This is a genomic window from Pseudomonas sp. 57B-090624, assembly GCF_003234055.1.
Taxonomy (GTDB): Bacteria; Pseudomonadota; Gammaproteobacteria; order Pseudomonadales; family Pseudomonadaceae; genus Metapseudomonas; species Metapseudomonas tohonis.
The window spans coordinates 1-55,318 of sequence record NZ_QKRU01000024.1; the positions used below are offsets into that span (position 1 = coordinate 1).

A 55,318-nucleotide genomic window follows, 5' to 3' on the forward strand; every position below is an offset into this window, starting at 1 on the left:
CCTTCCGCCCCGCGACCCCGGCCGACGCCCCGGCCATCGCCCCGCTGGTGTATCGCTCCGGCCCCGCCGCCTTCGACCATGCCTTCGCCCGCAACGGCCGCAGCGCGGTGGACTTCCTGCGCTGGACCCTGGCCCGGGAAGCCGGCGAGTTCGGCTATCGCCTGCACTGGGTGGGCGAGCAGGACGGCCGCATCGTCGCCACCGGCACCGCCTTCAGCGGCGAGGCCAACCTGCGCCACAGCCTCGCGGCGCTGGGGCAGATCATCGCCTTCTACGGCCTCGGCGCCGCGTCGGTGATCCGCCGAGGCCTGCAACTGGAGCGCATCATCCAGCCGCCACCGCCCGCCACCTGCTACCTCGCCCACCTGGGCGTGGCGGACGGCCTCACCGGCCAGGGCATCGGCCGGCAACTGATCGACCACCTCCTGCAACAGGGCCGCCACGCCGGCCTGCAGCGCGCCGCCCTCGACGTCTCCGCCGCCAATCCCCGCGCCCAGGCGCTCTACGAACGCCTGGGCTTCGTGGTCGAGCACGAGCGCCCCTCCACTATCCCCGGCATCGCCGCCCATCGGTTCATGGCACGGAGCCTCTGAGCACCCTATAACCCCACCACACGGGCGTGACCGCTGGGTAGGGTGGAGGTCGCTCTTTACCTCCACCAGGCGGGGGTCGGGATCGGCACCTCGTCATCCTGAAACTCCGAGCAGCTCGACAGAACGCGGTGGGCTGAAGCCCACCCTACGCCCACCCTTGGGGGCCCTGTCGCGTCCGCGACAAGCCGGGCTACCGGAGCGGGTATTCCTGGGTTTAGGATGCGGCTGCAGGCGCCCGCAGAGGCGCCGACCCGACCGCGACGGCCTGTTCACCGACCACAGGGATAGCCCATGAGCACGCTGGAAACCGTTGAACTGAAGGCCTTCGTCCCCGCGAAGGACTACGAGCAGAGCAAATCCTTCTACCTGGACCTGGGCTTCAGGCCCGGCGGCGTCTCGGATGAGATCGCCTATTTCAGCCATGGCGACTGCGCCTTCCTGCTGCAGAACTTCTACGAGCCGGCCCTGGCCGGGAACCTGATGATGCACCTGCTGGTGAAGGACGTTGAGGCCTGGTGGCAGCACGTGCAGGCCAGCGGTGTGATCGAGCGCTACGGCGTGCGTGCCATTGCCCCCCAGGACCAGCCCTGGCGCATGCGCGACTTCGTGCTGTTCGACCCCAGTGGCGTGCTCTGGCGCATCGGCCAGAACATCTGAGCGCAACCCCGCCGGCACCGGGTGTCGGCGGCCACCGGGCCAGCGTCTATGCTTGCTCTGACCCTGAAGTGACGGCGGTGCCGCTAAGTGATCCCCCTCCTCGTCTGCGATGACTCGATGATGGCGCGCAAGCAATTGATCCGCGCCCTGCCCCAGGACTGGCCGGTGTCCATCACCCAGGCCACCCAGGGCGAAGAAGCCATGGTCGCCATCCGCCAGGGCCTGGGCCAGGTGGTGCTGCTGGACCTGACCATGCCGGTGATGGATGGCTACCAGGTGCTGGCCCAGCTGCGCGCCGAAGGCCTGGTGGCCCAGGTGGTGGTGGTCTCCGGCGACATCCAGGAGGAAGCCCAGCGCCGGGTGATGGAGCTGGGCGCCCTGGCCTTCATCAAGAAGCCCGCCGACCCGGCCGAGCTGCGCGCCGTGCTGGTGCGCCTGGGCCTGCTCAAGGTGCCGGCGCCGGGCGTGCCCGCCGAGCCGGTGCCCTCCCGCGAGGACCTGGTCCTCAAGGTCAACTTCCGCGACGCCCTGCGCGAGGTGAGCAACGTCGCCATGGGCCGCGCCGCCGCGCTGCTGGCCAAGGTGCTGGACGTCTTCGTGCAGTTGCCGGTGCCCCAGGTGAACATCTTCGAAGTCAGCGAATTGCACATGACCCTGGCCGACGCCCAGCGCGGCGAGCGGCTCAGCGCGCTTTGCCAGGGCTTCATCGGCGACGCCATCGCCGGCGAGGCGTTGCTGCTGTTCCACGACTCGGAGATCGCCGACATGGCCAACCTGCTGCGCTGGCAGCCGGCCGACGACAAGGAAACCTCGGAGATGCTGCTGGACCTGGCCAGCATCATCATCGGCGCCTGCCTGGCCGGCATCGCCGAGCAGATCGACGTGCGCTTCTCCCAGGGCCACCCGCAGCTGCTCGGGCAGCATGCGTCCATCGAGCGGCTGATCCACCTCAACCGTACCCGCTGGAAGAAGACCCTGGCGGTGGAGATCAGCTACAGCGTCGAGGCCCACGACGTGCACTTCGACCTGCTGCTGCTGTTCACCGAGGACTCGATCCCGCGCCTGACCCACAAGATCCGCTACCTGATGGACTGACCCATGCCGGCACAGATCGATATCAAAGAGGTTCACTGGCTGCTCGACATCGTGCAGTGCATCGACGTCGGCGTGGTGGTGCTCGACCGCCAGTACCGCGTGGAGGTGTGGAACAGCTTCATGGAGAACCACTCCGGCCTGGGCCCGGACGAAGTCCACGGCAAGGTGCTGTTCGAGCTGTTCGAGGAGATCGACGAGACCTGGCTGCGGCGCAAGGTGGACAGCGTGGTGCAGCTCGGCACCCGGGCCTTCAGCCTGTGGGAGCAGCGGCCTTACCTGGTGCGCTTCAAGAACTACCAGCCGATCACCGGGGAGGAGGAGTTCATGTACCAGAACGTCACCCTGCTGCCGCTGATGGGCGCCAGCGGCAGCGTGGAGCACCTGTGCGTGGTGATCTACGACGTCACCGAGGTGGCGCGCTACAAGAAGCAGGTCGCCGCCCTCCGCGCCGGCGACGGCGGCCCGGCGTAACGCCCACCGATCCGTTCGTGGTGCACACGGCGAACCCTGCGTGGAGGCCTCGCAGGATGGGTAGAGCTCCGCGAACCCCATCGGTGTGGAGCCTCAGGCATGACGCTGTACCAGGGCTCGACTCCGCCCGGTGGAGGTAAAAAGCGACCTCCACCCTACGCATGGGTCGAGTCCATCCGCCGCCCAGTGGGAGCGAATTCATTCGCGATGGGGCGATCCGGCCATGCACGCACAGCATGGGTTTCGCTTCGCTCAACCCATCCTACGGGGCGTCCTCGCATCACTTGAGGTACCAGCCCCAGGGTTCCTGGCTGCGGTACTCGGTGACCTGCTTGACCTCCAGGTAGTTGTCCAGCCCCCAGCGGCCCAGCTCGCGGCCGATGCCGCTCTGTTTCATCCCGCCCCAGGGCGCCTGGGTGAAGGTGGGTTGCGAGCAGTTGACCCAGACGATGCCGGCGCGCAGGCCGTTGGCCACCCGCGCGGCGCGGTCGAGGTCGGCGCTCATCACCGCGGCGGCGAGGCCGAAGCGGCTGTCGTTGGCCATGCGCAGGGCGTCGGCCTCGGTCTTGAAGCGCTTGACGCAGAGCACCGGGCCGAAGATCTCCTCGCGCCAGATGCTGGCGTTGTCGGCCGGCTCGTCGAAGATCGTCGGCTCCAGGAAGTAGCCGTGGGACAGGTGCGCGGGGCGCTTGCCGCCGCTGATCAGGGTCGCCTCGCGGGTGCCCTGCTCGATCATCCCCAGCACCTTCTGGTACTGCCCGGCGCTGACCAGCGGCCCCAGCAGCACGCCGCGCTCCAGCCCCGGGCCGATGGTGATGCGCCGCGCCTCGGCGACCAGGCGTTCGAGCAGGCGCGGGGCGATGCCTTCCTGCACCAGCAGCCGCGAGGTGGCGCTGCACACCTGGCCCTGGTTCCAGAAGATGCCGAACAGGATCCACTCCACCGCCGCTTCGATGTCCGCGTCGTCGAAGACGATGAAGGCCGACTTGCCGCCCAGCTCCAGGCTGATGTTCTTGATGTCGGCCGCCGCCGCCGACATGATTTTCGCCCCCGTCGGCACGCTGCCGGTGAAGGCCAGCTTGTCCACGCCCGGGTGCTGGCTGAGCGGCCCGCCGGCGTCGCCGCCGAGGCCTGTGACCACGTTGAGCACGCCGGAGGGCAGGCCGATGCGGTCCGCCGCGCCGGCCAGTTCCAGGGCGGTGAGCGGGGTCAGCTCCGAGGGCTTGAGCACGCAGGTGGCGCCGGCGGCCAGGGCCGGGGCGACCTTCCAGGCGGCCATCAAGAGCGGGTAGTTCCAGGGGATGATCTGCCCCGCCACGCCCACCGGCTCGTGGCGGATGCGGCAGCGAAAGCGCGCGTCCGGCAGTTCCAGCGCCTCGTCCTGTCGGCCGTCCAGCTCCCGCGCCAGTTCGGCGTAGTAGCGGAAGCAGCCGATGGCGTCGGCGATGTCCCATTGCGCCTCGGGCAGCGGCTTGCCGTTGTCGCGCACCTCCAGCACCGCGAGGGCGTCCTGGCGGCCTTCCAGCTCGCTGGCCAGGGCCTCCAGCCAGCCGGCACGCTCGGCGCCGGTGGTCTGCCCCCAGCCGCGATTGAAAGCCTGGCGCGCGGCGCGCACGGCGTGGTCGATGTCTTCCTCGGTGGCCGCCGGCACGCGCTGGATGAGGTCGCCACTGCTCGGGTCGAGCACGTCGAAATGGCCGCCCAGGTCCGGGCGCACCCATTGGCCGTTGATATACAGCTGGTCACGCATGGTGGCTCTCCAGGGTCGTCAGGCGCCGGTGCGGCGGTTCTGCAGGTAGCGGGAGGTGAACAGCAGCGCCAGGGAGGCGCAGATGATCACGGTCGAGATGGCGTTGATCTCCGGGGTGATGCCCCGGCGGATGGACGAGAAGATGTAGATCGGCAGCGTGGTTTCCGAGCCGGCGACGAAGAAGGCGATGATGAAGTCGTCGAAGCTGAAGGTGAACGCCAGGAGGAAGCCGGCCATGATCGCCGGCGCGATCTGCGGCAGCACCACGCGGCGGAAGGTCTCCAGCGGCGGTGCATAGAGGTCGGCGGAGGCTTCCAGCAGGGCCTTGTCCAGGGCCTCGACGCGGGTGCGGACGATGACCATCACCAGCGCCATGGTGAACAGCGAATGGGCCGCGACCACGGTGACGAAGCCCATGCGCAGGCGCGGCAGACCGGCGCCAAGGAGCATGTCCAGCAGCGGGTTGAGCACCTCGAACAGGCTGATGAAGGCGATCAGCGTGGCGATGCCGATGACGATGCCGGGGATGATGATCGCGCAGTAGGTCAGGGCGTCGAAGAACATCCGCACGCGCCGCCCCACCCGCTGCAGGCCGAACACCGCGAGGGTGCCGAACAGGGTGGCGATCAGCGCCGAGCACAGGGCGATCAGCGCGCTGTTGCCCAGGGCCTCCATGATGAAGGGGTTGCCGAAGGCGCGGCCGAACCACTGCACCGAGCAGCATTCGAAGGACAGCCCGCTGCGCCCGGCGTTGAAGCTGAAGAGGATGATCAGCGCGATGGGCGCGTAGAGGAACAGGTACAGCGAGGTGGAATAGCTGCGCAGCCACATGTCAGAGCATCCCGTCGGTGGAGCGCTTGCCGTAGCGCGCCACGAGCTTGAGGTAGAGGAAGATGATCACCAGCATCATCGCCACCAGGGTCATGGCCACCGCGCTGCCGAAGGGCCAGTTGCGCGATTGCAGGAACAGGTCGACCAGGGCGTTGCCGACGAAGAACACCTTGCCGCCGCCGAGGATGGCGGGGATGAGGAACTCGCCCATGAGCAGGATGAACACCAGCATGGCGCCGGTGATCACCCCCGGCGCGGACAGCGGCAGGGTCACCCGGCGGAAGGTCTCGAAGGCACTGGCGCCGAGGTCGGACGAGGCCTCCAGCAGGCGCTTGTCGAGCTTCTCCAGGCTGACGTAGATGGGGAACACCATCAGCGGCAGGTAGCCGTAGACGATGCCGATCAGCACCGCCGTGGGGGTGTTGATCAGGCGCACGTCCTCCAGGCCGACGCTGGCCAGCAGCGCGGGGATGCCCTTGCCGCCGAGGATGAAGATCCAGGCGTAGGTGCGGATCAGGAAGCTGGTCCAGAACGGCACGATCACCAGGGTCAGCAGCAGCGAGCGGTTGCGCTGCACCTTCACCGCGAGGAAGTAGGCCAGCGGGTAGGCCGCCAGCAGGCACACCAGGGTGCCCACCGGGGCGAGGAACAGGGTGTTGGCGAAGGCCTTGGCCCGCGAGCCGAGGTTGAGGTAGTTGTCCAGGGTCAGCGCGGCGGCGTAGCCCCCCACCGGGCTGCGCTCGCCGAGGCTGAAGACCAGGATGATAACCAGCGGCATCAGCAGCATCAGCAGGAACCACAAGGTGGACGGCAGCAGCAGGAGCAGCGTGACGCGGCGGCCGAGGCTGCGGCTTTCGACCGGCGCGGCCTGGTCCGCATCGACCGCTGCGGGAGCGCTGAGAGCGACGTTCATGGAAGAGTCCCTAGGATTCATGGGGGCGACCAGGTTAGGAGCGAGCCCGGCTCGCGAATGCGGCGTCGCGATTCACGGGTGGAGCTCGCCCCTGCGACGGCAGCGAAGGTCAGGCAGCCTTGAAACGCGCCATCAGTTCGGCACGTTCCGGGCTGGTGAGGGTGGCGGCGGCGCCGAATTCCAGGGCGCTGAGCAGCTCGGCGGCCGGGTACATGATCGGGTCGTCGAGCATCGCCTTGGGCAGCAGTGCGTCCACGCGCTTGTCGCCGCTGGGGTAGCCGTGGGCCTCCACTTCCAGCTTGTTCACCTGCGGGTCGAGGAGGAAGTTGATCAGCGCGTAGGCGGCATCGGGGCGCTCGGCCCCCTTGGGGATGGCGAAGAAGTCGCTCCACAGCTCGCCGCCTTCCTTGCCCAGGGTGAACTGCATGTTCGGCAGGTCGCGGTGCAGCTGCGAGCCGTCGCCGGTCCAGCACATGGACATCCAGGCGTCGCCGTTGCGCATCGAGGGCTGGTAGTCGGAGTTGATGGCGAACAGGTGCGGCTTGACCTCCAGCAGCAGCTTCTCGGCGTCGGCCAGCTCCTTCGGGTCCAGCGAGTTGAAGCTGTAGCCGAAGGATTTGAGCGCATTGCCGATGGCGGTGAGCTGGTAGTCGTGGACCATCACCCGGCCGGAGGCCTCGCCCTTGGCCAGCTCCCAGAACTCCTTCCAGCTGCCGGGCTTGGACTTGATCCTGTCGCTGTCGTAGACGAAGCCGGTGGTGCCCCAGTTCTTCGGCACGGCGTAGAGCTTGCCGTCGACGATGCCCTGCTCCATGAAGCGCTTCTCGTAGCTGGCGGCATCGAAGTTGGGCAGGCGCGCGAGATCCAGCGGCTCGATCAGGCCCAGCTCGACGTAGGTGCTGATGGTGTAGTTGGTGGGCACGAAGAGGTCCCAGCCGCTGCCGCCGGCCTGGAGCTTGGCGAGCATCTCCTCGTTGGAGCCGAAGACGTTCATCTGCACGTGGGCGCCGGTCTTCTCGGCGAAGGCGGCGAAGTTCTCGGCGTTGTGGTAGTTCGGCCAGGTGGCCAGCACCACGCGATCACCGATGGCCTTGTCGGCGCCATAGGCCTTGCTGGTGAGCAGGCCGGGCATGTGGGTGGCGACCACCGCAGCGGCCAGGCCCAGGCCGGTGCGGCCGAGGAATTCGCGTCGGGTGATGGAGCCGTTCTGCCAGCTGCGCATCTGTTTGATGAAGTCTTTACGGTCCATTGCCTGCTACCCCGCCTGTTGAGTGTTGGTTTTCTTGTCTGCCCTGCACTGCAAAAGCCCCTGCGATGCCTTGCCGGGGGGATGAACTAGAGCGCCATGGCCAGGCCGGCGGCCTGGTCCCAGCCGATGCGCACCGGCGCGCCGTGCTCGAAGGCCGCCCTGTCGCGCCCGGCGTGGCCCGGCACGCGCACGCAGACGATGCCGAAGGGCTCGGTGCGCACGCGGTATTCGGTGAGGTTGCCCAGGTAGATGCGGTCCACCACCTCCCCGGCCAGGCTGATCTCCCGGGCCAGGGCGTCGGCGGCGTTGCCGATGGCGATCTGCTCCGGGCGCACGGCGATGCAGCCGGGCTCGCTGGCGGCCAGGCGCGGGCCGGTAGGGGTGGCCGGGCTGGCCAGTTGCAGGCCCTGGGGCATGTCCAGCAGCACGCGGTCGCCGTCCACCTGGCGCACGGTGCCGGTGAACAGGTTGGATTCGCCGATGAAGTCCGCCACGTAGCGGCTGGCCGGGGTTTCGTAGAGCTGCTCGGGGGTGGCGGTCTGGATGATGCCGCCGTCCTGCATGACGCTGATGCTGTCGCTCATCGACAGCGCCTCTTCCTGGTCGTGGGTGACCAGCACGAAGGTGATGCCGACCTCGCGCTGCAGGCGCAGCAGTTCGGACTGCATCTCCTTGCGCAGCTTGCGGTCCAGCGCCGCCAGGGGCTCGTCGAGCAGCAGCACGGTGGGCTTGTTGACCAGGGCGCGGGCCAGGGCCACGCGCTGCTGCTGGCCCCCGGAAAGCTCGTGGGGCTTGCGCTGGCCGAAGCCGGTGAGGCGCACCATCTCCAGGGCCTCGTCGGCGCGGCGGCGCTGCTCCTGGCGGTCGGGCCGGGGGGTCAGGTAGCGCAGGCCGTAGGCGATGTTTTCCGCCACCGTGAGGTGGGGGAACAGGGCGTAGCTCTGGAACACCATGTTCACCGGCCGCTGGTGCGCCGGAATGCCCGCCACGGGCCGGCCGCCGAGCCAGACTTCGCCGGCGCTGGGCTGCTCGAAGCCGGCGATCATGCGCAGGGTGGTGGTCTTGCCGCAGCCGGAGCTGCCGAGGAAGGAGTGGAAGGCGCCACGCCGGACCTTGAAGTTCAGCCCGCTGACCGCGCGCACCGAGCCGTAGCTCTTTTCCACGTTGCGGAATTCGATATCGAAGACAGCCTCTGCATCGCTCACGACCAGCCCCTTTTCCAGGTGTTCCTGCTTGTGGGGCCACGCTAACAACCGCTGTTTCGGACTGTATATATCCCTCCGGGGATAGGGCTGGCCGGCCGCAACCACCGCCCTGACGGTTGCCGCAGCTATTCACAGAAGCTGTGGATAACTTTGTGGACAGCGAGTGGATGGGCGCGTGCGCACCGCTCCTGACAGGGGCCGCCGGAAACTGTTCATTTTTTGATCAATCACAAGGTGGCGAAGATCGCCCGGGGCTACCAGATCAGCCCCCCAGGGGCAAGCGTCCGTGTGCCCACAGAATCGGTGGATGAAGCTGTGGATAACTCGTCTATAACCGCCCGCAGGCCAACAACGACGGGAGCCTGGCGTAGATGTACAAAAAATGAACAGCAGTGCAAAAGTGCGATTTCACGTCGCACCGGCGACGAAATGCGCCTGCCACTGCCGCCCCGTCAAGGCAAGCATTATTTCTGCGTAAAAAGGCTTGCCGCAGAAGCCGAAATGTCGCAGGGGACGGGATTTATTGCCCACATTATCTGTGGAGCGGACTGTGGATAACTCGTGGACAGGCGGCTCTGGACCTTGATCCACGGGGGTTGCAGACCAGAGGTTGGTTATTGATCAGCGCCGCTAAATTCCCGTTGGCGATAAGAGCCGCCGCTCAGATCGCAGTCCGCAATACCGGATCGATGGACGCCTCGCGCTGCCCGGCGAGGTCGCGCACCAGCAGGCCGAGCAACTCCGACTGGCTGCCGATACCGAGCTTGGCGTAGATGTTCTTGCGGTGGATCTTCACCGTGCCCGGGCTGATGGCCAGGTGCTCGGCCACCGAGGCGCTGGAGTGCCCGCGCAGGAGCATCTGCACCACCTCCTGCTCCCGGGCGGTGAGCAGGTGCGCGCCGAATTGCTCGAAGGCCTCGCGGATCTTGTAGTCCAGGTCCTGGGCCGGGCGCGGCTGGTGGGCGCGGCGCTGTTCCCAGGCCTCCCCCACCACCTGCTCGACCACCGCCTGGGCGCAGTCGAGCAGTTGCATCTCGTCGCGGCTGTAGGCCGGGCTGCAGGCACTGCGCATCAGCGAGAGCACGGCCTTGGCGCCGTCGGCCAGGTCGACGAAGAAGGCGATTTCCTCGGTGAGGCCGGTCTGCTGGTAGTAGGTGACGTAGTACTCGCCCAGGTAGAAGTGGTCCGGCGCGAACTGGCGCAGGCGCCACAGCCCGGACGCCTGGTTGCGGGTGCAGGCGAGGTAGAAGGGGTCGAGCAGGTAGGGGCCGACCTGGTAGTCCTCGACATAGACGTGGCGCTTGTCCGCCGGGAAGGTGTCGAACAGCGCCAGCGGCCGGTGGTTGCCCTCGTAGACGAAGAGCACGAAGTGATCGACGTGACAGACCTGCTGGAGCCACTGGGCGAGGCCGAGCAGGCGCGCGCGGCCGGCGGGCAGCGACAGCAGGTGGGCGACACCGGTGGTCCAGTGCTTGAGTTCCTTGGGGCGCATCATGGAATCGCCTGAGGTTGGACTGCGCTTCGAACGCACTAGGCGTTCATCATTTCGCACAGAAATGCACGATCTGCGCCATTATTCCGAACTCTCGCCAATCCCGCGCCAGGCTGCGTGCCGCCGGCTCTGGCGACACGCGCGCCGCACCTCGATGGTTCGCCGCGCCCCGCGTTGCGTCACCCGATGCCACACCGGGCGGTAGCAGTCAGCCCTTCTTCGCCTTGCCGAACCCCGGGCCCTTGCGCACGGCCTTGGCCTTCGGCGCCTCGCTGTCGATCCAGTTGCCCAGGCGCGACGGCTTGCCGCCCTTGGCACCGGCCTGGGGCTCCTTGGGTTTCTTCGGCTTCTTGGGTTTTTTCAGGATGGCGCCGGTGGCGTCGGTCTGCGGCACCCGGTGATCGGGGACGAAGCCGGGCTCGTCGCGGCGCTGCAGGGTCTGCTTGATCAGCACCTCGATGGCCGAGAGCAGCTGCACCTCGTCGGCGCAGACCAGGGAGATGGCCTCGCCGGTGGCGCCGGCACGCCCGGTGCGGCCGATGCGGTGCACGTAGTCCTCGGCGACGATGGGCAGGTCGAAGTTGACCACCAGGGGCAGGTCGTCGATGTCCAGGCCACGGGCCGCGACATCGGTGGCGACGAGGATCTGCACCTCGCCGGCCTTGAAGCGCTCCAGGGCGCGCAGGCGCGAGGGCTGCGGCTTGTCGCCGTGGATGGCGTCGGCGGAGACGCCCACGCGTTGTAGCTCGCCCACCAGTTCGTCGACGCCCTTGCGCGTCTTGACGAACACCAGCACCTGGCCCCAGCGGCGCTCCTGCAGCAGGTGCAGGAACAGCTCGGACTTGCGCTTCTTGTCCACGGTGATCAGCCACTGCCTGACGCTGCGGGCGGCGGCGTTGCGCGGGCTGACCTCGATGGACAGCGGGTCGCGCAGCAGCTCGCGGGCCATCTGGCGGATGGCGTCGGAGAAGGTGGCGGAGAACAGCAGGGTCTGGCGGCGGCGCGGCAGCGCGGAGAAGACGTCGTCCAGCTCGCGGGAGAAGCCGAGGTCGAGCATGCGGTCGGCCTCGTCCAGCACCAGCGCCTGCAACTGGTTGAACTTGACCGCGTTCTGCCGGTACAGGTCGAGCAGGCGCCCGGGGGTGGCTACCAGCACGTCGATGCCCTTGCGCAGCTTCATCATCTGCGGGTTGATGCTGACCCCGCCGTACACCGCGTAGGTGCGCAGCGGCAGGTTCTGCCCGTAGACGCGGAAGCTCTCGTGGACCTGCTCGGCCAGCTCGCGGGTGGGCACCAGCACCAGGGCGCGCACCGAGTTGGCGGCCACCTGCGGGCCTTCCAGGGTCAGGCGCTGCAGCAGCGGCAGGGCGAAGCCGGCGGTCTTGCCGGTGCCGGTCTGCGCGGCGGCCATCAGGTCGCGGCCCTTGAGCACGGCGGGAATCGCCTCGGCCTGCACCGGCGATGGGGTCTTGTAGCCGAGCGTGTCGAGCGCGCGCAGCAGGGGGTCGATCAGGCCAAGGGAAGCGAAGGTCATGGGGGCGGAACCGGAGGTGGAAAAGGCGCAATTCTATCAGGCCGCCGCAAAACTACCTGCGTCGCCGTCGCCCGGGTTCCGGCCTCCCGTCAGCTCGTCTGCTGCAGGACCGGCGCCTTGGGTTTGCGCCACTGCGGCAGGCCGATCAGCACCACGGCGCTGATGATCACCAGCATCGCCAGGCCTTCCTCGCCACCGATGTGCTCGCCGGCGAAGAGCACGCCGAGCAGCACCGCCACCACCGGGTTGACGTAGGCGTAGCTGGTGGCTGCCGCCGGGCGCACGTTCTTCAACAGGTAGAGGTAGGAGCTGAAGGCGATGATCGAGCCGAACACCACCAGGTAGGCCAGGGCCGCCCAGCCGGCGGGGGTGGGCAGGCTCTCCATGCGCTCGCCGCTCAGGGCGCTGCCCAGCAGCAGCGCGACGCCACCGGCGAGCATTTCCACTGCGCTGGCCATGGGGCCGGCGGGCAGCGGCAGGTGCTTGCTCCACATGGAGCCGAAGGACCAGCTGGCGGCAGCGAAGATGATCAGGGCGGCCCCCAGCGGGCTGGCCTGGAGGTTGGAGCCGAGGTTGAGCAGGCCGATGCCGATCAGCCCGAGGACGATGCCGGCCCATTCCAGGCGCGTGGTGCGCTGGCCCCAGATGAGGCCGAACAGCAGGGCGAACAGCGGCACCGTGGCCACCGCCAGGGCGGCGACGCCGGAGGCCACGCCCAGGTGCTCGGCCAGGGTCACGCCGCCATTGCCGCAGCTGAGCAGCAGCACGCCGACCATCGCGCCGGCCTTCCACTCGCGCAGTGTGGGCATGGGCGCGCCACGCCAGCGCAGCCAGGCGAACATCAGGCTGCCGGCGATGACGAAGCGCACGCCGGCCATGAGCAGCGGCGGCCAGGATTCGACGCCGATGCGGATCGCCAGGTAAGTGGACCCCCAGATGACGTAGAGGGCGAAGAAGGCGCCGATCAGCAGGAGGGGAAAACGTTGCGCAGGCATGGGGGGCTCGACGATCCGGTTGGCAGGGTGTTTATTCTATGCAAGGCATGACAGGGAAAATAAGCGATTAACCCTGCTTAAACGGCCTACCAACTTTCGAAACAACGCCAATCATCGTTGTTTGCCTTTTTTTCCAAAACACCTCGCCTGGAGACCACCGATGGACAAGTACGACCGCCTGCTGCTCTCGGCACTGATGGAGAACGGCCGCGCCTCGTTCGCCGAACTGGCGCGCCGGGTCAACCTCTCGCCCCCGGCCGTGGCCGACCGCGTGGCCAAGCTGGAGGCCAGCGGGGTGATCACCGGTTACCACGCTGCCGTCGACCCGGCGAAGATCGGCCTGCCGATCGAGTGCGTGATCGAACTGCGCCTCGCCGACCACGATTCCAAGCGCGCCCTGGAGGCCCTGGAGAAGATCCCGCAGATCTCCCTCTGCCACCGCATCACCGGCGACGCCTGCGTGCTGATGAAAGCCGCCGTGGCCACCATGCCGGAGCTGCAGGACCTGATCGACCGCCTCAGCCAGTACGGCGCCAGCAAGACCTCGCTGATCCTCTCCACCCCCTTCGAACGGCGCATCCCGGCGGAGTTGCAGGTGCACGGTGGGAAGGTCGAGGCGTTGCGCAAGGTGTGAAGATGTTCCGCCCGCCGCAAACGTCGGGCTGCACCCGACCTACAGGCTGCGCGATCCCTGTAGGGGCGAATTCGTTGGCTCTGTCTGCGTTAGCTGTTGTGGACTCAACGAAAAGGCTCAAGAACAGCGCTTTCAGGACGACTCTGGATTCCTGGCACACCCACCGCATGGGTTTCGCTTCGCTCTACCCATCCTACGAAAGCCGCCAGCCACGGCGTTCACCCGGTGGTGATGCGCACATCAATGTGAAGCTGGATTGGGGTCTGCTGCGTTGGGCTTCGTACCTCGGCCCAACCTACATCGCACCTGCAACCGCTTCAGCCCATCGCGAATGAATTCGCTCCACCAGGCGGGGGTAACGGCGTGGGGCTCGACATCGCCTGGTGGATGAAAAGAGCGTCATCCACCCTACGCAAAGCACCTCGCCGTGCGCGGCGCCGAGCGCATCTACAAGCGCTTCAGCGCATCGAGGATCTTGGCGGCGGGGACTTTCTGCAGGCGGCAGAACAGCTCGTGGCTCACCTGGCGCACGCCGTGGCGCTCGCGCAGGCGCTCGGCGATGTGCAGGGTGAGGTTGGCCGCCATCTCGGCATCGGCCATGGCGCGGTGGGCCTGGCCGGTGTCGGGTAGGCGCGCCCAGCGGTTGAGAGTGCCGAGCTTGTGGTTGGGCGCCTCCGGCAGCAGGCGGCGCGACAGCAGCAGGGAGCAGGCGAAGGCCTGCCGGCGACGGCGGCCGAGGCGCGCCAGCTCGGCGTCCCAGAACTTCTGGTCGAAGGAGGCGTTGTGCGCCAGCAAGGGGATGTCGCCGACGAAGTCCGCCACCTCCCCCATCACCTGGGCCGCCGGCGGTGCGGCGCGGACCATGGCGTTGCTGATGCCGGTGAGGCTCTCGATGAACGGCGGCACCCAGACGCAGGCGTTCATCAGGCTCTGGTAGCGCCCGACGATGCGGCCCTGGTCGAGGATGACGACGCCTATCTCGGTGGCGCGGCAGTTGTCCCCCGGCGTGACGCCGGTGGTTTCGAAGTCGATGACGGCGATGGGGTCCACGGGGTTTCCACTGTTTGGCAGGGGCGGCGGGCTGTCACTTGAGCAGCAGGCCGCCCTCGATGGGCACATAGCGGCTGGCGGCACGCACCAGCGATTGAGCGGTGAGGCCCGGCACGCCATAGGCGACGGCTTCGACGCCACGGTCGCGGACGCGGTCGAGCAGCAGGTCGAAGTCGCCATCGCCGGAGGCCAGGACGATCTCGTCCACCCGCGCGGCGGCGTCGAGGATGTCGATGGTGATGCCCACGTCCCAGTCGCCCTTGGCCGAGCCGTCGGCACGCTGGATGAAGGGCTTGAGCTTCACGGTGAAGCCGAGGTTGCGCAGGATCTGCTGGAACTGCTGCTGGCGGGCGTCGCCCCGGTCGATGGCGTAGGCATAGGCTTCGACGATCTCGCCACGGGCGGCGATGTCCTTCCACAGCGCGGTGTAGTTGAAGTGACAACCATAGGCCTGGCGCACCGTGTAGTAGAGGTTCTGGACATCGGCGAACACTGCGATCTTCTTCACCGGTTTTCCTCGGGTGGCGGGCGTGGGTTTCAGGCTGCGAAAAAACGTAGGCGAGGCCGCCAGCGCAAGGCAGGAACAGGCGAAAAAAGCGGAGTCTACACGCTGTAGATGAGCATTTTTGAGCCGGTTCCCAACGCAGCGATGGCAACGCAGGTAGTTTTTCGAAGGTCTGCTAGAGTCGGCGCACAGTATGCCAGCCTCGAGGAAAGGACACCCGAAATGCCGCTGAACGACCCTCTCCATTCGCCTCCCGCCCTGATCATCATCGATATGCAGCAGGGCATCGCCCGCGTCACCACGCCGCGTAACAACCCCCAGGCCGAAGGGCGCATCGCCGCCCTGCTCGCCCACTGGCGCCAGCGCGGCTGGCCGCTGGTGCATGTGCGCCACATGTCCCGCGAGCCGGGCTCGGTGTTCGCCCCGGGGCAGGACGGCGCGCTGTTCCAGCCGGCGCTGGCACCCGGGCCGGGCGAGCAGGTGCTGGAGAAGAACGTCACCGACGCCTTCACCCACAGTGCCCTGGAGCGCTGGCTGCACGTGCGCGGCATCCGCCGCGTGGTGATCACAGGGGTCGCCAGCGAGAACTCGGTGGAAGCCACCGCGCGCAGCGCCAGCAACCTGGGCTTCGTCACCACCGTGGTGGCCGACGCCTGCTACACCTTCGCCAAGGCCGACTGGTCGGGCCGCCCGCGCAGCGCCGAGGAGGTGCACGACATGGCCATGGCCAACCTCGCCGGCGAATACGCCGAGGTGCTGGAGAGCGAGGCCCTGCTGGCCGGGCTGGCGTCGTGATTGTCGCCCGGCGGCGCCTTGGAGAGGGCACGCGGCATCGACTAGAGTTGCTTCACAGCCCTGCATTCCTATGGCGCCGTCAATGAATCCCCTGCTCCTGCTGCGCGACTCCTGGTATTTCTTCAGCCGCCACTTCGGCCCGATCGCCTCGCTCTGCCTGCCGGTGATCCTGCTCGAGGCACTGGCCCTGCAGGTGGCCTCGGCCTGGCTGGGCGAGGCCTCGTCGTCGGCTTCCGACCTGCTCATCCGCCTGGTGTTCTACCCCCTCTATACCGGCGCGCTGATCGTCTTCCTCGACAGCCGCAGCAGCCGCGTCAACCTGAAGAAGAAGCAGATCTGGAGCCTGGCGTTGCTGCGCTGGCCGTCCTTCGCGGTGCTCGCGGCCTTCAGCACGCTGCTGATCATGCTCGGGGCTTCGCTGCTGATCCTGCCGGGGCTGTGGATCATGAGCCGGCTGGTGTTCGCCGAGTACCTGCTGGTACTGGACGGCCTGTCGCCGATGGACGCGATGAAGGAGAGCTTCCGCATGAGCGATGGCCATTTCCTCACCATCCTCTGCTGCATCCTGCTGGCGATGGGGCCGGTGTGGGCCTTCGAGTGGTGGGCCTATGGCGAACTGGGCGAGCGCCCGGACAGCGTCGCCAGCGTCTTCGTCGACTGCCTGGACGGCTTCCTGCAACTGTTCACCTGCGTGCTGATCTTCCGCCTGTTCAGCCTGCTCGGGGAGCCTGCAGCGGAGCGCTGAAAGCCGGCTAGTCTTGTCGGGGCCATCGCACAGGGAGATCCATTCCATGGCCGAAAACCCCAGCATCCTGTCCCACATCTCGCTCGGCACCAACCACTTCGAACGGGCCGTGGCCTTCTATGACAAGGTCCTGGCAACCCTGGGTTGCCGGCGCATCATGGAGCACCCCGGCGCCGTGGCCTATGGCCGCCTGTACCCGGAGTTCTGGGTGCAGGAACCCATCGACGGCAGGCCCGCCAGCACCGGCAACGGCACCCACGTCGGTTTCTTCGCGGCGGACAAGGACGCGGTGCAGGCCTTCTACCAGGCGGCCCTGGCCAGTGGCGGCAGTTCCGATGGCGAACCGGGGCCCCGCGCGGATTATGGCGCGCCCTACTTCGGCTGCTTCGTGCGGGACCCGGACGGGCACAAGATCGAGGCGGCGTTCTGGGACACCAGCCTGGACTACGAACTGGTGGTCGAACCCCACGCTCACTGAGTGGCAGGCTGGTAGCGCTTGGCGGCCTCGGCCACCCAGCCCTCGTCGAGCATCTGCTGCAGGGCGGTGGCGATCCTGTCCTTCTCCTCGGCCAGCGCGTGCCGGTGGGTGAAGCCGATGTACAGCTCGGTGCGGGTATCGGGCTGGTAGCCGGTCCTGACGATGCGTCCGGCCAGGCGCGGATCGCGCAGCTCGTAATCCACCTGGCAATCGGTGCCGATCACCAGTTGCAGGCGCCCGCGCAGGAGCATTTCCAGCAGTTGCTGCTCGTTGCTGACCCCGGACTTGTGCAGGCCGGCATCGGAATCGAAGGGCTGGAAGTAGGCCGACTCCAGCACGTAGCCGATGGTGGGCCCGCGCAACTGCTCGTAGCGGGTGATGCGCCTGGCCAGTTCCGGGGTGCCGTACAGCCGTGGCGCGCAGGCGTAGTAGGGAGTGGCCAGGTAGTCGATGTAGCGCTCGCGTTCGGGGGTGCGCGCAAGGCCGGTCATCAGGTCCGCCGAGCCGCTCTGCAGTGCGGCCAGCCCGCGCGCCCAGGGCGCCCGTTGCACGTCGAAACGCAGGCCCGTGCGCCGTGCGATCTCGTTCAGCAGGTCGATGTCCAGCCCGTGCAGCGCCCCCCCCTCGCCTTCCATGCGGAACGGCGGCCAGTAGTCGGTCATCACCCGCAGCGGCGGCCGCTCCTCGGCGCTGGCGCAGGTGATGCCGAGCAGCAGCCACAGAAGCCCGCACAGCAACGCGCCGGCACGGCCACGGCCCGGCGATGCGGCGGGACTCGCTAACGACTGGCGATGCATGCCTGCTCCTGGAAGTCGGGACTGAGGGGTTGATCCTGCAAGACCCTTGCCGATCTGGGTGCCGGGCATGTTAGGGCAACCCGAAGGATGCGCAAACCAGGGTGCCCGCCCCGCATTGCGATCCGTCGCGACAGAACAAGAATAGCGTCGCCGGCGGCATCCAGCCGCCTCGCTTGCGCACGCGTTTGGGCCGGGCCGCGCGCTCAGGTATGCTCGCCCATTCCCTGACCCAGCCACGCACCGTTCCAGCCGATGCCCCTTCTACTGCGCCGCCTCCTGCTCTGCCTGCTGATCGTCGCCGTCGCCCTGGTCGCGCTGGTCTACAGCCTGACCTGGCACCCCGCCCCGCGCGAGGAGGCGCCCGTGGCCTGCGTCGCCGAGGCGCCCCTGCTGCAACCCGGCCAGGCGCTGAAGGTGATGACCTGGAACGTGCAGTACCTGGCCGGCAAGCGCTACGTCTTCTACTACGACCTGCCCGACCGCGAAGGCCCGGACGAACGCCCGACGCCGGCGGACATCGCCTACAGCCTCGACGAGGTGGTGCGTGTGCTGCGCGACGAGCAGCCGGACCTGGTGTTCCTCCAGGAGCTGGACGAAGGCGCTCGCGCCACCGACTACCAGGACCAGCTGGCGCTGCTGCGCGAGCGTCTCGCCGATGTGTACCCGTGCAGCACCCAGGCCTTCTACTGGAAGGCCGCCTTCGTGCCGCAAACGCACATCCTCGGCAGCGTCGGCATGAAGCTGGGCACCCTCAGCCGCGTGCGCATCGACAGTGCCGAGCGCCTGCAACTGCCCCTGGCGGCGGGTGACCTGCTGCACCGCCCCTTCGAACGCAAGCCGGCGCTGCTGGTGAGCTACCTGCCGGTGCGCGACGGCGGCCGCCTGGCGGCGATCAACACCCACCTCGATCCCTGGACGCCCGGCCAGGACACCGCGCAGCGCCAGCTGGCGATGACCCGCAGCCTGCTCGACGAGCTGGAACGCGACCGCACGCCCTGGGTGCTGGGCGGCGACTTCAACCAGTTGCCGCCCGGCCAGTACCTGCGCCTGGACGCCGTGCAGCGCAGCCGCTTCGCCCGCGACAGCGCGCTGGATGCGCTGGCGACCTACCCGAGGGTGCCCGCCGCCGAGGAAACCGACGGCGCCGAGCGCGCGCGCTGGTTCACCCAGTTTCCCAACGACCCACGGGTGTCGGGGCCGGATCGCACCGTCGACTATGTTTTCCACAGCCCCCGCCTGACCCGCATCGACGCACGCGTGCGCCAGCTCGATACCCTGCGCATCTCCGACCACCTGCCCCTGATCGCACGCTTCCTGCTGCCGCCGGTGCATTGAAACCGGGCGGCACGCTGCAAGCCCTGTAAGGGCGACTTCAGTCGCCAAGCGGCGCGCAGCGCCGCCCCTCTGCCGTGGAATTCATTGGCTCTGTCTGCGTTAGCTGTTGTGGTTTCAATGCAGGCGCTCAAGCACGGCTCTTTCCGGGCGCCAAAGGGTTCGTGCCACCTCCGCCGCATGGGTTTCGCTTCGCTCTACACCATCCTACGAAAGCCGCCCGCCGCTGCGTTCACCCGGTGGTGATGCGTACATCTCTGACGATTCTGGCGCAGAAGTTGAAGCAGCCGCTAAATGCCCCTTTCAGGAGCGAGGGAAGTCTGGCGAAGCCAGACCCGTATGCAGGGGCGAGCGCTTTTGGTTCCTTTCAAGTGGTTCGGCATTCCGACGATTGTTAAAAGGGACTCGCCCGGGGGGCGAAACCAGAAATATCAGCAAAACCTGGCAACCAGCTGGGCTCGGTTCTTCTAGCAACACTTAACGCAGACAGAGCCAATTCATTGGCCACCCCGCCTCCCCCACAGCTGACCCAGGTCAGGGCACGCTTGGCGGTACGCGGCATGATCGGCGACGGGCCTCGTGCCCCTCGCCATCCGCCGCCCTGGAGCCCGCCATGCATTTCCTGCTGCTCAAGTTCATCCACCTGACCGCCGCCGCCTTCTTCATCGGCGGGGTGTTCTTCGAGGTGATGATCCTCAGCCGCGCCACCCCGGTGCTGGAGGCCGAGCCACGCGAGCGGCTTTCCAGGGCACTGGGCCAACGGGCGCGCCGGGTGATGCACTGGGTGGTACTGGCGCTGTTCGGCGCCGGGCTGGGGCTGGCCTGGCACTACCGCGCGGCGCTGCACGCGCCGCTGGCCAGCAGCTTCGGCACCTTGCTGATGCTGAAGATCATCCTGGCGCTGAGCATCCTCGGGCACTTCCTGCTGGTGGTGGTGCTGATGCGCAGCGGGCGGATGACGCCGCAGCGCTCGCGGCGCATCCACATCAGCGTGCTGCTGCACATGCTCGGCGTGATCTTCCTCGCCAAGGCGATGTTCCTGATCAGTTGGTGAGCCCGGCGCTCAGCGACGCGGCTTGGCCCGGGCGGTGGGCTCGGCGATCAGCGGGTCGTCCGGCCAGTAGTGCTTCGGGTAACGGCCCTTGAGGTCCTTCTTCACCTCGACATAGGTATTGGCCCAGAAGCTGGCCAGGTCCTGGGTCACCTGCACCGGGCGGCGCGCGGGGGACAGCAGGTGCAGCTTGACCACCTGGCGGCCCTCGGCGATGCGCGGCGTGTCGGCCAGGCCGAAGAGTTCCTGCAGGCGTACCGCCAGCACGGGCGTGTCTTCGCCGTAGTCGAGGCGGATGGCCGACCCCGACGGCACGGTGATCGCGCGCGGCGCCAGTTCGTCGAGGCGCTGGGGCAGCGGCCAGGGCAGCAGGCCGGCGAGGATGCCCGGCAGGTCCAGGGCGGAGAAATGGCTGAGGCGGCTGACCTTGCCCAGCCAGGGCGCGAGCCAGTCTTCCAGGGAGTCGAGCAGCGCGGCGTCGGACAGGTCCGGCCAGTTGCTGCTGCCCTGTCGCGCCAGGTCGAGGCGCCGCAGCAGCGCCACGCGGGCCTGCCACTGGCGCAGCTCAGGCGTCCAGTTCAGCAATTGCAGGCCCTTGCGCCGCACCAGGGCGACCAGTGCGCGGGGGCGGGCGTCTTCGTCCAGGCTGGCCAGGGGCTCGCGGTCCAGCACCAGCTCGCCGATGCGCCGCTGGCGCTCGGCCCGCAGCACGCCTTCGCGTTCGTCCCAGTCCAGCAGCTCCAGCACGCTGAGCTGTTCGGCGAGGGGGCCGTCGAACAGCGTCGGGTCGAGGTCGGCGGCCAGGTAGATGCGCTCCTCGCGCTGGCCCTGGCGGCTGCCCAGGTCGGCGATCACCAGCCAGGGCTCCTTCATCAATGCATCGGGCTCGGCGAACAGCGCCGCGCGGCCGTTGGCCAGGCGGTATTCGGCGCCACCGGGGCGGCGCTGCTGGGCGATGCGGTCGGGGTAGGCAAAGGCCAGCAGGCAGCCGAGCCAGCGCGGGTGATCCGGGTCGGCCACCGCTTCGGTGGCGCCGCCGCGCAGGTAGGAACGGAACTGCCGGGCCAGCTGGCGGGCCCGTTGCACTCCGCCCCTGGCGCCACGGGCGGCGCCGGCCTCGCCGCTAAGCAGGGCGATGCGGCCGTGCAGGTCGGCGCCGCCGCCACGGAGGATGTCGCGCTCGCCGAGCAACGCGGCAAGGTCGCAAGCCAGGACTCCGAGCCCGAGCGCCTGCCCGCGCAGCAGCAGGTGGGCGATGCGCGGGTGCGCCGGCAGCTCGGCCATGGCCTGACCATGGGCGGTGAGCGCCAGGCCGCCGTCGCCACGGGGGGCGAGGGCCCCCAGGCGACGCAGCAGGTCGCGCGCCTGGGCATGGGCGGCGGCGGGCGGCGGGTCGAGCCAGGCCAGCTCGCCAGGCTCCACGCCCCAGCGCGCCAGCTGCAGGGCCAGGCCGGCGAGGTCGGCCTGGAGGATCTCGGCGCTGCCGTGGGCGGCGAGCTGCTGGTGCTGCGCCTCGGACCACAGGCGATAGCAGACGCCGGCCTCCAGGCGCCCGGCGCGGCCGGCGCGCTGGGTGGCGGAGGCCCGGGAGATGCGCTGGGTGTCGAGGCGGGTCATGCCGCTGGCGGGGTCGAAACGGGGTACGCGCTCGAGCCCCGCATCCACCACCACGCGCACGCCGTCGATGGTCAGGCTGGTCTCGGCGATGTTGGTGGCCAGCACCACCTTGCGCTTGCCGACCGGCGCGGGCTCGATGGCGGCGCGCTGGGCGGCGAGGTCGAGCTCACCATGCAGCGGGCAGAGCAGGACGTCGTCGCGCCCCTGCAACTGCTCGCCAAGCTGTTCGGCGACGCGACGGATCTCGGCCTGCCCGGGGAGGAACACGAGCAGGCTGCCGGGCTGTTCGGCAAGGGCCTGGAGCACCGCCTGCAGCACCCGTGGCTCGATGTACTCGCCGCTCTGGTGAGGCCGCCCCCAGTGGATATCCACAGGGAACATGCGCCCTTCGCTGCGCACCACCGGTGCCTCGTCGAGCAGGCTGGAAAGGCGCTCGCCCTCCAGCGTGGCGGACATCAGCAACACCTTCAGCGGCGGCTCGTCACGCATAAGCGCGCGACCGTTGAGGGTCAGTGCCAGGGCCAGGTCGGCATCCAGGCTGCGCTCGTGGAATTCGTCGAAGATCACCAGGCCGACGCCGTCCAGCGCCGGGTCGTCCTGCAGGCGGCGGGCGAGGATGCCCTCGGTCACCACCTCGATGCGCGTGCGCGGGCCGACCTTCGACTCCAGGCGGATGCGATAGCCCACGGTGTCGCCGACCTTCTCGCCCAGCTCTGCGGCCAGCCGTTCGGCTGCGGCGCGGGCGGCCAGGCGGCGGGGTTCGAGCATGAGGATGGTCTGCCCGGCGAGCCAGGGCTCGCCCAGCAGCGCCAGGGGTACGCGGGTGGTCTTGCCGGCGCCGGGGGGCGCTTCGAGCACCGCTTCATGGCGCCGCGCGAGGGCTTCGCGCAGCGCGGGCAGGACGGCATCGATGGGTAGCGGATTCATGGTGGCTCCAACGCGGGGTGGCGATTATAGCGGCGAACTGCCGGCCCTTTCGTGTGGTCTCAACACTGCCGTGCGTTTTGCAATGAACGCCTTGGTATAGTGACGCCATTTTCCCGCCTGGAGCCGCATATGCGCATGTCTTCCCGTTTGATCGGTGGCGCCGTCGCCGCCGCCCTGCTCACCCAGCTGACCGCTTGCGGCACGCTGTTCTTCCCCGACCGTCGCGGCCAGATCGAAGGCAAGATCGACCCCGTGGTGGCCGCGCTCAACGCCGTCGGCATCCTCTTCTACGTGATCCCCGGCCTGATCGCCTTCGGCATCGACTTCGCCACCGGGGCCATCTACCTGCCGGACAACGAGACCGCCCAGGTCGACCCGGCACTGCTCAAGGACGCGATCGACGCCGACGGCAAGGTCGACAACGCCCGCCTGAAGGCGATCATCGAGCGTGAAACCGGCCGCAACCTGCCGCTGGACGACCCGCGCCTGATCCAGCACAGCGGCAGCGCCGAACAACTGGCCGCCTACGGCCTGAAGCCCGCCGCCTGATGAGCGCGCTCGCCAGCCATTTCGACAGGCTCCTGGCCTACCACGGCTGGGCCTACCGGCAATTGCTGGCGAGCCTCGCCTCGCTCGACGAGACCCGCTACCGGGGCGATCGCGGCCTCTACTTCGGTTCCATCCACGGCACCCTGAACCACCTGGCGGTGGTGGATCGCATCTGGTTCTCGCGGGTCCTGCACCTGCCCCGCCCCTTCGAGAAGCTGGACGCCGAGGCGGCCCCCGACCGTGCCGCCCTGGCCGCCGTGCTGGCCGAGGGCATCGGCCTGTGGCGCGCCTGGCTGGCCGGGCAGGACGACAACGCCCTGGCCGCCCCGCTGGAGTACCAGAACATGCGCGGCGACGCCTTCCGCCGCCCCCATGGCGAGATCCTCACCCACCTGGTGAACCATGGCACCCACCACCGGGGCCAGGTGACCGCGGCGATGACCGCGATGGGCCTGGAAAGCCCGGCACTGGACTTCATCTACTACCAGCCGAGTCGCCCGTGAGCACTTCGGAACGCCATGCGCGCCTGCTGCGGCTGGCCACCAACGCATCACTGTCCGTCGCCCTCACGCTGGTGCTGGCCAAGGCCGTGGCCTGGTGGCTGAGCGGCTCGGTCAGCCTGCTGGCGGGGCTCACCGACTCGCTGCTGGACAGCGCCGCGTCCCTGCTCAACCTGCTGGCGGTGCGCTTCGCGCTGAAGCCGGCGGACGATGACCATCGCTTCGGCCACGGCAAGGCGGAGTCCCTCGCCGGGCTGGCGCAAGCCATGTTCATCGGCGCCAGCGCCGTGCTGGTGGGGGTGCAGGCCGTCGAGCACCTGCGCCAGCCACACCCACTGGGTGCCCAGGGGCTGGGGATCGCGGTGATGGTCCTGTCGCTGGCGCTGACCCTGGCCCTGCTGGCGCTGCAGAACCATGTGGTGAAGGTCACCCACTCCACGGCGGTGCGCGCCGATTCGCTGCACTACCGCTCCGACCTGCTGCTCAACGGCAGCATCCTCGTGGCCCTGGCGCTGGCCAGCCAGGGTTGGGAACGCGTGGACGGCTTCTTCGGCCTGGGCATCGCCCTCTACATCCTGTGGAGCGCCGTCAGCATCGCCCGCGAGTCGGTGGCGGTGCTGATGGACCAGGAAGTGTCGCCGCAGGTGGGCGAGCACATGCACCAGCTCGCCTGTGCCGTGCCCGGGGTGCTGGGTGCCCACGACCTGCGCACCCGCATCTCCGGCAGCCACTGGTACGTGCAGTTGCACCTGGAGTTGCCCGGCGCGTTGCCGCTGTCCCAGGCCCACGCCCTCTGCGTGCGTGTGGAACAGGCGATCATCGAGGCCTACCCACGGGCCGAGGTGCTGGTCCACGCCGACCCCGTCGAGGTCGTCCAGGCAGCGCGCCACTGAGGTTCCTCCCCTCCTTGTCGGTTGGCTTCGCGAAATAGAGCAATTGCTCTAGAATCGCCGCACGCCATCCCACAACAACAATTCGAGGAGCCTGTCCATGTCGCAATCCCCCACTGCCATCGCCCTGCTCGGGCTCGTCGCCTGGAGCCTGCTGCTGGTCTTCCTGCTGGTGAACCAGCGCGGCCTGCTGGTGATGGCCGGGCGCATGAAGGTCAACGCCTTCGCGCCCGACGGCAGCAACATGCCCGGGGCTCTCGGCCAGCGCCTGGTCCGTGCCCATGCCAATTGCCTGGAGAACCTGCCGATGCAGGCGGCGGTACTGCTGTTCGCCCTGGCCACCGCGCAAACCGCCATCACCGACCCGCTGGCCCTGGTGCTGCTGGGCGCGCGCATCGTCCAGAGCCTGGTGCACCTGATCAGTACCAGCGCACTGTTCGTCTGGCTGCGCTTCGCCGGCTTCTTCGTGCAGCTGGCCGTGCTGGCCTGGTGGCTGCTGCGCCTGGCCGGCCTCGTCTGAGGCCTCTCACAAGCATCCATGGTGTTCCGCGCGCGGTCTTGATGGGTTTCGCCGAGCTCTACCCATCCTACGGGCATCACAATTTCTTACGGGCAATAAAAAAGGGGGGCCCCTATTTCGGGCCCCCCTTCGGGGAATCTGTCCGGTGCTGGCAATCGTGTCGCCGCTTTCATCGCCTGCCTGATTGGGCAGCGCGGACCCGGGTGCCTGCTCGAACCGGTGGGTTCGGCGGCGCCGACGCGCCTGATTGGGCGGGTCGGTTGGACATGCTGTCCGGGCCGTGAAACTGGAAACAATCTTAAGTCGACAGGCACGACAGATGATTGCAAAGATTGCTCTTCAGATTGCCGCTTGCGCAATTTTTAACTAATCAAGCATCATTCCTGGCAATCCAAACGGAATCCAGGTGAAAAGATGGAAAGACTCGACCGCTACGACCTGAAGATCCTCGCCGAGCTGCAGCGCGATGCGCGCATCTCCAACCAGGAACTGGCCGAGCGCATCGGCCTGTCGCCTTCGCCCTGTTCGCGGCGGGTGAAGCAGTTGGAAGACGACGGCTACATCGTGCGCCAGGTGGCGCTGCTCGATCGCAAGAAGCTGGGCCTGAGCCTGACCGCCTACGTGCTGATCGGCATGGATCGCCATACCCCCGAGCGCTTCGAACATTTCCAGTCGGTGATCGGCCAGTGCCCGGAGGTGCTGGAGTGCTGCCTGGTCACCGGCATGGAGGCGGACTACCAGCTCAAGGTGGTGGTGCCGGACATGGACCACTACCAGCAGTTCCTGCTGGGTCAGCTGACCCGCATCGAAGGCGTCACCAGCGTGCGTTCGAGCTTCGTGCTCAACCAGGTGCTGAGCACCACGGAACTGCCGCTGACCCATCTGCGCGGCTAATACGGAGGTGGTAGTGGCGAGGCCCGGGGCGCGGCGTATAATCGCCGCGCCTTTGCTGTGCCCCGCGTGGTTTCGCCAATAAAGAGCCTCAGGCTCGCAGAACAACAACCGCAGCCCCCGCCCTCACGGCATCACTGCCCGGCGCCCTCTCGCGCCAGGCCTGATTCGTTTCGCTGCTAGAGGTTGAGAATGAGCCCCGAGAAATTCGAAGAGTGGATGATGACCGCAATGATCGCCGGCCTCGTGCTGTTCATGGCGTTCATCGTCTGGGACCTCGCCAAGAAGTCCAAGGCCGGCCGCTTCGGCACCTTCATCCTGTTTCTCGCCCTGGGTCTCGGTGTACTCGGCTTCGTCATCAAGTCCCTGGTGATCGGCGGCCTCGAAGGCATGTAAAAACCTCACCCGCGCCTCCCGTGCCGGCAAGGTCGCCTGCGCGGGCGGCTTCGTTTTTCCTGCCTGGAGACAACATGAACGCCACCGATCGCGTCATGCAGAGCTATGGACGCTGCTGTGCCAACCCCGACTTCTTCGATGCCTTCTACCGGCGCTTCCTCGACAGCTCGCCGCAGATCCGCGCCAAGTTCACCGAGACCGACATGCCGGCACAGAAGGCGCTGCTGCGCCAGGGCATCCTCAACCTGGTGATGTTCGCGCGCGGCATGCCCGACACCAAGCTGCGCGCCCTCGGCGCCACGCACTCCCGCGAGGGCTTCGACATCCGCCCCGAGATGTACGACCTGTGGGTGGAGTCGTTGCTGCTGACCATCGCCGAGCACGACAAGGAACACAGCAACGAGGTACGCAGCGCCTGGCGCGAGGTGCTGAACAAGGGCATCGAAGTGATCAAGTCCTTCTACTGATCAGCCCCTGATCCAGCCGCCGGCGCTCAGTCCAGACGCGCCGGCACTTCCTTCCATTGCCCGAGCCCCAGCCCATCCAGGGCGAAGGGGCCGATGCGCACGCGCACCAGGCGCAGGGTCGGCAAGCCGACGGCCGCCGTCATGCGCCGCACCTGGCGGTTGCGCCCCTCGCGGATCACCAGCTCCAGCCAGGCGGTGGGCACGCTCTTGCGAAAGCGCACCGGCGGGTCGCGTTCCCACAAGTGCGGCGGCTCCAGCAGGCGCGCCTCGGCCGGCAGGGTCGGGCCGTCGTTGAGCTCGACGCCGTCGCGCAGGCGCCGCAGCTGCTCTTCGCTCGGTTCCCCTTCCACCTGCACCCAGTAGGTCTTGGCCAGCTTGTGCCTGGGGTCGGCGATGCGCGCCTGCAGGCGGCCGTCGTTGGTCAGCAGCAGCAGGCCCTCGCTGTCGCGGTCCAGGCGCCCGGCGGGGTAGATGCCAGGGATGTCGATGAAGTCCTTGAGGGTGGCGCGCCCTTCCCCATCGCTGAACTGGGTGAGCACATCGAACGGCTTGTTGAACAGCACCAGGCGCGGCTCGGCCGGCGGCGCCTTGGCCACGCGACGGGGAGCAGCGGGCTGGGGGCGACGGGAGGAAGGGCGAGGAGAGCGCGGCGGGCGGGACGACATGGCTGGTTACGAGCGGCAGTGGACAGGGTATCGGAAGCGCATGCTAGGTTGAGCGCCCCCCTACCGCAAGAGCGAGGACCGCCATGCCCCGTGCGTTACGCCCCACCTGGCTGATCAGCCTGATGACCCTGGCCGGCTGCGCGGGCGCACCCTACCAGGGGCCGGCCACGGACCACTTCGATGGCCAGCGCTTCCACAACATCGAGCCCAAGCCGCACAAGGACCTGTGGGCGGTGCTGAAGTGGCAGTTCAACCGCGAGAAACAGGCGCCCTGGGTGGAAGAACCCATCGCCGAGACGCCCGAGGTGGTCGAGCGGGTGCAGGGCGACGAACTGCGGGTCACCTACATCAACCACGCCACCGTGCTGATCCAGCACCGCGGGCTCAACATCGTCACCGACCCGGTGTGGTCGCAACGCGTCAGCCCCTTCAGCTTCATCGGCCCGCGCCGCCACCAGCAGCCGGGGCTGAGCCTCGACCAGCTGCCGCCCATCGACCTGATCCTGGTCAGCCACAACCACTACGATCACCTGGACCTGGAAAGCCTGCGCGGCCTGGCCGAGCGCTTCCCCCTGGCCACCGTCGCCACCGGGCTGGGCAACGGCCCGCTGATCCGCGAGACCGGCTTCGCCCGCGTGGTGGAACTGGACTGGTGGCAGGAACTGCCGCTGAACGACGCGCTCACCCTGCATTCGGTACCGGTGCAGCACTGGTCGGCACGCACCCGCAGCGACACCAACCGGACCCTGTGGATGGGCTTCGTGGTGACTTCTCCGGACGGCCCGCTGCTGTTCCCCGGCGATACCGGGCTGGGGCCGGAGTTCCGCCTGATCCGCGAGCGCTTCGGGCCCATGCGCTTCGCCGCCCTGCCCATCGGCGCCTATGCGCCACGCTGGTTCATGCGCGACAACCACATGAACCCGGACGATGCCGTGCAGGCCCACAAGCAGCTGGATTCGCGCAACAGCCTGGCCATCCACTTCGGCACCTTCAACCTCACCGATGAAGGCCAGTACACCCCGCCCAAGGACCTGGCCAAGGCGCTGGCGGACTGGAACGTCGAGGCCGACAACTTCCGCGTGCCGAAGCCGGGCTACCAATGGCTGGTGCCGGTGATGACGCCGGCAGGTGCGGAGTGAAGCCCATCGCGAATCAATTCGCTCCCACGGGGGCGGCGGTGCTGCGCGCCGCTTGGCGACTGAAGTCCGCCCCTGCAAAAGCGGGCCCACTCACGGAGGTGACCGCTGCGTAGGGTGGAGGTCGCTTCTTATCTCCACCAAGCGGAATCGAGTCCGGCCACCAAGGCATCCCGCGACCTGTACCGAACGGCTGGGACCGGTCGCCCTGCGCCCATGAAAGAAAAGGGCCGCATCATGCGGCCCTTGTCGTTATCCACACCCCATCAACGGAACGGCGGCTCGTCGAAGCTGCGCAGCTTGCGCGAGTGCAGCGAGTTGAGCTGGTTGCGCAGCAGGTCCAGCGCGGCGATGCCGATGCGCAGGTGCTGGCTGACGGCACGCTGGTAGAAGGCGCTGGCCGAGCCCGGCAGCTTGATCTCGCTGTGCAGGGGCTTGTCGGAGACGCACAGCAGCGTCCCGTAGGGCACCCGCAGGCGATAGCCCTGGGCGGCGATGGTGCCGCTTTCCATGTCCACCGCCACCGCGCGCGAGAGGTTGATCAGCGGGCGCTCCTGGGCCCAGCGCAGTTCCCAGTTGCGGTCGTCGTAGGTGAGCACGGTGCCGGTGCGCAGGCGCCGCTTGAGGTCTTCGCCGCGCTCGCCGGTGACCAGCGCCGCAGCGTCCTGCAGCGCCTGCTGCACCTCGGCCAGGGCCGGCAGAGGGATGTGCGGCGGCAGCACCCGGTCGAGGATGCCGTCGCGGCGCATGTAGGCATGGGCCAGCACGTAGTCGCCGATGGTCTGCGACTGCCGCAACCCGCCGCAGTGGCCGATCATCAGCCAGCAGTGCGGACGCAGCACCGCCAGGTGGTCGGTGATGTTCTTGGCGTTGGAGGGGCCGACGCCGATGTTCACCAGGGTCACGCCGTGGCCGTCGGCGGCGATCAGGTGGTAGGCCGGCATCTGGTAGCGGTGCCAGACCACGCTGTCGATCACCGCCTGCATGGTCTCCTCGTTCATGTCCCGCTCCACCAGCACGTTGCCGGGCAGCACCATGCGCACGAAGCGCGGGTCCTCGCGCAGCTGGGTCACCCCGTGCTGGATGAACTGGTCGACGTAGCGGTGGTAGTTGGTCAGGAGGATCCAGGGCTGCACATGGCGCCAGTCGCTGCCGGTGTAGTGCACCAGGCGGCGCAGGGAGAAATCCACCCGCGCGGCGTCGAACAGCGCCAGGGGCAGCGGGTCGGCCTGCTCCCAATCGTAGAGCCCGTCGGCGACGCCGTCGGTGGCGGCGGACAGGTCGGTGCTGGGGAACACCCGCGCCAGGGCAGCGGCGGTCACGTCGGTGCCGGCCAGCTCATCGCCCTGCTCCACCACATAGGGGTAGGGGATGTTCTGCTGGCTCACGCCCACTTCCACCTGCACGGTGAAGTCGCTCATCAGCGGGCGCAGCTGCTCCAGCAGGTATTTGCGGAAGGCCGCGGGGTGGGTGACGGTGACGCTGTAGGTGCCCGGCACCTGCATCTTGGCGTAGGCACGGACGGTGGAGGGCACCTCGCCCTGGCAGCGGTAGGTGATGCGCAGCTCCGGGTAGCGGAACTGCGCGCGCTGGCTGGCGTCCGGCTCGACCCGCTCCTTGAGGTAGAGCTTGAGGGCCTGGCTCAGCGCGGAGGTGGCGCGGCCATGCAGTTCGGCCAGACGGTCGACGGCCTCTTCGGCGGTACTGGCGATGAGAAACTCGGCGGAATCCTGGGTCACGATCGGCATCCTGTCTGTGCGAACAGGTTCTATCTTGCCGGTGTCCGGGCCCGCGGCATAGAGCCTTCTACGCATTGCACGACGATTGCCCTCCCGTGGCACCGACGCGGCCCTGCAACTAGGCTTGAGCCACCCACCCGACGAGTCACCGCCATGCGCCCTTCTATCGCCCTGCTGCTGCCCGCCCTGTATTGCACCGCCCTGGCGGCCGGCGAACTGGATGGCCGCTACCAGGCCAACCTCGACGGCCAGCCCACCGAACTGGTGCTGCGCCAGGACGGCCAGGCGGTGCAAGGGCTGTACGTGGAGAACGGCAGCCTGCAACTGGACCTTGCAGGCAGCTTCGACGGCCAGGTGCTGCGGGCGGAAATCAGCGTGCCGCAATCCGGCCAGGTGGTCGCCACCCTCGCCGCCCGCTACGCCGACGCCCAGCTCGCCACCCGCATCGCCGCCCGCGACCCACGCAGCGGCCAGGTGCTGGAGCGGGAGGCGCTGTTCCGCCGCGCCAGCCAGGCGAATAACCAGGCACAAGCGAGCGCCGGCGACCTCGACCCGGCCCTGGTGGGCAACTGGGTGCACGAGAAGATCATCAACAGCGGCGGCGGTAGCGGCTTCGCGTCCTTCAACACCGTGATGACCCTGCGCCTGGGCGCCGACGGCAGCGTGGCGCAATGGGCCCGCTCCACCGGCGGTGGCGGCGACTGGAGCTACGACAGCCCCGGCGAACTCCAGTACAGCGGCCAATGGCGCAGCGACAACGGCGTGCTGCTGGTGCGCCAGCAAGGCGCCGCCGACTTCCAGCCCGCCGCCCGCTACCGCTTCAGCGCCCCCTACCTGATCACCGAGGGCACGGGCGGGAAGATGATCTGGCAGCGGCGTTGAACCGCTGATCAGAAAGATCGCCGGGCTTCACCCGACCTGCGACGCCACACGCCGAGCGTTACACCAGGTGCGGCGTGCTGCGCGCCACCAGCGCCTCGACATCCACGCCGCGCGGCAGGGTGCCGTAGACGCGGCCGCCGTGGCCGAGGCGGCTGGCGATGAAGGCGTCGGAGACGGTGGCGTTGCCGGCTTCCAGCAGCAGCTTGGCCTGCAGGCCCACGGCGACGTCTTCGGTGAGCTGGCGGGCGCAGTACTGGATGTCGGCAGTGTCATGGAAGGCAGCCTTGAGGTTGCCGATGTGGGCGGCCAGGCGGGCGTCGCCGTGGCCGTCGCCCAGTTCGGTGAACAGGGCGTCGAGCACGCCGGGCTCCTTGGACAGGGCGCGCAGCACGTCCAGGCACTGGACGTTGCCGGAGCCTTCCCAGATGGAGTTCACCGGCGCCTCGCGGTAGAGGCGCGGGAGGATGGTTTCCTCGACATAGCCCGCGCCGCCCATGCATTCCTGGGCTTCGTTGATCATTGCGGGGGCACGCTTGCAGATCCAGTACTTGCCCACGGCGGTGACCAGGCGGGCGAACTTGTCTTCCTGCTCGTCGTGGGCGTGGTCCAGGGCGCGGCCCATGCGCATGGTCAGGGCCAGCGCGGCTTCGCTTTCCAGGGCCAGGTCGGCGAGTACGTTCTGCATCAGTGGCTGCTCGGCCAGCACGCGGCCGCCGACCTTGCGGTGGGCGCAGTGGTGCGCGGCCTGGGTGAGGGCCTGACGCATCAGCGAGCTGGAGCCGATCATGCAGTCGAAGCGGGTCAGGGAGACCATCTCGATGATGGTGGGCACGCCGCGCCCTTCCTCGCCGATCATCCAGGCCAGCGCTCCGCGGTATTCCACCTCGCTGGAGGCATTGGCCCAGTTGCCTAGCTTGTTCTTCAGGCGCTGGATGTAGAACTGGTTGCGGGTGCCGTCCGGGCGGTGGCGCGGCAGCAGGAAGCAGGACAGCCCCTTGTCGGTGTAGGCCAGGGTGAGGAAGGCGTCGCACATGGGCGCCGAGCAGAACCACTTGTGGCCGACCAGCTCGTAGGCCTGGCCCGGGCCGGGAATGCCGACGGGGTGGGCGCGGGTGGTGTTGGCGCGCACGTCGGTGCCGCCCTGCTTCTCGGTCATGGCCATGCCGATGGTGACGCCGCTCTTCTGCTCCATGGGCAGGTTGCGCGGGTCGTACTGGGTGGAAAGGATCTTCGGCAGCCATTTCTCGGCGATGTCGGGCTGCAGCTTCAGGGCCGGAACGCTGGCGTAGGTCATGGTCAGCGGGCAGGCGTTGCCGGCCTCGGGCTGGTTGTGCAGGTAGTTGAGGGCGGCGCGCGCCACCTGGGCGCCAGGGCGCTGGCCGGTCCAGGGCAACGAGGGGATGCCGGCGGCGATGGCCGAGGCCATCAGCTCGTGGTAGGCGGGGTGGAACTCCACCAGGTCGATGCGGTTGCCGTAGCGGTCGTGGCTCTTGAACACCGGCTTGTTCTCGTTGGCGAGGAAACCCGCCGCCATCAGCGCGCCGCCGGCGGCAGCGCCATAGCGATCGAGTTGCGCCTCGGCCCAGCCGCCATCGTAGCGGCGGGTCCACTCCTGCAGGGGCAGGTCGAGGCGGTAGAGGTTGGCGCCGTCGAGGGACGGCACCTGGTTGAACACCTCATGGGTTTCGGCGAACGGGTGCAGGTTCATGGCGATTCTCCTAGGCAGGGGTGGCGGCGCCCACGGCGCGCAGGCAGAAGAAGACGAGGTTGCGGCTGACCAGGTCGAGGTCGGCCTGGGACTGTCCGGGCTCGCGGGCGGCCCGGGCGGGCGGTGACAGCGGGCCGACCAGGGCCTCGGCGATGGCGCCCACCAGGCAGGCGGCGGTTAGGGGAGTGGACAGGAGGTCGAACTCGCCGCTGGCACGGCCCTCCTCCAGCAGCTCGATGAAGAGTTCGGCGTAGGACTCGCGGTAGAGCAGGCGCTGCTCGTCCACTTCCTGGTCGACCGGCTCGGCGATCAGGGCGAAGGCCAGGCGCCGGCTGTTCCAGGCGCGGGCGGCGAACTGGCGAAGGCCCTCGGCAAGGCGCCAGGTGGCGGTGCCGGGGCCCCGCAGCAGCTGGGCCAGGGTGTCCACTTCGATCTGGCTGGCAAGGGAGAAGACTTCGGCGGCCAGCTCGCCCTTGTTGCGGAAATGCCGGTACAGGCTGCCGGTGGCGACCCCCGCGTCCTCGGCAAGGGCCTGCATGGTCAGGGCGGCGAAGCCGCCTTCGACGACGCGCGCCAGGGCGCAATCGAGAATGCGCCGGCGCAGTTCCTGATCACGGTCGATACGGGAGGCGGTGACTCGGTACATGGTCTGAATCCTGATTCATCTCTTTCCAGTGAATCAGGATTCAGTTTTTGCCGGAAGCGGGATTAACGCCGAGAAAAAGGGGAAAAACGCCGCAGTCGAGTGGGCATCAGGCGTTGGTTTCCACCGGACGGCAGAGCAGCCAGTCGTGCAGCAGGGTGCGCAGCTCTTCGAACTTCACCGGCTTGGCCAGGTAGTCGCTCATCCCTGCCGCGAGGCAGCGCTCGCGGTCGCCGGTGTGGCTGTGGGCGGTGATCGCCAGCACCGGCAGGTCGGCGCAGGTGGGCATGCCGCGCAGGGCCCGGCAGGTGGCGAAGCCGTCCATCACGGGCATCTGGCAGTCCATCAGCACACCGTCCACGGATTCGCGCCGCAGCAGCTCCAGCGCCTCGGCGCCGTTGTCCGCCGTGCGCACGCGGTAGCCGAGCTTGAGCAGCATGCCGCGGGTCACCAACTGGTTGATGGCGTTGTCCTCCACCACCAGCACGGTGCATTGCTCGGGCCGGCGCTGGGCCTGGCCGGCAGCGCGACGTGGCGGGGCCACCTGCAATGGCGGCTGGGCCGGGCGGGTCAGTTGCACGTCCAGGCGGAAGCGGCTGCCCTGGCCAGGCTCGGATTCATGGGAAAGCTCGCCCCCCAGCAGCTCGACCAGTTGCCGGGCAAGGGCCAGGCCGATGCCCAGGCCGCCATATTCGCGGGTCATCGAGCCATCGATCTGGCGGAAGCGACGGTAGAGGGAGCCGTCGGCGGGGGTCTGGAAGCCGATGCCGGTGTCTTCCACCTCGATGCGCAACGCCAGGTCGTCGCCGCTGGCGTTCTCGCGGGCCACACGCAATGTCACGCCGCCGTGATGGGTGAACTTGATGGCGTTGTCCAGCAGGTAGCCGAGTGCCTGGGCGAGCTTGCCGGCATCGCCTTCGAGCATGTCGGGGAGGCTCTCGTCCAGTTCCAGGGTGAAGCTCAGGCCCTTCTCCTCGGCGCGCGGGGCGAACTGGGCGCGCAGGCTGTCGAACAGGCCACGCAGGCTGAAGGTCTCGCGGCGGGGGTAGAGCTTGCCGGCCTGGAGCTCGGTCATGGCGAGGATGTCGTTGACCAGGCGCATCATGTCCCGCGCCGAGCTGGCCGCGGTCTTCTGGTACTGCTCCAGCTCGACATCGAGCCTGACCGTCTGCATCAGCTCCAGGGAACCGATCACGCCGTTCATGGGGGTGCGCAGCTCGTGGGTCACGGTGGCGAGGAATTCGTCCTTGAGGCGGTTGCTGTTGGCCAGTTCCTGGTTGAGCGCCTCCAGCTTGCGCCCGGCTTCCTGGAGGATGCGTGTGCGCTCCTCCTTCATGGCGTTGATGCGGTCGGCCAGGGCCAGGGACAGCAGCCCGACCTCCAGCGCGGAGCCGATCTGGCTGGCGTACATGGTGAGGAAGATGTTGGGCAGGTAGCCCAGCACCATCAGGGTGTTGATGGCGCCACCGATGAGGAAGGTGGTCCAGGCGAAGATGAAGTAGCGCGCCACGCGCATGCCGCGCAGCCAGGCGAGGACACCGGCGGTGAAGATGACCACGGTGAAGATCAGCGCCAGCGAGGTGGCCAGGCGCAGGGCAACGCCGTAGCTGGCCGCCAGCGACAGGACCATCACCAGGCCGCCCATGGCCATCAGGCCGAGCAGGGTCCGGTCCATCCACGGGCTGTGCTCGGCGGTGTGCAGGAAGCTGCGGGCGAACTGGCAGCCGAACAGCGCCGCCGAGCCGATCAGGAAGGGGGTCGCGGCGTTGGCCCACCAGGGGCTGTCGGGCCAGAAGAACTCGATGCCGGCACCGTTCACCGAGATCTGGTAGAGCCCGAACGAGGCGATGTAGAGGATGTAGTAGAGGTAGCTGGTGTCACGGACACTGAGGAAGATGAACAGGTTGTAGATCAGCATCACCAGCAACACGCCATAGATGATGCCGAGGACGTAGATGCGCCCGGGCTGCTCCTCCAGGTAGGCCTGCGGCGACCACAGGGCCAGCGGCGCCTGGATCGAGCCCTGGCTCTGCAGCCTCAGGTACAGGCGCTGGGGCTGGTTGGGCTGCAGGTTGAGGCTGAACAGGTAGTTGTTCTGCTTGATCTCGCGGCTGGCGAAGGGCAGCGCATCACCGGTGCGCTGGGCCAGGCGATAGCCGCCCTGGCCGTCGGGCAGGTAGAGCTCGAGGTGGTCCAGCGGCGGATAGGCCAGCTCCAGCAGCCAGGGCTGCTGGCCGCCCAGCGAGCGCGGCCGGTAGTCCAGGTCGACCCGCAGCCAGAACACCGAACGCGAATAGCCGGCATTGAGCACGGGCTTGTCATGGCGACGGAAGCTGTCTTCCAGGGCGGGCGAGGTGATATCGGCCAGGCTGGCGTCGCCACGTACGTCCTCGAACACGTCCATGTGCCGGCCGAGAGGCAGCTGGCGGGTGTGCTCGTCGAATTCGACCGCCAGCACGGACGTGGAAAACAGGAGGAGAAAGAGAAGGAAGACGCGCCGCATGAGGCCCCGCAAAGGCCTGTCGCGCGCGTCGGGAAGTCCCTTCTTCCCGGGATGACGCGCCACGCGGGGCCTGATTGTTCGAATTCGCTCACTCTAGCACAGCCAAAGGCCTGACGAAGAGGCACTCTGCCATATCGAACGAGCCGCTCTAGAACGGCTATTACAGGCAAACTACGAGACCGACGGAACGGCACTTGGGCAGGCGCTGCCGGGGCACGTCGCCGCTGAGGCGATTTGTCCGACAATGCGCGGCGCCCGGGCGGGCTCCGGCAGCGGGAAAAGTGATAAGCTCGCGCACCATGAAAAAGCCCATCTCCCGCCCCATCGTCCTCTGTCTTTCCGGCCACGACCCCAGTGGCGGCGCCGGTCTCCAGGCGGACATCGAAGCCCTGATCGCCCAAGGTTGCCACGCGGCTCCCGCCGTGACCGCCCTCACCGTTCAGGACACCGTCAACGTCTCCGACTTCCGCGTGCTCGATCGCGAATGGGTGCTGGCCCAGGCCCGTGCCGTGATCGCCGACCTGCCCGTCTCGGCCGTCAAGCTGGGCATGCTCGGCTCGGTGGAGATGGTCGAGACCGTGCTGGAGATCATGCAGGCCCTGCCGGGCGTACCGCTGGTCTGCGACCCGGTGCTGCGTGCCGGCGGCGGCGGTGCCCTGGGCAAGGACGAGGTCGGCTTCGCCATGCGCGAGCGCCTGCTGCCCGTCGCCACCCTGGCCACCCCGAACCTGCCGGAGGCGCGCATCCTCGCCGAGCTGCCCGAAGGCAGCGCCGACCAGTGCGCCGAGAAGCTGCTGCCGTTCGTCCAGCACCTGCTGATCACCGGCGGCCACGGCGACGAGACCGACGTGCACAACCGCCTCTACTCCCGCGACGGCGCCCAGCACACCTTCACCTGCCAGCGCCTGCCGGGCAGCTACCACGGCTCCGGCTGCACCCTGGCCAGCACCCTGGCCGGTCGCCTGGCACTGGGCCAGGACCTGGTCAGTGCGGTGGAAACGGCCCTGGACTACACCTGGCGCACCCTGCGTGACGCCGAGCAACCCGGTCACGGCCAGTTCGTGCCGCGTCGCCTGCCCCTGGATTTCTGCTCATGAAACTGCGCGGCCTCTACGCCATCACCGACAGCGCCCTGCTCGCCGATGGTCGCCTGCTGCCCTACGTCGAGGCGGCGCTCAAGGGCGGCGCGAGACTGCTGCAATACCGCGACAAGTCCGCCGACGAAGCCCGTCGCCTGCGTGAGGCCGAAGCCCTGCGCGAACTCTGCGCACGCCACGGCGCGCAGTTGATCATCAACGACGACGCCGAGCTGGCCGCACGCCTGAGCGTCGGCGTGCACCTGGGCCAGACCGACGGCTCCCTCGCCGCCGCCCGCGCCCTGCTCGGCCGCAACGCCATCATCGGCGGCACCTGCCACGCCAGCCTCGACCTCGCCGCAGCCGCCAGCGGCGAAGGCGCCAGCTACATCGCCTTCGGCCGCTTCTTCAACTCCCAGACCAAGCCCGGCGCCCCTGCCGCCACGCCCGACCTGCTGGAGGAAGCACGGCGCCGCTTCAACCTGCCGCTGGTGGCCATCGGCGGCGTGACCCAGGACAACGCCCCGGAGCTGATCGCCCGTGGTGCCGACCTGGTCGCCGTGATCCACGCCCTGTTCGCGGCCGACAGCCCCGCCGAAGTCGAGCGCCGCGCGCGCGCCTTCAGCGCGCTGTTCAACCCGGCCTGAGCCCCGTACGTACACCCGTTTCCAGAGAGAGCCCGACATGTCCCGTTCCGAAACCCTGTTCGCCAACGCCCAGAAACACATCCCCGGCGGCGTCAACTCGCCGGTCCGCGCCTTCCGGAGCGTCGGCGGCACACCGCTGTTCTTCAAGCACGCGGAAGGCGCCTACGTGACGGACGAGGACGACAAGCGCTATGTGGACTATGTCGGCTCCTGGGGCCCGATGATCCTCGGCCACGGCCACCCGGACGTGCTCGACGCCGTGCGCCGCCAGCTGCAGCACGGCCTCTCCTACGGCGCACCGACCGCCATGGAAACCGAGATGGCCGACCTGGTCTGCTCCCTGGTGCCGTCCATGGAGATGGTGCGCATGGTCAGTTCCGGCACCGAGGCCACCATGAGCGCCATCCGCCTGGCCCGTGGCTATACCGGTCGCGATGCGATCATCAAGTTCGAGGGCTGCTACCACGGCCACTCCGACAGCCTGCTGGTCAAGGCCGGTTCCGGCCTGCTGACCCAGGGCGTGCCCAGCTCGGCCGGCGTGCCGGCGGACTTCGCCAAGCACACCCTGACGCTGCCCTTCAATGACATCGGCGCCGTCGAGAAGATGCTCGCCGAAGCCGGCGCCGACGTGGCCTGCATCATCGTCGAGCCGGTCGCCGGCAACATGAACTGCGTACCGCCCGCTCCCGGTTTCCTCGAAGGCCTGCGCCGCCTCTGCGACCAGCACGGCGTGGTGCTGATCTTCGACGAGGTGATGACCGGCTTCCGCGTCGCCCTCGGCGGCGCCCAGGCCCACTACGGCGTGACGCCGGACCTCTCCACCTTCGGCAAGATCGTCGGTGGCGGCATGCCCGTGGGCTGCTTCGGCGGCAAGCGCGAAATCATGTCGCAGATCGCCCCGCTGGGCCCGGTCTACCAGGCCGGCACCCTGTCGGGTAACCCGCTGGCCATGGCCGCCGGCCTGACCACCCTCAAGCTGATCAGCCGGCCTGGCTTCCACGCCGAGCTGAGCGACTACACCAGCCGCATGCTCGACGGCCTGCAGCAACGCGCCGATGCCGCCGGCATCCCCTTCGTCACCACCCAGGCGGGCGGCATGTTCGGGCTGTACTTCAGTGGCGCCGACGACATCGTCACCTTCGACGACGTGATGGCCAGCGACGCCGAACGCTTCAAGCGCTTCTTCCACCTGATGCTGCAGGGCGGCGTGTACCTGGCGCCCAGCGCCTTCGAAGCGGGCTTCACCTCGATCGCCCACGGCAACGCCGAGCTGGCCATCACCCTGGACGCTGCAGAGCGCGCGTTCGCCGAGCTTAAAAAGGCCTGACCGCCTTTACGCGGCCGTTACATCCGGGAGCCCGGCCCAGTGGCCGGCGCCCGGATGCAAGGAAATCCGCGCAAAGACTTTGTAAGAAGCGCCTTGCTTATTTCATAATGTGACGGTCGGCGCGTTTCGCCGGCCGGGCCCGTCGCCCGCACTGCTTTTCGAGGCGTTGTGATTTCATGAACCGCACCGGCCGCATCCTGACCCTGGGCAGCCTGTTGCTCCTCTCCCCGCTGCTGGCCGAAGCCGGCGGCAACTCCCTGCTGATCCCGGCCACCGGGCGCTGCAGCCTGAATACGCAACCCGAAGACCAGCAGGAAGCCCTCTCCAACTGCCAGCAGGCCGCCAAAGCCGGCGACACCGAGGCGCAGTACGAGCTGGGCGAGTTCTACTACGACGGCAAGCGCACCCCCCGCGACCTGCACCAGGCACTGAACTGGTTCGAGCAGGCCTCCCTGAAAGGCAACGCCCAGGCGCAGTTCCGTCTCGGCAACATGTTCTTCCGTGGCGAAGGCGTGCCGGCCAGCAATGTGCAGGCCTATATCGTGCTGAAGATGGCTGCGGTGAACGGTTCGGACGAAGCGATGGACACCGCCGACATGGTCTCCGGCCAGATGCGTGCCGACGAACTGGAGATCGCCACCCAGGTGCTGGGCCAGATCTTCCGCAACTACCTGATCGAGCTGCAGACCGCCGACGGCGGCTCGCCTTTCGCGCCGTTGCCTTAGGAGCAGCTGGAAGCTGGAAGCTGGAAGCTGGAAGCTGGAAGCTGGAAGCTGGAAGCTGGAAGCTGGAAGAGCCTGGGGGATCGACGATGGTCGTCAACTCCAGGCTTTCTTGTTTTCGCAACCTGGACGTAGGGTGGACCACGCTTTATCGGTCCACCGCTCGGAGTCATGCCGAACACCGCTCCGCATGGGTTTCGCTACGCTAGCGGAACGCCGCCCGCCCCACCCTACACACGACACTTCCAGCTTCAGGCTTCAGGCTTCAGGCTTTCAGCTGCTCTTATCCGGCATCGGCATGGGGAACGGCATGACGTTGCCGGTGACCTTGGCTTCGCTGATCTTCGGCGTACCCAGGCGCTCGACTTCGTCGATGCGGATGATCGCGTGCATGGGCACGAAGCTGCGGACCACGCCTTCGAACTGGGCCTTGAGCTTTTCTTCGCTGGGGTCGACCACCACCTGGGTGCGTTCGCCGAAGACGAATTCCTCCACCTCCAGGAAACCCCACAGATCGCTCTGGTAGATCTGCTTGGCGTACATCTCGTACACCTGGCCCTGGTTGAGGAAGATCACCTTGTAGATGGGTTCGCGCTTGGTCATGGAGGAGGCGGCAGGAGGGGGAAGTTCGAGGGGCGCGAAGCATAGCACGGCTCCGGACGGTCAACGCTAGGAAGCCGGGGCCCTGCCGACTATAATGCGCGGTTCTTCGAACCACCCGACGAACGTGCATGGCCAAGAAGCTTTACATCGAGACCCACGGTTGCCAGATGAACGAGTACGACTCCTCGCGCATGGTCGACCTGCTGGGCGAACACCAGGCGCTGGAAGTGACCGAGCGCGCCGAAGACGCCGATGTCATCCTGCTCAACACCTGCTCCATCCGCGAGAAGGCGCAGGACAAGGTGTTCTCGCAGCTCGGCCGCTGGCGTGACCTGAAGCAGCAGAACCCGCACCTGGTGATCGGTGTCGGCGGCTGCGTCGCCAGCCAGGAAGGCGCGGCCATCCGTGATCGCGCGCCCTATGTCGACGTGGTCTTCGGCCCGCAGACCCTGCACCGCCTGCCGGAGATGATCGACGCTGCACGCAGCACCCGCACGCCCCAGGTGGACATCAGCTTCCCCGAGATCGAGAAGTTCGACCGCCTGCCGGAACCGCGTGTGGACGGCCCCAGCGCCTTCGTCTCGGTGATGGAGGGCTGCAGCAAGTACTGCACCTTCTGCGTCGTGCCCTACACCCGGGGCGAGGAAGTCAGCCGCCCCTTCGACGACGTGCTGGCCGAGGTCATCCACCTCGCCGACAACGGCGTGCGCGAGGTCACCCTGCTCGGCCAGAACGTCAACGGCTACCGCGGCACCACCCATGACGGGCGCATCGCTGACTTCGCCGAGCTGATCCGCGTGGTCGCCGCCGTCGACGGCATCGAGCGCATCCGCTACACCACTTCGCACCCGCTGGAGTTCTCCGACGCGCTGATCCAGGCCCACGCCGAGGTTCCGGAACTGGTGAAGTTCGTCCACCTGCCGGTACAGGCGGGCTCCGACCGCATCCTCGCGGCGATGAAGCGCAACCACACCGCACTCGAGTACAAATCCCGCATCCGCAAGCTCAAGGCCGCGGTGCCGGACATCTGCATCAGCTCCGACTTCATCGTCGGCTTCCCCGGCGAGACCGAGAAGGACTTCGAAGCGACGATGAAACTGGTGGAAGACGTCGGCTTCGACTTCTCCTTCTCCTTCATCTACAGCTCGCGCCCCGGCACCCCGGCCGCCGATCTGGTGGACGACACGCCGGACGACGTGAAGAAGCAGCGCCTGCAGATTCTCCAGGGCCGCATCCACCAGCAGGGCTTCGAGATCAGCCGACGGATGGTCGGCAGCACCCAGCGCATCCTGGTGAGCGACTTCTCCAAGAAGGACCCGGGCATGCTCCAGGGCCGCACCGAGAACAATCGCATCGTCAACTTCCGCAGCGCCAACCCGCGCCTGATCGGCCAGTTCGTCGACGTCCATATCGACGACGCCCTGCCCCACTCGCTGCGCGGCACCCTGATCGACGAGACCCTGCACTGAATTCCGAGGTGCCCGAGCTTTCACAGTCGGGCACCTGGGTTTATTCTTCCTTTCCTATCCCTGCCGTTCGGCGGCCACATACAGACGACATTGAACGCACCCCTGGATTTGCACCGCTTCACCCTGGACCCCTTTGAAGCCCGTCGCTTCGCCAACCTGTGCGGCCAATTCGACGAGCACCTGCGGCTGATCGAACAGCGCATGGCCATCGAGATACGCAACCGCGGCAACCAGTTCGAACTGGTCGGCGAGCCGCAGCGTACCCAGGCCACGGAAAACCTCCTGCGCCGTCTCTACCGCGAAACCGAAGCCACCGAGCTGTCACCGGACATGGTCCACCTGTTCCTCCAGGAAACCGGCATGGAGCAGCTGGCCACCCCCGCCAAGGCCGACACCAGTGTCGCCCTGCGCACCCGCAAGGGCATGATCCGCCCGCGCGGTGCCAACCAGCAGCGCTACGTGAAGTCGATCCTCGACCACGACATCAACTTCGGCATCGGCCCGGCCGGCACCGGCAAGACGTACCTCGCCGTCGCCTGCGCCGTGGATGCGCTGGAGCGCGAGCAGGTGCGCCGCATCCTGCTGGTGCGCCCGGCGGTCGAGGCGGGCGAGAAGCTCGGCTTCCTGCCCGGCGACCTGTCGCAGAAGATCGATCCCTACCTGCGCCCGCTCTACGACGCCCTGTACGAGATGCTCGGCTTCGAGCAGGTGGCCAAGCTGATCGAGAAGCAGGTGATCGAAGTGGCGCCGCTCGCCTACATGCGCGGCCGCACCCTTAACAACAGCTTCATCATTCTCGACGAGAGTCAGAACACCACCCTCGAGCAGATGAAGATGTTCCTCACCCGCATCGGTTTCGGCTCCACGGCCGTGATTACCGGCGACATCACCCAGGTCGACCTGCCGCGCGGCACCCGCTCCGGCCTGACCCACGTGATAGACGTGCTGCGGGACGTGCCGGGCATCGCCTTCACCCACTTCAAGTCCCAGGACGTGGTGCGCCACCCGCTGGTGCAGCGCATCGTCGAAGCCTACGACCGTTACGACAATCGCAACCAGCCCAAGCCCAAGCCTGCCGACAACGACCCGGGTGCGATCGACGCCGATGCTTGAACTCGACCTGCAACTGGCCAGCGAAGCCCCCGCGCTTCCCGCTGAAGCCGACTTCCGCCGCTGGTGCGAACTGGCCCTGCGCCAGCGCAGCGCCGACTCGGAGCTGACCATCCGCCTGGTGGACGAGCCCGAGGGCCGCGAACTGAACCACACCTGGCGACACAAGGACTACGCCACCAACGTGCTGTCCTTCCCCGCCGACGTACCGGACGGGCCGGGCGGCGAACCGCTGCTGGACATCCCGCTGCTCGGCGACCTGGTGATCTGCGCCCCCGTGGTGGCACGCGAAGCCGCCGAGCAGGGCAAGTCGCCTGAGGCCCACTGGGCGCACCTGGTCATCCACGGCTGCCTGCATCTCCTCGGCTACGACCACATCGAGGACGAGGAAGCCGAGGAAATGGAAGCACTGGAACGGGATTTGCTGGCTGAACTGGGCCACCCCGACCCCTATCGCGATGACGAATGAGAAAGGCACCGAGCAAGGACATATGAGCGAAGATCGATCGAGCAACGGGCACAGGTCCTGGCTGGAAAAGCTGACCCAGGCCTTTGCCCATGAGCCGAAGAACCGCCAGGAGCTGCTGGAGCTCCTGCGCGAAGCGCATCAGAACAAGCTGCTGGACAGCGAAGCCCTGTCGATCGTCGAAGGTGCGATCCAGGTCGCCGACCTCCAGGTACGCGACATCATGGTGCCGCGCTCGCAGATGATCAGCATCAAGGCCAACCAGAGCCCGAAGGAGTTCCTCCCCGCGATCATCGACGCCGCGCACTCGCGCTACCCGGTGATCGGCGAAGGCCTGGACGACGTGATGGGCATCCTCCTGGCCAAGGACCTGCTGCCGCTGATCCTCCAGGCCCCGGAGCGCCCCTTCAACATCAAGGACATGCTGCGCCCGGCGACCTTCGTCCCCGAATCCAAGCGCCTCAACGTCCTGCTCAAGGAGTTCCGCGCCAACCACAACCACATGGCCGTGGTCATCGACGAATACGGCGGCGTGGCGGGCCTTGTGACCATCGAGGACGTGCTGGAGCAGATCGTCGGCGACATCGAGGACGAGCACGACGTCGAGGAAGACAGCTACATCAAGCCGCTGCCCAGCGGTGACTTCATCGTCAAGGCGCTGACCCCGGTTGACGCCTTCAACGAGTTCTTCGAGACCGACTTCTCCGAAGACGAGTTCGACACCGTCGGCGGCCTGGTGATGGGCGCCTTCGGCCACCTGCCCAAGCGCAACGAGATCACCGAGATCGGTGGCTTCCGCTTCCGCGTGCTCAACGCCGACAGCCGCCGCCTGCACCTGCTGCGCCTCACCCCGCTGTCCCGCTGATGCGCCACCACGCCCGCCGCTTCCCGGCGCGGGCGTGGCCCGGCTAGACTGCGCCGCGACGAACTCCCGGGCGCCCCGCGCCACCAAGCCCAAGGACTGTGCATGAACTGGATCACCCGCCCCGGCTGGCCGGGCAACCTGCTGGCCCTGGCGGCCGGCGCGCTCACCCCGCTGGCCCTCGCGCCCTTCGATATCTGGCCCATCTCGTTGCTGTCCCTGGCGCTGTTCTACCTGGGCCTGCGCGACCTGGCGCCCAAGGCGGCCTTCGTCCGCGGCTGGTGCTACGGCTTCGGCCTGTTCATCGCCGGCACCAGCTGGATCTACGTCAGCATCCACGACTACGGCGCCGCCTCGGTGCCGCTGGCGGCCTTCCTCACCGGCGGCTTCAGCGCCGGCGTGGCGCTGTTCTTCGCCCTGCCCGCCATCGTCTGGGCGCGCTGGTTCCGCCGCAGCGAAGCGCCCCTGGCCGATGCCCTGGCCTTCGCCGCCCTGTGGCTGGCCCAGGAAGCATTCCGCGGCTGGTTCCTCACCGGCTTCCCCTGGCTCTACGCCGGCTACAGCCAACTCGACGCCCCCCTGGCCGGGCTCGCCCCGGTGGGCGGCATGTGGCTGGTGTCCTTCGTCCTGGCGCTGACCGCCGCCTTGCTGGTCAACCTCGTGCGCCTGCGCGCGCGCCCGGCCTTCCTCGCCGCCGGGGTGGTGCTGCTGGTCGGCCCCTGGATCGCCGGCCAGTCCCTGAAGGGCCACGCCTGGACCAGGCCCGCCGGCGAGCCGCTGAAAGTCGCAGCCCTGCAGGGCAACGTCGAACAGAACATGAAATGGGACCCGGCCCAGCTCAACGCCCAGCTTGCGCTGTACCGCGACATGACCTTCAACGCCGAGCAGGCCGACCTGATCATCTGGCCGGAAACCGCCGTACCGGTGCTCAAGGAATACGCCGAGGGCTACCTGTCGGTGATGAACCGCTTCGCCCTCGAGCGCAAGGCCACCCTGATCACCGGCGTGCCGATCCGCCAGGCCAACGAGCGCGGCGAGAAGCGCTACTACAACGGCATCACCGTGATCGGCGAAGGCGAAGGCACCTACCTCAAGCAGAAGCTGGTGCCCTTCGGCGAATACGTGCCCCTGCAGGACGTGCTGCGCGGCCTGATCGCCTTCTTCGACCTGCCCATGTCCGACTTCGCACGCGGCCCGACCGACCAGCAACCGCTGCTGGCCAAGGGTTACCGCATCGCGCCCTTCATCTGCTACGAGGTGGTCTACCCCGAATTCGCCGCGGGGCTCTCCGCCAACAGCGAGCTGCTGCTGACGGTGAGCAACGACACCTGGTTCGGCACCTCCATCGGCCCGCTGCAACACCTGCAGATGGCGCAGATGCGCGCCCTGGAAGCCGGCCGCTGGATGATCCGCGCCACCAACAACGGCGTCACCGCGCTGATCGACCCCTTCGGCCAGATCACCGAACGCATCCCGCAGTTCGAGAAAGCCACCCTCTACGGTGAAGTGGTGCCGATGCAGGAGCTGACGCCCTACCTAAAATGGCGCGCCTGGCCCTTGGTCATTCTTTGCGGCCTGCTGTTCGGCTGGGCCCTGCTGGCCAGCCGCATCGCCAAGACTGTCTGACTCCACGCCCCGGACCGTCACCGGGGCCGCTCCACCGTAGCGCGGGCTTCAGCCCGGGGCGCGCGGAGGGTCAGCGATAGGCCAGCGGATAGGCGAGCAGCCCTATCCACTCGTTGAGCAGCATGCCGTTCTTCCACACTGCTGGCGCCTCGGGCAGCCAGCCGCCGAACGGGTCGCCGGGGGGAACCCCGTAGGCGCCCATGGGCGCCGTCACCACCTCCAGGCCGACTTTCTCGAAGCACCAGCGCGCCCGTCGCATGTGGAAGGCCTGGGTCACCAATACGACCCTGTCGATCCCCTCCGCCTTGAGGATGCGTGCGCTCTCCACGGCGTTCTCCCAGGTGGTGCGGCTGCTGCCTTCCTGCCAGCGAACCGGCACCGACAGCTCCGACTCCAGGGTCCGCGCCATGATCGCCGCCTCGCTGGGCGGGGTGCCGTAATGCAGCCCGCCGGAGGTCAGCACCGGCAGGCCGCTGGCCTTGGCCAGGCGCGCCGCATAGCGCACACGCTCGGTGGCCAGCAGGCTGGGCTGGTCCTCGCCCCAGGCGGGGTCGCCACGCATGCGCCCGGCGCCGAGCACGACGATAGCCTGGGCGCGGGACGCCAGGCCGCTCCACTCGTCCCGGGTCAAGTGGGGTTCGGTTTCCAGCGCCCGTGCCGACCACTCGACCACCACCGGCAGGCTCATCGCCAACAAGCCGCCGAAGCCCAGCACGAAGCAGCACAGCGCCAGGCGCGGGCTGCGCCGGCGCAGCCACCAGCCGGCCAGCAGGAGCAGCAGCAGGCCACCCGGCGGCAGCAGCAATTGTTTGAAGAAATAGCGAATGGGCATCGAGCACCTCCAAGGTGCGCGAAGCCTAACGGGGATTACCGGTACGGAAAAGCTGCGAACCACAGGCCGGGCAGGCCTGCACACCCTGGCCACGCTGCCAGCTGGCGGCCGCGCCGCAAAGCGCGCAGACCAGTTGCTGGCGCCGCTTGAACAGGGGCTTGGCGACACGTGGCGAGGCCGCAGGGGTCTTGGCGGCGGTACGCGTGAGCTTGGACTTGGCCGGCTGCTGCTCGATCAACGCCAGCTCTTCGGCGGCCGCGTGCCATCCACGCAGCCAGTGCAGGTCGTTGTCGAGGTAGGCACGGATCAGCTCGAGTTCGGCGGGGCTGAGCCCTTTCAGCTCCAGCTCGCGGGGGTCCTCGTCACGCAGGCGGATGGCGGTATCGGCTTCGTCCAGCGCGAGCGCCAGGCGATGCAGCAGCCGCTCGTAGAGCCCGCTCGCCGATTCCGCTCGCCGCATCTCGCCCATCCAACGACACCTCGTTACCGCATCCGATTTTTGCAAAGCTAATGAATAGCTTAGCGCCAGGCGTCGAACCTACAGGGTGCCGCGACAAACGGTGGGCCGGGGCCTGGCGGCGGTCAATCAGGGTTTCCCTCAGCCAAGGGGGGTCATGTATGCTAAGCCGCTTGAATTTCCTTTTCAGATCAGGCCTACCGGTCCCCGGACAGCGACCCTTCTGAATGCCCATTTCTCAGCGCAAGTAGCCATGCACGAAAACTACCAGCCCCGCGAAATCGAAGCCGCCGCGCAATCCCACTGGGATTCGCAGAAATCCTTTGTAGTCAGCGAACAGCCCGGCAAGGACACCTTCTATTGCCTGTCGATGTTCCCCTACCCGAGCGGCAAGCTGCACATGGGGCACGTGCGCAACTACACCATCGGCGACGTGATCGCCCGCTACCAGCGCATGCAGGGCAAGAACGTGCTGCAGCCCATGGGCTGGGACGCCTTCGGCATGCCGGCGGAAAACGCGGCGATGAAGAACAACGTCGCCCCCGCCAAGTGGACCTACGAGAACATCGCCTACATGAAGTCCCAGCTGAAAAGCCTGGGCCTGGCGATCGACTGGTCCCGCGAAGTCACCACCTGCAAGCCGGACTACTACCGCTGGGAGCAGTGGCTGTTCACCCGCCTGTTCGAGAAGGGCGTGATCTACCGCAAGAACGGCACCGTGAACTGGGACCCGGTGGACCAGACCGTACTGGCCAACGAGCAGGTCATCGACGGCCGTGGCTGGCGTTCGGGCGCGCTGATCGAGAAGCGCGAAATCCCGATGTACTACTTCAAGATCACCGCCTACGCCGATGAGCTGCTCTCCAGCCTCGACGACCTGCCGGGCTGGCCCGAGCAGGTCAAGACCATGCAGCGCAACTGGATCGGCAAGTCCCGCGGCATGGAAGTCAGCTTCCCCTACGATGCAGCCAGCATCGGCCAGGCCGGGGCGATGAAGGTCTTCACCACCCGTCCGGACACCCTGATGGGCGCGACCTACGTGGCCGTGGCCGCCGAGCACCCGCTGGCGGCGATCGCCCTGCAGAAGCTGCCGGCCGACAAGGCCGCCGAACTGCAGGCCTTCATCGACGAGTGCAAGCGCGGCGGCGTCGCCGAAGCCGACATTGCCACCCAGGAAAAGAAGGGCCTGCCGACGACGCTGTTCGTCGAGCACCCGCTGACCGGCGAGAAGCTGCCGGTGTGGGTCGCCAACTACGTACTGATGAACTACGGCGAAGGCGCCGTGATGGCCGTGCCCGCCCATGACGAGCGCGACTTCGAGTTCGCCGCCAAGTACGGCCTGCCGGTCAAGCCGGTGGTGCGCACCAGCGCCGGCGACGAAACCCCCGCCCCCTGGCAGCCCGCCTATGGCGAGCATGGCCAGTTGATCAACTCCGGCGAATTCGACGGCCTGGACTTCCCCGGTGCCTTCGATGCCATCGAAGTGGCCCTGCAGAAGAAATCCCTCGGCCAGGCCCGCACCCAGTTCCGCCTGCGCGACTGGGGCATCAGCCGCCAGCGCTACTGGGGCTGCCCGATCCCGATCATCCACTGCCCGAGCTGCGGCGACGTACCGGTCCCCGAGGACCAGCTGCCCGTCGTGCTGCCCGAAGACGTGGTGCCGGACGGCGCCGGTTCGCCGCTGGCCAAGATGCCCGAGTTCTACGAATGCAGCTGCCCGAAATGCGGCGCCGCGGCCAAGCGCGAAACCGACACCATGGACACCTTCGTGGAGAGCTCCTGGTACTTCGCCCGCTACGCCTCGCCCACCTACGACAAGGGCATGGTCGACCCCGCCGCCGCCAACCACTGGCTGCCGGTGGACCAGTACATCGGCGGCATCGAGCACGCCATCCTGCACCTGCTCTACGCGCGCTTCTTCCACAAGCTGATGCGTGACGAAGGCCTGGTCAGCTCCGACGAGCCGTTCAAGAACCTGCTGACCCAGGGCATGGTGGTCGCCGAGACCTACTACCGCACCACCGCCAACGGCGGCAAGGACTGGTTCAACCCGGCCGATGTCGAGGTCGAGCGCGACGCCAAGGCCAAGGTCATCGGTGCACGCCTGAAGAGCGACGGCCAGCCGGTGGAAATCGGCGGCACCGAGAAGATGTCCAAGTCGAAGAACAATGGCGTGGACCCGCAGGCCATGATCGACGCCTACGGCGCCGACACCTGCCGCCTGTTCATGATGTTCGCCTCGCCGCCGGACATGAGCCTGGAATGGTCCGACTCCGGCGTCGAAGGGGCCAGCCGCTTCCTGCGCCGCGTCTGGCGCCTGGGCCAGGCCCACGTCAACGCCGGCCTGCCGGGCAGCCTGGACAAGGCCAGCCTGAACGACGCCCAGAAAGAGGTGCGCCGCGCCATCCACCTGGCCATCAAGCAGGCCAGCCAGGATGTCGGCCAGCACCACAAGTTCAACACCGCCATCGCCGCCGTGATGACGCTGATGAACGTGCTCGAGAAAGCCGCCCAGGACACCGACCAGGACCGCGCCCTGCTGCACGAAGGCCTGGAGACCGTGGCCCTGCTGCTGGCGCCCATCACCCCGCACATCAGCCACGAACTGTGGCGCGAGCTCGGCCATGCCGACCCGGTGATCGACGCCAACTGGCCCAAGGTCGATGCCGACGCCCTGGTGCAGGACAGCCTGCAACTGGTGGTACAGGTCAACGGCAAGCTGCGCGGGCACATCGACGTACCGGCCGACGCCAGCCGCGAAGCCGTCGAGGCCAGCGCGCGGGAGAACGAGAACGTGCTGCGCTTCACCGAAGGCCTGACCATCCGCAAGGTCATCGTGGTGCCCGGCAAGCTGGTCAACATCGTCGCCAACTGATTGAGCCCGGGGCCGCGTGTGGAGCGCGGCCCCGGTACGTTCGCCAAGGGGAAAACAGAAATGAAGAAACGGAATCTGCTGGTCGTGGGTCTGGCCGTGATGCTCAGCGCCTGCGGCTTTCAACTGCGCGGCACCGGCGACACCCGGTTCGCCCTGAAGGAAATCGACGTCACCGGCCGCAACAGCTACGGCGAGACCGTCAAGCAGGTCCGCGAGCTGCTGGAGAACAGCGACGTCAACGTCCACGCCGGCGCGCCCTACACCCTGGTCCTCACCCGCGAGAAGGAAGACCAGCGCACCGCCACCTACACCGGCTCCGCGCGCAGCGCCGAGTACGAGCTGAACGTCACCCTCGACTACGAGATCCGTGGCAACAAGGACCTGCTGCTGCTCAGCGACCGCATGGACGTGCAGCGCTACTACACCCACGACAGCAACAACCTGATCGGCTCCGACCAGGAGTCCAGCCAGCTGCGCGAGGAAATGCGCCGCGAGCTGGTTCAGCAACTGGCCATGCGCCTGCAACTGATCACGCCCGAGCGCCTGGATCAGCTGCAGACCGAAGCCGAAGCCAAGGCCAAGGCCGAAGCCGACGCCCTGGAAGCCGAGCGTCGCGCCGAAGAAGCCAAGCCGCAGCAATCCCCGCTGCAACTGCCCGTCCAGTAAGGTGCACGGGGCCGCTATTGCGGCCCCGGTCATTTCCCCTGCCCATGAAGCTCAACGCCGCCCAACTCAGCAAGCACCTGCAAGGCACCCTCGCGCCTGTCTACATCGTCAGCGGCGACGAGCCGCTGCTGTGCCAGGAAGCCTGCGACGCCATCCGCACGGCCTGCCGCGAGCGCGATTTCAACGAGCGCCAGGTCTTCAACGTCGAGGCCAGCTTCGACTGGGGGCAGCTGCATGAAGCCGGGGCCAGCCTCTCGCTGTTCGCCGACAAGCGCCTGATCGAATTGCGCATCCCCAATGGCAAGCCCGGGGACAAGGGCGCCGCCGCCCTGCTCGAGTACCTCTCGCGCCCGCCGGAAGACACCCTGCTGCTGGTGAGCCTGCCCAAGCTGGACGGCAGCACCCAGAAGACCAAATGGGCCAAGGCCCTGATCGACGGCCCCAACGCCCAGTTCCTGCAGATCTGGCCGGTGGACGCCCACCAGTTGCCGCAATGGATACGCCAGCGCCTGTCCCAGGCCGGCCTCGCCGCCAACCAGGAGGCGGTCGACCTGATCGCTGCCCGGGTCGAAGGCAACCTGCTGGCCGCCGCCCAGGAGATCGAGAAGCTCAAGCTGCTCGCCGAAGGCGGCCAGATCGACGCCGCCACCGTGCAGGCCGCAGTGGCCGACAGTGCCCGCTTCGACGTCTTCGGCCTGATCGACGCCGCGCTCAACGGCGAGGCCGCGCACACCCTGCGCACCCTCGAAGGCCTGCGCGGCGAAGGCGTGGAAACCCCGGTGATCCTCTGGGCCCTGGCCCGAGAACTGCGCCAGCTGGCCGGCATCGCCCAGCAGTACGCCCAGGGCGTGCCGCTGGAGAAAGCCTTCGCCTCCGCCCGCCCGCCGGTGTGGGACAAGCGCCGCCCCCTGGTCAGCCGTGCCCTGCAACGCCACCCTGCCTCGCGCTGGAACCAACTGCTCAGCGATGCCCAGCGCATCGACGCGCAGATCAAGGGCCAGGCCCCCGGCGACCCCTGGATCGGCCTCGCACACCTCGCGCTCAGCCTCGCCGGCCAGCGCCTGCCCATCCCCGCCGCCTGACACTGGACATCGCCCGCACGCGGGAGCAAGATGCGCGCGCCTGCAACCCCGCAGGCGCCCAGTGGAGAGTCGGCCATGGCCAAGCAACGCAAGAAACCCAACAAGGCGAAGAGCATCGTCGCCCAGCCCCTGTTCCGCAGCCGCCAGGAACAGCCACTGAAAGGCAAAGGCAGCTACCGCCGCGAAGCCTCCCGTAACTGGGAGGCTTCTTCGCTTCTGGCCGCCTGAAAAGGGTCATCCGTGTTAAGGTCGCGGCTTGTTTTTGCAGCTGTCGAGACCGCCCCATGCTCCTCGCCCCCGTACCCGGCCTGATTCTCCGCAGCCTGGCAGTGGCCACCACCCTCGCAGTCCTCAGCGCCTGCGCCGATACCCCGAATAGCTCCGCTCCCCTGGCCGCTGCCCCGGCGCAATCCGCCGCCCAAGCCTCTCCCGCCCAGCCGCCGGTCGCACCCGAAGTGCTGCCCGAGGAGACCTTCGAGCAATGGCGCGCCCGCTTCCGCCAGGAAGCACTGGCCGCCGGCATCCGCGCCACCATTTTCGACCAGGCCTTCCAGGGCGTAGAACCGGACCCCGCCGTGGTCAGCGCCGACCAGAGCCAGCCCGAATTCACCCGGCCGGTCTGGGAATACCTCGAAGGGGCCATGTCGCCATACCGCGTCCGCAAGGGCCAGGCCCTGCTGGCGGAACACGCGCGGATACTCGACGCCATCGAGCAGCGCTACGCCGTCGACCGCCAGACCCTGGTGGCCGTCTGGGGCATGGAAAGCAGCTTCGGCCAGTTCATGGGCGACAAGTCGGTGATCCGCTCCCTCGCCACCCTGGCCTACGAAGGCCGCCGCCCGGCCTTCGCCCACGCCCAGCTGATCGCCGCCCTGGAGATCATCCAGCACGGCGACATCAAGCCTGCCGGCATGCGTGGCTCCTGGGCCGGCGCCATGGGCCAGACCCAGTTCATCCCCACCACCTACAACACCCATGCGGTGGACTTCGACGGCGACGGCCGCCGCGACATCTGGAACTCCACCGCCGACGCCCTGGCCTCCACCGCCCACTACCTGCAGGCCTCGGGCTGGCAGAAGGGCAAGCCCTGGGGCGCCGAGGTGAAGCTGCCAGCCGGCTTCGACTATGCCCAGGCCGACACCGACACCCGCAAGACCGTGGCCGAGTGGCAGGCGCTGGGCGTACGCGTACCGCTGCCCGCGCACCTGGCCCAGGAGCGCGGCTACCTGCTGCTGCCCGCCGGCTACCGTGGCCCGGCCTTCCTGGTACTGGACAACTTCCGCGCCATCCTCAAGTACAACAACTCGTCTTCCTATGCCCTGGCCATCGGCCTGCTGTCCCAGCGTTTCGACGGCCAGGGGCTGATCGCCGGTACCTGGCCCAAGGGCGACAAACCCCTGAGCCGCACCGAGCGCATCGAACTGCAGGAGGCCCTGGCCAGCGGCGGCTACAACCCCGGTGCCGCCGACGGCATCATCGGTGCCAACACCCGCAAGGCAATCCGTGGCTACCAGCAGCAGCTCGGCTGGCCGGCCGACGGCTATCCCAACCAGCAGTTGCTCGAGCAGTTGCGCAGCGCGCGCTGAAGCGCCCCGCCTGAACGGCGCAACGGGCCGCCCGGCCCCGGCCGGGAGCCCCGCAGACCGTACAGGCGGGCAGTTGACCATCCGGTCATTTCGCTCCAGCCGAGACCGGCCGCTGTGTTACACTGCGCCACCCCTTTTTTGCCCCCGTGGCAGCCAACTGAGCCTCTAGCGGAGCCAGTTCCGATGTCCGATTCAGCCCCGTCCAAACCCGTCGCCAGTGGCGAGAAGTTCCGTAATGCCCAGGGCATCACGGCGATCAAGGATGGCCAGAAGCGCCGCGCCTCGGCCGAACCCCAGGTATTCGAACCCAAGCCCAGCTGGCTGCGGGTGAAGGCTCCCGGCGGCAGCCGTTTCGAGGCGGTCAAGCGCAACGTCGGCGAGCACCGCCTGAGCACCGTGTGCCAGGAATCCCATTGCCCGAACATGGGCGAGTGCTGGTCCAACGGCACCGCCACCATCATGTTGATGGGCTCGGTGTGCACCCGCGCCTGCCGCTTCTGCGCCGTGGACACCGGCAACCCCAATGGCTGGCTGGACCAGGAAGAGCCGCAGAACACCGCCAAGTCCGTCGAGCTGATGGCGCTGCGCTACATCGTGCTGACCTCGGTGGACCGCGACGACCTGGACGACGGGGGCGCCAGCCACTACGCGGCCTGCGTGCGCGCCATCAAGGAACGTACCCCCAATGTGGTGGTGGAGGCCCTGACGCCCGATTTCGACGGCGACCTCCAGGCCATCGAGCGCGTGGTCGACTCGGGCCTCGAGGTGTTTGCGCAGAACGTCGAGACGGTCAAGCGCCTGACCCATGAGGTACGCGACCCCCGCGCCGGCTACGAGAAGACCCTGAACGCCCTGGCGCACGCCAAGCGCCACCGCCCGTCCGTGCTGACCAAGACCAGCCTGATGCTCGGCCTGGGCGAGACCGACGAGGAAGTCATCGAGGCCATGGACGACCTGCGCGCCATCGGCGTCGACATCCTCACCCTCGGCCAGTACCTGCAACCGACCCGCAACCACCTCAAGGTCCAGCGCTGGGTCAGCCCCGAGGAGTTCAACCGTTTCCGCGACATCGGCCTGGAGAAGGGCTTCATGGAAGTCGCCGCCGGCCCGCTGGTACGTTCCAGCTACCGCGCCGACCGCGTGTTCGAGAAGAACAACCTGGGCCTCGCCGCGCCGGTCCCGGTGCCGGGCCAGCCCCAGGACACCAGCCTCATTCCCGCCCTCAACCTGGGTTGAACGGCCACGGCAAGGCCGCCCCGGGAAACCGGGGTGGAGTGCGATGAAGGGAAATCAGGACTTCGAAAAAAGGCGCCCACCGGGCGCCTTTTTCGTATCTGCCTAGCGCGGGTAGAGCCGGTCGCGCAGGACGCGCTCCAGCCGCTGCGCCACCTCGTCGAACGACGGCGGCGAATCGAGCAGCTCACGGAGCTGCACCATCTTCAGCCCAGCGTAGCCGCAGGGATTGATGCGCTGGAAGGGCGACATGTCCATGTCCACGTTGAGTGCCAGGCCATGGAAGGAGCAGCCGCGGCTGACCCGCAGCCCCAGCGAGGCGATCTTGTCGCCCGCGACATAGACGCCGGGGGCATCCGCCTTGGGCGCGGCCTCGATGCCATAACCGGCCAGCACATCGACCAGGCTCTGCTCCATGGTGGTTACCAGCTCACGCACACCCAGGCCCAGGCGGCGCAGGTCGAGCATCAGGTA

55 protein-coding genes (1 of these 55 cut by a window edge) are annotated in these 55,318 nt (G+C 67.9%); 34 read left to right on the forward strand and 21 right to left on the reverse strand.

Annotated elements, in window-relative coordinates; genetic code table 11:
- The 4 genes from DMX10_RS13055 to DMX10_RS13070 all read left to right on the forward strand — a co-directional run.
- On the forward strand, positions 1-593 hold a 593-nt coding region (locus tag DMX10_RS13055; RefSeq protein ID WP_371921688.1), incomplete at its 5' end, for an N-acetyltransferase family protein.
- A 291-nt stretch (positions 594-884) separates the two neighbouring features.
- Positions 885-1,250 (forward strand): VOC family protein, encoded by a 366-nt coding sequence (locus DMX10_RS13060; RefSeq protein ID WP_111261459.1) that lies wholly within the window; start codon positions 885-887, stop codon positions 1,248-1,250.
- Between the two features lie 87 nt (positions 1,251-1,337).
- A complete protein-coding gene (locus DMX10_RS13065) occupies positions 1,338-2,345 on the forward strand; it encodes a response regulator (RefSeq protein WP_111261460.1) in 1,008 nt (335 codons plus the stop codon).
- Between the two features lie 3 nt (positions 2,346-2,348).
- The gene (locus DMX10_RS13070) at positions 2,349-2,816 is read left to right on the forward strand and encodes a PAS domain-containing protein (RefSeq protein WP_111261461.1); all 468 of its coding nucleotides are present in this window, start codon (positions 2,349-2,351) and stop codon (positions 2,814-2,816) included.
- Between the two features lie 280 nt (positions 2,817-3,096).
- On the opposite strand, the gene DMX10_RS13075 is transcribed toward DMX10_RS13070, so the two are convergent.
- From DMX10_RS13075 to yedA, 8 genes are all read right to left on the reverse strand, one after another.
- Positions 3,097-4,566: an aldehyde dehydrogenase family protein gene (locus DMX10_RS13075; protein WP_111261462.1), complete on the reverse strand. Its 1,470-nt coding sequence runs from the start codon at positions 4,564-4,566 to the stop codon at positions 3,097-3,099.
- A gap of 18 nt (positions 4,567-4,584) precedes the next feature.
- Positions 4,585-5,397: an ABC transporter permease gene (locus tag DMX10_RS13080; RefSeq protein WP_111261463.1), complete on the reverse strand. Its 813-nt coding sequence runs from the start codon at positions 5,395-5,397 to the stop codon at positions 4,585-4,587.
- A gap of 1 nt (position 5,398) precedes the next feature.
- Complete coding sequence (locus DMX10_RS13085; protein ID WP_111261464.1) at positions 5,399-6,310, reverse strand: ABC transporter permease; 912 nt, start codon at positions 6,308-6,310, stop codon at positions 5,399-5,401.
- Positions 6,311-6,419: 109 nt separating this feature from the next.
- Positions 6,420-7,559: a PotD/PotF family extracellular solute-binding protein gene (locus DMX10_RS13090; protein WP_111261465.1), complete on the reverse strand. Its 1,140-nt coding sequence runs from the start codon at positions 7,557-7,559 to the stop codon at positions 6,420-6,422.
- 86 nt (positions 7,560-7,645) lie between these two features.
- Positions 7,646-8,764 (reverse strand): ABC transporter ATP-binding protein, encoded by a 1,119-nt coding sequence (locus DMX10_RS13095; RefSeq protein ID WP_111261466.1) that lies wholly within the window; start codon positions 8,762-8,764, stop codon positions 7,646-7,648.
- Between the two features lie 661 nt (positions 8,765-9,425).
- Positions 9,426-10,256 (reverse strand): response regulator transcription factor, encoded by an 831-nt coding sequence (locus tag DMX10_RS13100; protein ID WP_111261534.1) that lies wholly within the window; start codon positions 10,254-10,256, stop codon positions 9,426-9,428.
- A gap of 208 nt (positions 10,257-10,464) precedes the next feature.
- Entirely contained in the window at positions 10,465-11,790 is a 1,326-nt protein-coding gene (locus DMX10_RS13105) for a DEAD/DEAH box helicase (RefSeq protein WP_111261467.1), read from the reverse strand.
- Between the two features lie 89 nt (positions 11,791-11,879).
- Positions 11,880-12,785: a drug/metabolite exporter YedA gene (yedA, locus tag DMX10_RS13110; RefSeq protein ID WP_111261468.1), complete on the reverse strand. Its 906-nt coding sequence runs from the start codon at positions 12,783-12,785 to the stop codon at positions 11,880-11,882.
- Between the two features lie 160 nt (positions 12,786-12,945).
- Between yedA and DMX10_RS13115 the strand changes: the two genes are divergently transcribed.
- Positions 12,946-13,419, forward strand: coding sequence for an Lrp/AsnC family transcriptional regulator (locus tag DMX10_RS13115; protein ID WP_111261469.1), 474 nt, complete (start codon positions 12,946-12,948; stop codon positions 13,417-13,419).
- Between the two features lie 447 nt (positions 13,420-13,866).
- Here the strand turns inward: DMX10_RS13115 and DMX10_RS13120 are convergent, their stop codons facing one another.
- Positions 13,867-14,469: a PolC-type DNA polymerase III gene (locus DMX10_RS13120; RefSeq protein ID WP_111261470.1), complete on the reverse strand. Its 603-nt coding sequence runs from the start codon at positions 14,467-14,469 to the stop codon at positions 13,867-13,869.
- 34 nt (positions 14,470-14,503) lie between these two features.
- The gene (locus DMX10_RS13125) at positions 14,504-14,977 is read right to left on the reverse strand and encodes an NYN domain-containing protein (RefSeq protein WP_111261471.1); all 474 of its coding nucleotides are present in this window, start codon (positions 14,975-14,977) and stop codon (positions 14,504-14,506) included.
- A 219-nt stretch (positions 14,978-15,196) separates the two neighbouring features.
- Between DMX10_RS13125 and DMX10_RS13130 the strand changes: the two genes are divergently transcribed.
- The 3 genes from DMX10_RS13130 (at position 15,197) to DMX10_RS13140 (ending at position 16,992) form a co-directional block, all read left to right on the forward strand.
- Positions 15,197-15,769, forward strand: a complete 573-nt coding sequence (locus DMX10_RS13130) for a cysteine hydrolase family protein (protein ID WP_111261472.1) — start codon at positions 15,197-15,199, stop codon at positions 15,767-15,769.
- A gap of 82 nt (positions 15,770-15,851) precedes the next feature.
- Positions 15,852-16,514, forward strand: coding sequence for a hypothetical protein (locus DMX10_RS13135; RefSeq protein ID WP_111261473.1), 663 nt, complete (start codon positions 15,852-15,854; stop codon positions 16,512-16,514).
- A gap of 46 nt (positions 16,515-16,560) precedes the next feature.
- Positions 16,561-16,992, forward strand: coding sequence for a VOC family protein (locus DMX10_RS13140; RefSeq protein WP_111261474.1), 432 nt, complete (start codon positions 16,561-16,563; stop codon positions 16,990-16,992).
- Here the strand turns inward: DMX10_RS13140 and DMX10_RS13145 are convergent.
- Complete coding sequence (locus DMX10_RS13145) at positions 16,986-17,789, reverse strand: ABC transporter substrate-binding protein (protein ID WP_111261475.1); 804 nt, start codon at positions 17,787-17,789, stop codon at positions 16,986-16,988. The genes DMX10_RS13140 and DMX10_RS13145 overlap by 7 nt on opposite strands.
- A gap of 252 nt (positions 17,790-18,041) precedes the next feature.
- On the opposite strand from DMX10_RS13145, the gene DMX10_RS13150 reads away from it, so the two are divergent.
- Together DMX10_RS13150 and DMX10_RS13155 are read left to right on the forward strand one after the other, a co-directional pair.
- The gene (locus DMX10_RS13150; protein ID WP_111261476.1) at positions 18,042-19,124 is read left to right on the forward strand and encodes an endonuclease/exonuclease/phosphatase family protein; all 1,083 of its coding nucleotides are present in this window, start codon (positions 18,042-18,044) and stop codon (positions 19,122-19,124) included.
- Between the two features lie 610 nt (positions 19,125-19,734).
- The gene (locus tag DMX10_RS13155) at positions 19,735-20,175 is read left to right on the forward strand and encodes a CopD family copper resistance protein (protein ID WP_111261477.1); all 441 of its coding nucleotides are present in this window, start codon (positions 19,735-19,737) and stop codon (positions 20,173-20,175) included.
- Between the two features lie 9 nt (positions 20,176-20,184).
- On the opposite strand, the gene hrpB is transcribed toward DMX10_RS13155, so the two are convergent.
- Positions 20,185-22,716 (reverse strand): ATP-dependent helicase HrpB, encoded by a 2,532-nt coding sequence (gene hrpB, locus DMX10_RS13160; RefSeq protein ID WP_111261478.1) that lies wholly within the window; start codon positions 22,714-22,716, stop codon positions 20,185-20,187.
- Between the two features lie 129 nt (positions 22,717-22,845).
- Here hrpB and DMX10_RS13165 point away from each other — a divergent pair, with 129 nt between their 5' ends.
- The 7 genes from DMX10_RS13165 (at position 22,846) to DMX10_RS13195 (ending at position 26,929) form a co-directional block, all read left to right on the forward strand.
- Entirely contained in the window at positions 22,846-23,265 is a 420-nt protein-coding gene (locus DMX10_RS13165; RefSeq protein ID WP_111261479.1) for a polyribonucleotide nucleotidyltransferase, read from the forward strand.
- The gene (locus DMX10_RS13170; RefSeq protein ID WP_111261480.1) at positions 23,265-23,768 is read left to right on the forward strand and encodes a DinB family protein; all 504 of its coding nucleotides are present in this window, start codon (positions 23,265-23,267) and stop codon (positions 23,766-23,768) included. The genes DMX10_RS13165 and DMX10_RS13170 overlap by 1 nt, the downstream gene beginning before the upstream one ends.
- Positions 23,765-24,658 (forward strand): cation diffusion facilitator family transporter, encoded by an 894-nt coding sequence (locus DMX10_RS13175; RefSeq protein ID WP_111261481.1) that lies wholly within the window; start codon positions 23,765-23,767, stop codon positions 24,656-24,658. Before DMX10_RS13170 ends, DMX10_RS13175 begins: the two co-directional genes overlap by 4 nt.
- Before the next feature lie 97 nt (positions 24,659-24,755).
- A complete protein-coding gene (locus DMX10_RS13180) occupies positions 24,756-25,175 on the forward strand; it encodes an MAPEG family protein (protein ID WP_111261482.1) in 420 nt (139 codons plus the stop codon).
- A gap of 414 nt (positions 25,176-25,589) precedes the next feature.
- Positions 25,590-26,069, forward strand: a complete 480-nt coding sequence (locus DMX10_RS13185) for an Lrp/AsnC family transcriptional regulator (protein WP_111261483.1) — start codon at positions 25,590-25,592, stop codon at positions 26,067-26,069.
- Between the two features lie 189 nt (positions 26,070-26,258).
- Positions 26,259-26,462: a DUF2788 domain-containing protein gene (locus DMX10_RS13190; RefSeq protein ID WP_021221994.1), complete on the forward strand. Its 204-nt coding sequence runs from the start codon at positions 26,259-26,261 to the stop codon at positions 26,460-26,462.
- A 74-nt stretch (positions 26,463-26,536) separates the two neighbouring features.
- Entirely contained in the window at positions 26,537-26,929 is a 393-nt protein-coding gene (locus tag DMX10_RS13195) for a globin (RefSeq protein ID WP_111261484.1), read from the forward strand.
- 26 nt (positions 26,930-26,955) lie between these two features.
- Here the strand turns inward: DMX10_RS13195 and DMX10_RS13200 are convergent, their stop codons facing one another.
- Positions 26,956-27,525 (reverse strand): pseudouridine synthase, encoded by a 570-nt coding sequence (locus tag DMX10_RS13200; RefSeq protein ID WP_178082951.1) that lies wholly within the window; start codon positions 27,523-27,525, stop codon positions 26,956-26,958.
- Positions 27,526-27,677: 152 nt separating this feature from the next.
- On the opposite strand from DMX10_RS13200, the gene DMX10_RS13205 reads away from it, so the two are divergent.
- Complete coding sequence (locus tag DMX10_RS13205) at positions 27,678-28,733, forward strand: MBL fold metallo-hydrolase (RefSeq protein ID WP_111261486.1); 1,056 nt, start codon at positions 27,678-27,680, stop codon at positions 28,731-28,733.
- Positions 28,734-28,996: 263 nt separating this feature from the next.
- On the opposite strand, the gene amn is transcribed toward DMX10_RS13205, so the two are convergent.
- Entirely contained in the window at positions 28,997-30,478 is a 1,482-nt protein-coding gene (gene amn / locus DMX10_RS13210; RefSeq protein ID WP_111261487.1) for an AMP nucleosidase, read from the reverse strand.
- A 144-nt stretch (positions 30,479-30,622) separates the two neighbouring features.
- On the opposite strand from amn, the gene DMX10_RS13215 reads away from it, so the two are divergent.
- Positions 30,623-31,351, forward strand: a complete 729-nt coding sequence (locus DMX10_RS13215; RefSeq protein WP_111261488.1) for a hypothetical protein — start codon at positions 30,623-30,625, stop codon at positions 31,349-31,351.
- Between the two features lie 58 nt (positions 31,352-31,409).
- On the opposite strand, the gene DMX10_RS13220 is transcribed toward DMX10_RS13215, so the two are convergent.
- The 3 genes from DMX10_RS13220 to DMX10_RS13230 all read right to left on the reverse strand — a co-directional run bounded on the left by DMX10_RS13220 (position 31,410) and on the right by DMX10_RS13230 (position 36,205).
- Positions 31,410-33,059 carry an acyl-CoA dehydrogenase family protein gene (locus DMX10_RS13220; protein ID WP_111261489.1) on the reverse strand — a complete coding sequence of 550 codons (1,650 nt, stop codon included), beginning with the start codon at positions 33,057-33,059 and terminating at the stop codon, positions 31,410-31,412.
- Between the two features lie 10 nt (positions 33,060-33,069).
- A complete protein-coding gene (locus tag DMX10_RS13225) occupies positions 33,070-33,705 on the reverse strand; it encodes a TetR/AcrR family transcriptional regulator (RefSeq protein WP_111261490.1) in 636 nt (211 codons plus the stop codon).
- Between the two features lie 106 nt (positions 33,706-33,811).
- Positions 33,812-36,205 carry a hybrid sensor histidine kinase/response regulator gene (locus DMX10_RS13230; protein WP_111261535.1) on the reverse strand — a complete coding sequence of 798 codons (2,394 nt, stop codon included), beginning with the start codon at positions 36,203-36,205 and terminating at the stop codon, positions 33,812-33,814.
- Positions 36,206-36,504: 299 nt separating this feature from the next.
- Between DMX10_RS13230 and DMX10_RS13235 the strand changes: the two genes are divergently transcribed.
- The 4 genes from DMX10_RS13235 to DMX10_RS13250 all read left to right on the forward strand — a co-directional run bounded on the left by DMX10_RS13235 (position 36,505) and on the right by DMX10_RS13250 (position 39,980).
- On the forward strand, positions 36,505-37,302 hold the full coding sequence (locus DMX10_RS13235) for a hydroxymethylpyrimidine/phosphomethylpyrimidine kinase (RefSeq protein ID WP_111261491.1): 798 nt from the start codon (positions 36,505-36,507) through the stop codon (positions 37,300-37,302).
- Positions 37,299-37,928, forward strand: coding sequence for a thiamine phosphate synthase (thiE, locus tag DMX10_RS13240; RefSeq protein ID WP_111261492.1), 630 nt, complete (start codon positions 37,299-37,301; stop codon positions 37,926-37,928). The genes DMX10_RS13235 and thiE overlap by 4 nt, the downstream gene beginning before the upstream one ends.
- Positions 37,929-37,965: 37 nt before the next feature.
- The gene (gene hemL / locus DMX10_RS13245) at positions 37,966-39,255 is read left to right on the forward strand and encodes a glutamate-1-semialdehyde 2,1-aminomutase (protein WP_111261493.1); all 1,290 of its coding nucleotides are present in this window, start codon (positions 37,966-37,968) and stop codon (positions 39,253-39,255) included.
- Positions 39,256-39,431: 176 nt separating this feature from the next.
- Positions 39,432-39,980 (forward strand): tetratricopeptide repeat protein, encoded by a 549-nt coding sequence (locus DMX10_RS13250; protein ID WP_111261494.1) that lies wholly within the window; start codon positions 39,432-39,434, stop codon positions 39,978-39,980.
- Between the two features lie 270 nt (positions 39,981-40,250).
- On the opposite strand, the gene DMX10_RS13255 is transcribed toward DMX10_RS13250, so the two are convergent.
- On the reverse strand, positions 40,251-40,580 hold the full coding sequence (locus tag DMX10_RS13255; protein WP_111261495.1) for a DUF1820 family protein: 330 nt from the start codon (positions 40,578-40,580) through the stop codon (positions 40,251-40,253).
- Positions 40,581-40,708: 128 nt separating this feature from the next.
- Between DMX10_RS13255 and miaB the strand changes: the two genes are divergently transcribed.
- The 5 genes from miaB to lnt all read left to right on the forward strand — a co-directional run bounded on the left by miaB (position 40,709) and on the right by lnt (position 46,113).
- A complete protein-coding gene (gene miaB / locus DMX10_RS13260; RefSeq protein WP_111261496.1) occupies positions 40,709-42,049 on the forward strand; it encodes a tRNA (N6-isopentenyl adenosine(37)-C2)-methylthiotransferase MiaB in 1,341 nt (446 codons plus the stop codon).
- 90 nt (positions 42,050-42,139) lie between these two features.
- A complete protein-coding gene (locus DMX10_RS13265) occupies positions 42,140-43,162 on the forward strand; it encodes a PhoH family protein (protein WP_111261497.1) in 1,023 nt (340 codons plus the stop codon).
- Positions 43,155-43,628: an rRNA maturation RNase YbeY gene (gene ybeY / locus DMX10_RS13270; protein WP_111261498.1), complete on the forward strand. Its 474-nt coding sequence runs from the start codon at positions 43,155-43,157 to the stop codon at positions 43,626-43,628. Before DMX10_RS13265 ends, ybeY begins: the two co-directional genes overlap by 8 nt.
- Before the next feature lie 22 nt (positions 43,629-43,650).
- On the forward strand, positions 43,651-44,490 hold the full coding sequence (locus DMX10_RS13275) for an HlyC/CorC family transporter (RefSeq protein ID WP_111261499.1): 840 nt from the start codon (positions 43,651-43,653) through the stop codon (positions 44,488-44,490).
- Positions 44,491-44,592: 102 nt separating this feature from the next.
- The gene (lnt, locus tag DMX10_RS13280; protein ID WP_111261500.1) at positions 44,593-46,113 is read left to right on the forward strand and encodes an apolipoprotein N-acyltransferase; all 1,521 of its coding nucleotides are present in this window, start codon (positions 44,593-44,595) and stop codon (positions 46,111-46,113) included.
- A gap of 70 nt (positions 46,114-46,183) precedes the next feature.
- On the opposite strand, the gene DMX10_RS13285 is transcribed toward lnt, so the two are convergent.
- A complete protein-coding gene (locus DMX10_RS13285) occupies positions 46,184-46,945 on the reverse strand; it encodes a YdcF family protein (RefSeq protein WP_111261501.1) in 762 nt (253 codons plus the stop codon).
- Between the two features lie 25 nt (positions 46,946-46,970).
- Positions 46,971-47,414, reverse strand: a complete 444-nt coding sequence (locus DMX10_RS13290; RefSeq protein WP_111261502.1) for a hypothetical protein — start codon at positions 47,412-47,414, stop codon at positions 46,971-46,973.
- A gap of 241 nt (positions 47,415-47,655) precedes the next feature.
- Between DMX10_RS13290 and leuS the strand changes: the two genes are divergently transcribed.
- The 6 genes from leuS to lipA all read left to right on the forward strand — a co-directional run bounded on the left by leuS (position 47,656) and on the right by lipA (position 54,847).
- Positions 47,656-50,277: a leucine--tRNA ligase gene (gene leuS, locus DMX10_RS13295; protein ID WP_111261503.1), complete on the forward strand. Its 2,622-nt coding sequence runs from the start codon at positions 47,656-47,658 to the stop codon at positions 50,275-50,277.
- Between the two features lie 60 nt (positions 50,278-50,337).
- The gene (gene lptE / locus DMX10_RS13300) at positions 50,338-50,943 is read left to right on the forward strand and encodes an LPS assembly lipoprotein LptE (RefSeq protein WP_111261504.1); all 606 of its coding nucleotides are present in this window, start codon (positions 50,338-50,340) and stop codon (positions 50,941-50,943) included.
- 44 nt (positions 50,944-50,987) lie between these two features.
- Positions 50,988-52,025 carry a DNA polymerase III subunit delta gene (gene holA / locus DMX10_RS13305; protein ID WP_111261505.1) on the forward strand — a complete coding sequence of 346 codons (1,038 nt, stop codon included), beginning with the start codon at positions 50,988-50,990 and terminating at the stop codon, positions 52,023-52,025.
- Positions 52,026-52,100: 75 nt separating this feature from the next.
- On the forward strand, positions 52,101-52,253 hold the full coding sequence (gene arfA / locus DMX10_RS13310; RefSeq protein ID WP_044410741.1) for an alternative ribosome rescue factor ArfA: 153 nt from the start codon (positions 52,101-52,103) through the stop codon (positions 52,251-52,253).
- A gap of 56 nt (positions 52,254-52,309) precedes the next feature.
- A complete protein-coding gene (locus DMX10_RS13315; protein WP_111261506.1) occupies positions 52,310-53,611 on the forward strand; it encodes a lytic murein transglycosylase in 1,302 nt (433 codons plus the stop codon).
- A 183-nt stretch (positions 53,612-53,794) separates the two neighbouring features.
- Positions 53,795-54,847: a lipoyl synthase gene (gene lipA, locus DMX10_RS13320; RefSeq protein WP_111261507.1), complete on the forward strand. Its 1,053-nt coding sequence runs from the start codon at positions 53,795-53,797 to the stop codon at positions 54,845-54,847.
- Positions 54,848-54,949: 102 nt separating this feature from the next.
- Here lipA and lipB read toward each other — a convergent pair whose 3' ends face one another.
- A protein-coding gene (gene lipB / locus DMX10_RS13325) for a lipoyl(octanoyl) transferase LipB (RefSeq protein WP_111261508.1) crosses the window boundary here: on the reverse strand, positions 54,950-55,318 show its 3' portion. It continues 252 nt past the right edge of the window; only the last 369 of its 621 coding nucleotides appear in the window; the start codon falls outside the window, past its right edge; the stop codon is at positions 54,950-54,952.

Excerpts from the sequence above, each read along its gene's own strand:
- DMX10_RS13060 (WP_111261459.1), top strand. The coding sequence starts at position 885 with ATGAGCACGCTGGAAACCGTTGAACTGAAGGCCTTCGTCCCCGCGAAG.
- DMX10_RS13070 (WP_111261461.1), top strand. The coding sequence starts at position 2,349 with ATGCCGGCACAGATCGATATCAAAGAGGTTCACTGGCTGCTCGACATC.
- DMX10_RS13075 (WP_111261462.1), bottom strand. The coding sequence starts at position 4,566 with ATGCGTGACCAGCTGTATATCAACGGCCAATGGGTGCGCCCGGACCTG.
- DMX10_RS13080 (WP_111261463.1), bottom strand. The coding sequence starts at position 5,397 with ATGTGGCTGCGCAGCTATTCCACCTCGCTGTACCTGTTCCTCTACGCG.
- DMX10_RS13085 (WP_111261464.1), bottom strand. The coding sequence starts at position 6,310 with ATGAACGTCGCTCTCAGCGCTCCCGCAGCGGTCGATGCGGACCAGGCC.
- DMX10_RS13090 (WP_111261465.1), bottom strand. The coding sequence starts at position 7,559 with ATGGACCGTAAAGACTTCATCAAACAGATGCGCAGCTGGCAGAACGGC.
- DMX10_RS13100 (WP_111261534.1), bottom strand. The coding sequence starts at position 10,256 with ATGCGCCCCAAGGAACTCAAGCACTGGACCACCGGTGTCGCCCACCTG.
- DMX10_RS13105 (WP_111261467.1), bottom strand. The coding sequence starts at position 11,790 with ATGACCTTCGCTTCCCTTGGCCTGATCGACCCCCTGCTGCGCGCGCTC.
- yedA (WP_111261468.1), bottom strand. The coding sequence starts at position 12,785 with ATGCCTGCGCAACGTTTTCCCCTCCTGCTGATCGGCGCCTTCTTCGCC.
- DMX10_RS13115 (WP_111261469.1), top strand. The coding sequence starts at position 12,946 with ATGGACAAGTACGACCGCCTGCTGCTCTCGGCACTGATGGAGAACGGC.
- DMX10_RS13130 (WP_111261472.1), top strand. The coding sequence starts at position 15,197 with ATGCCGCTGAACGACCCTCTCCATTCGCCTCCCGCCCTGATCATCATC.
- DMX10_RS13135 (WP_111261473.1), top strand. The coding sequence starts at position 15,852 with ATGAATCCCCTGCTCCTGCTGCGCGACTCCTGGTATTTCTTCAGCCGC.
- DMX10_RS13140 (WP_111261474.1), top strand. The coding sequence starts at position 16,561 with ATGGCCGAAAACCCCAGCATCCTGTCCCACATCTCGCTCGGCACCAAC.
- DMX10_RS13145 (WP_111261475.1), bottom strand. The coding sequence starts at position 17,789 with ATGCATCGCCAGTCGTTAGCGAGTCCCGCCGCATCGCCGGGCCGTGGC.
- DMX10_RS13150 (WP_111261476.1), top strand. The coding sequence starts at position 18,042 with ATGCCCCTTCTACTGCGCCGCCTCCTGCTCTGCCTGCTGATCGTCGCC.
- DMX10_RS13155 (WP_111261477.1), top strand. The coding sequence starts at position 19,735 with ATGCATTTCCTGCTGCTCAAGTTCATCCACCTGACCGCCGCCGCCTTC.
- hrpB (WP_111261478.1), bottom strand. The coding sequence starts at position 22,716 with ATGAATCCGCTACCCATCGATGCCGTCCTGCCCGCGCTGCGCGAAGCC.
- DMX10_RS13165 (WP_111261479.1), top strand. The coding sequence starts at position 22,846 with ATGCGCATGTCTTCCCGTTTGATCGGTGGCGCCGTCGCCGCCGCCCTG.
- DMX10_RS13170 (WP_111261480.1), top strand. The coding sequence starts at position 23,265 with ATGAGCGCGCTCGCCAGCCATTTCGACAGGCTCCTGGCCTACCACGGC.
- DMX10_RS13180 (WP_111261482.1), top strand. The coding sequence starts at position 24,756 with ATGTCGCAATCCCCCACTGCCATCGCCCTGCTCGGGCTCGTCGCCTGG.
- DMX10_RS13185 (WP_111261483.1), top strand. The coding sequence starts at position 25,590 with ATGGAAAGACTCGACCGCTACGACCTGAAGATCCTCGCCGAGCTGCAG.
- DMX10_RS13190 (WP_021221994.1), top strand. The coding sequence starts at position 26,259 with ATGAGCCCCGAGAAATTCGAAGAGTGGATGATGACCGCAATGATCGCC.
- DMX10_RS13195 (WP_111261484.1), top strand. The coding sequence starts at position 26,537 with ATGAACGCCACCGATCGCGTCATGCAGAGCTATGGACGCTGCTGTGCC.
- DMX10_RS13205 (WP_111261486.1), top strand. The coding sequence starts at position 27,678 with ATGCCCCGTGCGTTACGCCCCACCTGGCTGATCAGCCTGATGACCCTG.
- amn (WP_111261487.1), bottom strand. The coding sequence starts at position 30,478 with ATGCCGATCGTGACCCAGGATTCCGCCGAGTTTCTCATCGCCAGTACC.
- DMX10_RS13215 (WP_111261488.1), top strand. The coding sequence starts at position 30,623 with ATGCGCCCTTCTATCGCCCTGCTGCTGCCCGCCCTGTATTGCACCGCC.
- DMX10_RS13220 (WP_111261489.1), bottom strand. The coding sequence starts at position 33,059 with ATGAACCTGCACCCGTTCGCCGAAACCCATGAGGTGTTCAACCAGGTG.
- DMX10_RS13225 (WP_111261490.1), bottom strand. The coding sequence starts at position 33,705 with ATGTACCGAGTCACCGCCTCCCGTATCGACCGTGATCAGGAACTGCGC.
- DMX10_RS13230 (WP_111261535.1), bottom strand. The coding sequence starts at position 36,205 with ATGCGGCGCGTCTTCCTTCTCTTTCTCCTCCTGTTTTCCACGTCCGTG.
- DMX10_RS13235 (WP_111261491.1), top strand. The coding sequence starts at position 36,505 with ATGAAAAAGCCCATCTCCCGCCCCATCGTCCTCTGTCTTTCCGGCCAC.
- thiE (WP_111261492.1), top strand. The coding sequence starts at position 37,299 with ATGAAACTGCGCGGCCTCTACGCCATCACCGACAGCGCCCTGCTCGCC.
- hemL (WP_111261493.1), top strand. The coding sequence starts at position 37,966 with ATGTCCCGTTCCGAAACCCTGTTCGCCAACGCCCAGAAACACATCCCC.
- DMX10_RS13250 (WP_111261494.1), top strand. The coding sequence starts at position 39,432 with ATGAACCGCACCGGCCGCATCCTGACCCTGGGCAGCCTGTTGCTCCTC.
- DMX10_RS13255 (WP_111261495.1), bottom strand. The coding sequence starts at position 40,580 with ATGACCAAGCGCGAACCCATCTACAAGGTGATCTTCCTCAACCAGGGC.
- miaB (WP_111261496.1), top strand. The coding sequence starts at position 40,709 with ATGGCCAAGAAGCTTTACATCGAGACCCACGGTTGCCAGATGAACGAG.
- ybeY (WP_111261498.1), top strand. The coding sequence starts at position 43,155 with ATGCTTGAACTCGACCTGCAACTGGCCAGCGAAGCCCCCGCGCTTCCC.
- DMX10_RS13275 (WP_111261499.1), top strand. The coding sequence starts at position 43,651 with ATGAGCGAAGATCGATCGAGCAACGGGCACAGGTCCTGGCTGGAAAAG.
- lnt (WP_111261500.1), top strand. The coding sequence starts at position 44,593 with ATGAACTGGATCACCCGCCCCGGCTGGCCGGGCAACCTGCTGGCCCTG.
- DMX10_RS13285 (WP_111261501.1), bottom strand. The coding sequence starts at position 46,945 with ATGCCCATTCGCTATTTCTTCAAACAATTGCTGCTGCCGCCGGGTGGC.
- DMX10_RS13290 (WP_111261502.1), bottom strand. The coding sequence starts at position 47,414 with ATGGGCGAGATGCGGCGAGCGGAATCGGCGAGCGGGCTCTACGAGCGG.
- leuS (WP_111261503.1), top strand. The coding sequence starts at position 47,656 with ATGCACGAAAACTACCAGCCCCGCGAAATCGAAGCCGCCGCGCAATCC.
- lptE (WP_111261504.1), top strand. The coding sequence starts at position 50,338 with ATGAAGAAACGGAATCTGCTGGTCGTGGGTCTGGCCGTGATGCTCAGC.
- holA (WP_111261505.1), top strand. The coding sequence starts at position 50,988 with ATGAAGCTCAACGCCGCCCAACTCAGCAAGCACCTGCAAGGCACCCTC.
- arfA (WP_044410741.1), top strand. The coding sequence starts at position 52,101 with ATGGCCAAGCAACGCAAGAAACCCAACAAGGCGAAGAGCATCGTCGCC.
- DMX10_RS13315 (WP_111261506.1), top strand. The coding sequence starts at position 52,310 with ATGCTCCTCGCCCCCGTACCCGGCCTGATTCTCCGCAGCCTGGCAGTG.
- lipA (WP_111261507.1), top strand. The coding sequence starts at position 53,795 with ATGTCCGATTCAGCCCCGTCCAAACCCGTCGCCAGTGGCGAGAAGTTC.